55 protein-coding genes (1 of these 55 running past the window's edge) are annotated in these 56,704 nt (G+C 62.2%); 39 read left to right on the forward strand and 16 right to left on the reverse strand.

The annotated features are described in order from the left end of the window. Positions 1-115: 115 nt before the first annotated feature. From Q0936_RS11565 to Q0936_RS11580, 4 genes are all read left to right on the forward strand, one after another. Positions 116-1,000, forward strand: a complete 885-nt coding sequence (locus tag Q0936_RS11565) for a LysR family transcriptional regulator (protein WP_299144536.1) — start codon at positions 116-118, stop codon at positions 998-1,000. A gap of 440 nt (positions 1,001-1,440) precedes the next feature. Then, positions 1,441-1,815, forward strand: coding sequence for a helix-turn-helix transcriptional regulator (locus Q0936_RS11570; RefSeq protein ID WP_299292746.1), 375 nt, complete (start codon positions 1,441-1,443; stop codon positions 1,813-1,815). A 77-nt stretch (positions 1,816-1,892) separates the two neighbouring features. Next, entirely contained in the window at positions 1,893-2,687 is a 795-nt protein-coding gene (gene hisN / locus Q0936_RS11575) for a histidinol-phosphatase (RefSeq protein WP_299292748.1), read from the forward strand. Beyond that, positions 2,684-4,024 carry an 8-oxoguanine deaminase gene (locus Q0936_RS11580; RefSeq protein ID WP_299292750.1) on the forward strand — a complete coding sequence of 447 codons (1,341 nt, stop codon included), beginning with the start codon at positions 2,684-2,686 and terminating at the stop codon, positions 4,022-4,024. The genes hisN and Q0936_RS11580 overlap by 4 nt, the downstream gene beginning before the upstream one ends. Positions 4,025-4,027: 3 nt before the next feature. Here Q0936_RS11580 and guaD read toward each other — a convergent pair whose 3' ends face one another. After that, positions 4,028-5,317 (reverse strand): guanine deaminase, encoded by a 1,290-nt coding sequence (gene guaD / locus Q0936_RS11585; RefSeq protein ID WP_299292752.1) that lies wholly within the window; start codon positions 5,315-5,317, stop codon positions 4,028-4,030. A 115-nt stretch (positions 5,318-5,432) separates the two neighbouring features. Between guaD and mgtE the strand changes: the two genes are divergently transcribed. From mgtE to Q0936_RS11605, 4 genes are all read left to right on the forward strand, one after another. After that, the gene (mgtE, locus tag Q0936_RS11590; protein ID WP_299144553.1) at positions 5,433-6,827 is read left to right on the forward strand and encodes a magnesium transporter; all 1,395 of its coding nucleotides are present in this window, start codon (positions 5,433-5,435) and stop codon (positions 6,825-6,827) included. Positions 6,828-6,900: 73 nt separating this feature from the next. Continuing rightward, on the forward strand, positions 6,901-7,455 hold the full coding sequence (locus Q0936_RS11595; protein WP_299292754.1) for a 5-formyltetrahydrofolate cyclo-ligase: 555 nt from the start codon (positions 6,901-6,903) through the stop codon (positions 7,453-7,455). A 62-nt stretch (positions 7,456-7,517) separates the two neighbouring features. Further along, positions 7,518-8,330, forward strand: coding sequence for a TIGR00282 family metallophosphoesterase (locus Q0936_RS11600; protein ID WP_299292756.1), 813 nt, complete (start codon positions 7,518-7,520; stop codon positions 8,328-8,330). A 118-nt stretch (positions 8,331-8,448) separates the two neighbouring features. Further along, positions 8,449-10,227, forward strand: a complete 1,779-nt coding sequence (locus tag Q0936_RS11605; RefSeq protein ID WP_299292758.1) for an SLC13 family permease — start codon at positions 8,449-8,451, stop codon at positions 10,225-10,227. A gap of 55 nt (positions 10,228-10,282) precedes the next feature. Here Q0936_RS11605 and Q0936_RS11610 read toward each other — a convergent pair whose 3' ends face one another. The 4 genes from Q0936_RS11610 to Q0936_RS11625 form a co-directional block, all read right to left on the reverse strand. Then, positions 10,283-11,941 carry an FAD-binding dehydrogenase gene (locus Q0936_RS11610; RefSeq protein ID WP_299292760.1) on the reverse strand — a complete coding sequence of 553 codons (1,659 nt, stop codon included), beginning with the start codon at positions 11,939-11,941 and terminating at the stop codon, positions 10,283-10,285. Between the two features lie 11 nt (positions 11,942-11,952). Beyond that, positions 11,953-12,810: a bile acid:sodium symporter family protein gene (locus Q0936_RS11615; RefSeq protein WP_299292762.1), complete on the reverse strand. Its 858-nt coding sequence runs from the start codon at positions 12,808-12,810 to the stop codon at positions 11,953-11,955. A 75-nt stretch (positions 12,811-12,885) separates the two neighbouring features. Continuing rightward, positions 12,886-14,658: an SLC13 family permease gene (locus Q0936_RS11620; protein ID WP_299292764.1), complete on the reverse strand. Its 1,773-nt coding sequence runs from the start codon at positions 14,656-14,658 to the stop codon at positions 12,886-12,888. 159 nt (positions 14,659-14,817) lie between these two features. After that, positions 14,818-15,765, reverse strand: coding sequence for a glutathione S-transferase C-terminal domain-containing protein (locus Q0936_RS11625; RefSeq protein WP_299292766.1), 948 nt, complete (start codon positions 15,763-15,765; stop codon positions 14,818-14,820). A gap of 177 nt (positions 15,766-15,942) precedes the next feature. On the opposite strand from Q0936_RS11625, the gene Q0936_RS11630 reads away from it, so the two are divergent. Then, positions 15,943-16,689, forward strand: a complete 747-nt coding sequence (locus tag Q0936_RS11630) for a YebC/PmpR family DNA-binding transcriptional regulator (RefSeq protein ID WP_299144588.1) — start codon at positions 15,943-15,945, stop codon at positions 16,687-16,689. A gap of 89 nt (positions 16,690-16,778) precedes the next feature. On the opposite strand, the gene Q0936_RS11635 is transcribed toward Q0936_RS11630, so the two are convergent. Then, positions 16,779-17,015 carry a hypothetical protein gene (locus tag Q0936_RS11635; protein WP_299144592.1) on the reverse strand — a complete coding sequence of 79 codons (237 nt, stop codon included), beginning with the start codon at positions 17,013-17,015 and terminating at the stop codon, positions 16,779-16,781. 517 nt (positions 17,016-17,532) lie between these two features. On the opposite strand from Q0936_RS11635, the gene Q0936_RS11640 reads away from it, so the two are divergent. From Q0936_RS11640 to Q0936_RS11665, 6 genes are all read left to right on the forward strand, one after another. Beyond that, positions 17,533-18,435 carry a DMT family transporter gene (locus tag Q0936_RS11640; protein WP_299292768.1) on the forward strand — a complete coding sequence of 301 codons (903 nt, stop codon included), beginning with the start codon at positions 17,533-17,535 and terminating at the stop codon, positions 18,433-18,435. Positions 18,436-18,505: 70 nt separating this feature from the next. Next, a complete protein-coding gene (betI, locus tag Q0936_RS11645) occupies positions 18,506-19,081 on the forward strand; it encodes a transcriptional regulator BetI (RefSeq protein WP_299144600.1) in 576 nt (191 codons plus the stop codon). After that, the gene (gene betC / locus Q0936_RS11650) at positions 19,078-20,586 is read left to right on the forward strand and encodes a choline-sulfatase (protein ID WP_299292770.1); all 1,509 of its coding nucleotides are present in this window, start codon (positions 19,078-19,080) and stop codon (positions 20,584-20,586) included. The genes betI and betC overlap by 4 nt, the downstream gene beginning before the upstream one ends. A 41-nt stretch (positions 20,587-20,627) precedes the next feature. Beyond that, on the forward strand, positions 20,628-22,085 hold the full coding sequence (betB, locus tag Q0936_RS11655) for a betaine-aldehyde dehydrogenase (RefSeq protein WP_299292772.1): 1,458 nt from the start codon (positions 20,628-20,630) through the stop codon (positions 22,083-22,085). Positions 22,086-22,227: 142 nt separating this feature from the next. After that, positions 22,228-23,877, forward strand: coding sequence for a choline dehydrogenase (betA, locus tag Q0936_RS11660; protein ID WP_299292774.1), 1,650 nt, complete (start codon positions 22,228-22,230; stop codon positions 23,875-23,877). Between the two features lie 99 nt (positions 23,878-23,976). Next, entirely contained in the window at positions 23,977-24,582 is a 606-nt protein-coding gene (locus tag Q0936_RS11665) for a thermonuclease family protein (protein WP_299144616.1), read from the forward strand. Here Q0936_RS11665 and Q0936_RS11670 read toward each other — a convergent pair. Both Q0936_RS11670 and Q0936_RS11675 read right to left on the reverse strand, forming a co-directional pair. Beyond that, positions 24,579-25,979: a short-chain fatty acyl-CoA regulator family protein gene (locus tag Q0936_RS11670; protein WP_299292777.1), complete on the reverse strand. Its 1,401-nt coding sequence runs from the start codon at positions 25,977-25,979 to the stop codon at positions 24,579-24,581. The two genes, Q0936_RS11665 and Q0936_RS11670, sit on opposite strands and share 4 nt — an antisense overlap. A 65-nt stretch (positions 25,980-26,044) precedes the next feature. After that, complete coding sequence (locus Q0936_RS11675; protein WP_299292779.1) at positions 26,045-27,262, reverse strand: multidrug effflux MFS transporter; 1,218 nt, start codon at positions 27,260-27,262, stop codon at positions 26,045-26,047. Between the two features lie 179 nt (positions 27,263-27,441). Between Q0936_RS11675 and Q0936_RS11680 the strand changes: the two genes are divergently transcribed. From Q0936_RS11680 to Q0936_RS11725, 10 genes are all read left to right on the forward strand, one after another. Then, positions 27,442-28,974: an acyl-CoA carboxylase subunit beta gene (locus Q0936_RS11680; RefSeq protein WP_299292781.1), complete on the forward strand. Its 1,533-nt coding sequence runs from the start codon at positions 27,442-27,444 to the stop codon at positions 28,972-28,974. Between the two features lie 3 nt (positions 28,975-28,977). Further along, on the forward strand, positions 28,978-29,925 hold the full coding sequence (locus tag Q0936_RS11685) for a RidA family protein (protein ID WP_299292784.1): 948 nt from the start codon (positions 28,978-28,980) through the stop codon (positions 29,923-29,925). After that, complete coding sequence (locus tag Q0936_RS11690; protein WP_299292786.1) at positions 29,922-30,260, forward strand: hypothetical protein; 339 nt, start codon at positions 29,922-29,924, stop codon at positions 30,258-30,260. The genes Q0936_RS11685 and Q0936_RS11690 overlap by 4 nt, the downstream gene beginning before the upstream one ends. Next, positions 30,257-30,652, forward strand: coding sequence for a cupin domain-containing protein (locus Q0936_RS11695; RefSeq protein WP_299144639.1), 396 nt, complete (start codon positions 30,257-30,259; stop codon positions 30,650-30,652). The genes Q0936_RS11690 and Q0936_RS11695 overlap by 4 nt, the downstream gene beginning before the upstream one ends. Before the next feature lie 164 nt (positions 30,653-30,816). Next, positions 30,817-31,140 (forward strand): DUF6497 family protein, encoded by a 324-nt coding sequence (locus Q0936_RS11700; RefSeq protein WP_363323268.1) that lies wholly within the window; start codon positions 30,817-30,819, stop codon positions 31,138-31,140. 190 nt (positions 31,141-31,330) lie between these two features. Then, positions 31,331-31,477 (forward strand): hypothetical protein, encoded by a 147-nt coding sequence (locus Q0936_RS11705; protein WP_299144642.1) that lies wholly within the window; start codon positions 31,331-31,333, stop codon positions 31,475-31,477. A 57-nt stretch (positions 31,478-31,534) separates the two neighbouring features. Next, complete coding sequence (locus tag Q0936_RS11710; RefSeq protein ID WP_299292788.1) at positions 31,535-31,894, forward strand: hypothetical protein; 360 nt, start codon at positions 31,535-31,537, stop codon at positions 31,892-31,894. Positions 31,895-32,258: 364 nt separating this feature from the next. Next, entirely contained in the window at positions 32,259-32,468 is a 210-nt protein-coding gene (locus Q0936_RS11715) for a hypothetical protein (protein WP_299292790.1), read from the forward strand. A gap of 132 nt (positions 32,469-32,600) precedes the next feature. Next, positions 32,601-32,804 (forward strand): hypothetical protein, encoded by a 204-nt coding sequence (locus Q0936_RS11720; RefSeq protein WP_299144650.1) that lies wholly within the window; start codon positions 32,601-32,603, stop codon positions 32,802-32,804. A gap of 105 nt (positions 32,805-32,909) precedes the next feature. Next, a complete protein-coding gene (locus tag Q0936_RS11725; protein ID WP_299292792.1) occupies positions 32,910-34,931 on the forward strand; it encodes an acetyl/propionyl/methylcrotonyl-CoA carboxylase subunit alpha in 2,022 nt (673 codons plus the stop codon). Positions 34,932-34,998: 67 nt separating this feature from the next. On the opposite strand, the gene Q0936_RS11730 is transcribed toward Q0936_RS11725, so the two are convergent. Continuing rightward, positions 34,999-35,604, reverse strand: coding sequence for a DUF4174 domain-containing protein (locus tag Q0936_RS11730; RefSeq protein ID WP_366864887.1), 606 nt, complete (start codon positions 35,602-35,604; stop codon positions 34,999-35,001). Here Q0936_RS11730 and Q0936_RS11735 point away from each other — a divergent pair. Next, positions 35,594-36,538 (forward strand): hypothetical protein, encoded by a 945-nt coding sequence (locus tag Q0936_RS11735; protein ID WP_299378129.1) that lies wholly within the window; start codon positions 35,594-35,596, stop codon positions 36,536-36,538. The genes Q0936_RS11730 and Q0936_RS11735 overlap by 11 nt on opposite strands. Beyond that, on the forward strand, positions 36,495-38,621 hold the full coding sequence (gene scpA / locus Q0936_RS11740) for a methylmalonyl-CoA mutase (protein ID WP_299297338.1): 2,127 nt from the start codon (positions 36,495-36,497) through the stop codon (positions 38,619-38,621). Before Q0936_RS11735 ends, scpA begins: the two co-directional genes overlap by 44 nt. A gap of 57 nt (positions 38,622-38,678) precedes the next feature. Here the strand turns inward: scpA and Q0936_RS11745 are convergent, their stop codons facing one another. Continuing rightward, entirely contained in the window at positions 38,679-39,338 is a 660-nt protein-coding gene (locus Q0936_RS11745; RefSeq protein WP_299297339.1) for a tail fiber protein, read from the reverse strand. 264 nt (positions 39,339-39,602) lie between these two features. On the opposite strand from Q0936_RS11745, the gene Q0936_RS11750 reads away from it, so the two are divergent. The 5 genes from Q0936_RS11750 to Q0936_RS11770 are packed head-to-tail and all read left to right on the forward strand — an operon-like array spanning position 39,603 to position 42,791. Next, entirely contained in the window at positions 39,603-40,214 is a 612-nt protein-coding gene (locus tag Q0936_RS11750; protein ID WP_299297340.1) for a VOC family protein, read from the forward strand. Beyond that, positions 40,211-40,714: a GNAT family N-acetyltransferase gene (locus Q0936_RS11755; protein WP_299297341.1), complete on the forward strand. Its 504-nt coding sequence runs from the start codon at positions 40,211-40,213 to the stop codon at positions 40,712-40,714. Before Q0936_RS11750 ends, Q0936_RS11755 begins: the two co-directional genes overlap by 4 nt. Positions 40,715-40,723: 9 nt before the next feature. Next, complete coding sequence (locus tag Q0936_RS11760) at positions 40,724-41,404, forward strand: molecular chaperone DjiA (protein WP_299144675.1); 681 nt, start codon at positions 40,724-40,726, stop codon at positions 41,402-41,404. Beyond that, positions 41,404-42,405 (forward strand): endonuclease/exonuclease/phosphatase family protein, encoded by a 1,002-nt coding sequence (locus tag Q0936_RS11765; RefSeq protein WP_299297342.1) that lies wholly within the window; start codon positions 41,404-41,406, stop codon positions 42,403-42,405. Before Q0936_RS11760 ends, Q0936_RS11765 begins: the two co-directional genes overlap by 1 nt. A 17-nt stretch (positions 42,406-42,422) precedes the next feature. After that, entirely contained in the window at positions 42,423-42,791 is a 369-nt protein-coding gene (locus Q0936_RS11770; RefSeq protein WP_299297344.1) for a hypothetical protein, read from the forward strand. Here the strand turns inward: Q0936_RS11770 and Q0936_RS11775 are convergent. The 5 genes from Q0936_RS11775 to Q0936_RS11795 form a co-directional block, all read right to left on the reverse strand. After that, the gene (locus Q0936_RS11775) at positions 42,788-44,335 is read right to left on the reverse strand and encodes a Ppx/GppA family phosphatase (RefSeq protein WP_299144684.1); all 1,548 of its coding nucleotides are present in this window, start codon (positions 44,333-44,335) and stop codon (positions 42,788-42,790) included. The two genes, Q0936_RS11770 and Q0936_RS11775, sit on opposite strands and share 4 nt — an antisense overlap. Before the next feature lie 120 nt (positions 44,336-44,455). Next, positions 44,456-44,758, reverse strand: a complete 303-nt coding sequence (locus Q0936_RS11780) for a hypothetical protein (RefSeq protein WP_299378133.1) — start codon at positions 44,756-44,758, stop codon at positions 44,456-44,458. 139 nt (positions 44,759-44,897) lie between these two features. After that, positions 44,898-47,066: an RNA degradosome polyphosphate kinase gene (locus Q0936_RS11785; RefSeq protein ID WP_299297346.1), complete on the reverse strand. Its 2,169-nt coding sequence runs from the start codon at positions 47,064-47,066 to the stop codon at positions 44,898-44,900. Positions 47,067-47,105: 39 nt separating this feature from the next. Continuing rightward, the gene (locus tag Q0936_RS11790) at positions 47,106-47,789 is read right to left on the reverse strand and encodes a chromosomal replication initiator DnaA (protein ID WP_299144694.1); all 684 of its coding nucleotides are present in this window, start codon (positions 47,787-47,789) and stop codon (positions 47,106-47,108) included. A gap of 2 nt (positions 47,790-47,791) precedes the next feature. Then, positions 47,792-48,883: an AI-2E family transporter gene (locus tag Q0936_RS11795; RefSeq protein WP_299144698.1), complete on the reverse strand. Its 1,092-nt coding sequence runs from the start codon at positions 48,881-48,883 to the stop codon at positions 47,792-47,794. Between the two features lie 223 nt (positions 48,884-49,106). Here Q0936_RS11795 and proS point away from each other — a divergent pair, with 223 nt between their 5' ends. The 7 genes from proS (at position 49,107) to Q0936_RS11830 (ending at position 56,601) form a co-directional block, all read left to right on the forward strand. Then, positions 49,107-50,444, forward strand: a complete 1,338-nt coding sequence (proS, locus tag Q0936_RS11800; protein ID WP_299297731.1) for a proline--tRNA ligase — start codon at positions 49,107-49,109, stop codon at positions 50,442-50,444. Further along, on the forward strand, positions 50,441-51,421 hold the full coding sequence (locus tag Q0936_RS11805) for a serine hydrolase domain-containing protein (protein WP_299297730.1): 981 nt from the start codon (positions 50,441-50,443) through the stop codon (positions 51,419-51,421). Before proS ends, Q0936_RS11805 begins: the two co-directional genes overlap by 4 nt. Continuing rightward, positions 51,418-51,924, forward strand: coding sequence for a DUF2937 family protein (locus Q0936_RS11810; protein WP_299144706.1), 507 nt, complete (start codon positions 51,418-51,420; stop codon positions 51,922-51,924). Before Q0936_RS11805 ends, Q0936_RS11810 begins: the two co-directional genes overlap by 4 nt. A gap of 53 nt (positions 51,925-51,977) precedes the next feature. Beyond that, on the forward strand, positions 51,978-53,267 hold the full coding sequence (locus Q0936_RS11815; RefSeq protein WP_299297729.1) for a lipoprotein-releasing ABC transporter permease subunit: 1,290 nt from the start codon (positions 51,978-51,980) through the stop codon (positions 53,265-53,267). Then, complete coding sequence (locus tag Q0936_RS11820; protein ID WP_299165419.1) at positions 53,260-53,937, forward strand: ABC transporter ATP-binding protein; 678 nt, start codon at positions 53,260-53,262, stop codon at positions 53,935-53,937. Before Q0936_RS11815 ends, Q0936_RS11820 begins: the two co-directional genes overlap by 8 nt. A 107-nt stretch (positions 53,938-54,044) precedes the next feature. Then, positions 54,045-55,553: a hypothetical protein gene (locus Q0936_RS11825; RefSeq protein WP_299297728.1), complete on the forward strand. Its 1,509-nt coding sequence runs from the start codon at positions 54,045-54,047 to the stop codon at positions 55,551-55,553. 61 nt (positions 55,554-55,614) lie between these two features. Further along, positions 55,615-56,601 carry an Ldh family oxidoreductase gene (locus tag Q0936_RS11830; protein WP_299297727.1) on the forward strand — a complete coding sequence of 329 codons (987 nt, stop codon included), beginning with the start codon at positions 55,615-55,617 and terminating at the stop codon, positions 56,599-56,601. A gap of 20 nt (positions 56,602-56,621) precedes the next feature. On the opposite strand, the gene Q0936_RS11835 is transcribed toward Q0936_RS11830, so the two are convergent. Then, on the reverse strand, positions 56,622-56,704 hold the 3' end of the coding sequence (locus tag Q0936_RS11835; protein ID WP_299297726.1) for a DMT family transporter. 352 nt of this gene lie beyond the right edge of the window; only the last 83 of its 435 coding nucleotides appear in the window; its start codon lies off the right edge, out of view — the gene reads right to left on this strand; the stop codon is at positions 56,622-56,624.

Below are 56,704 nucleotides of genomic sequence, written 5' to 3' on the forward strand. Positions count from 1 at the left end.
CCTTGGTCAATTGTGATGGTTGCTTGGCGTTTCATCAATTCTCTTGATGTATATGGCAAAGCATGACACATTTTGAAAACGAATGTTTGTGAGATGACGCATCAGGGAAATTGATATGAGAAATTTGGACATCACCACGCTTCGGTCTTTTGTCGCAGTTGCCGAGAGCGGGGGCGTCACGCGGGCGGCCGGGTTTCTGCATTTGACCCAGTCCGCGGTCTCAATGCAGCTTAAACGTCTGGAAGAAGTGTTGGACCTTGATCTGTTTGACCGGTCGGGGCGGTCCATTGCCCTGACGGCCTCTGGCGAGCAATTGCTGGTCTATGCGCGGCGCATGGTTGCGTTGAACGATGAGGTGATCACCCGGCTGACCGATCAGGCCTATGAGGGTGAAATCACGCTGGGCGTGCCACATGACATTGTCTATCCGGCGATCCCGCGTGTGCTGAAACAGTTTCACGCGGCCTTTCCACGGGTCAAGGTACAGCTCGACAGTTCATATACGCGGCGGCTGAAAGCCGAGTTTGCCAAAGGCGCCTGCGACATCATTCTCACCACCGAAACCGGTCTGGACAGTGGCGGCGAAGAACTATGCGTCAAGCCGCTGTGCTGGGTCGGTGCGCCGGGGGGATCGGCATGGCGGCAGCGTCCGCTCAAACTTGCCTTTGGTCGGCAGTGCACGTTCCGGCCCCGCGTGGTCGAACATCTGGACAATGCGAGTATCCCTTGGGACGTGGTGGTAGAGACCGAAAGCGACCGGACCATCGAAGCCACCGTAAGCGCGGATTTGGCTGTCCATACGATGATCGAAGGAACCGAACCGCCCCATCTCGACCGGATTGATCACGGCGGTGTCCTGCCGGATTTGCCAGCGCAGCGGATCAACCTCTATGGGGCCACTGGTGCGGCGAACGAAGTCCATGATGCGCTGGTTTCGATGCTGAGACGTGCCTTTTCCGCGCCCGAAACCGTTCAGTTGCGCGCCGTGTCGCGGGTGTAGGATTGAAACGATTCGCCCCAGTTTTGACGATTTATGCCGGGTTTTGAGCAAAAAAACGCGCAAATGAACTAAGGTTTTCGTAGTTGTGCCGGGGGTGTCGGGTGGCAAATAGTTAACGCGCCCGTTCTCCTAGGGGTTGAATGTGAGTAACTTGCGCTAAGGTGTTGATAGCAGTCGAACAAACGGGATGGCGCCGCTCTGGATAAATCGACCGATCTGGCAAGCGTTTGAAATATATCAAGAACTGTAGTTGCCGTTCACGTCACTCAATCTTGCACCCCAACTGGGGTCCGCGCACGTCATGCGGGTAGTTTACGTTGAAAAACGAGCGATGTCCGCTTAGTGTGGCGTAACTCTGGCGCGGTGTTTTGAGATGTGTCTGGGATATACAAAGCGCGAGGCCACTCAGGCGCGGCGCACCACAACAGTTGGGAGACCCCATGGCACATATGGTCGACGTTCACGTTGGTAAGCGTATTCGGCAGCGGCGATGGCTGATTGGGATGACCCAGCAAAAGCTTGCTGACCTCGTCGGGATCAAGTTTCAGCAGATCCAGAAATACGAAACCGGGGCCAATCGCGTGAGCGCATCGCGGCTTTGGGATATCGGTGATGCTATGGGTGTGCCGGTGGCGTTTTTCTTTGAAGGCGTCAAGGAAGGCGCGTCACGGTTTGACCACACAGGCAGCGATGTACCGCCTGACATGCTGGGCGATAAGGAAGCGATGGAGCTGGTGCGTACCTATTATGCCATCCCCGAAAATCAGCGGCGCCGCCTGTTTGAACTGGCACGCGTGCTGAGCGACGTCGCCTGACCATCTGATGTGACTGCGAACGGCCTCCGCCACGGCGGGGGCTTGCCTTGGCCCGCGTGGTCTGGCACCCGATGTGTATGACCTATTCCCTATCCGAACTGACCGCCGTGGCCCACAAGATGGCCGACGCGGCGCGTCTGGCGATCCTCCCCTATTTCCGCACACCCGATTTGACGGCTGAGAACAAGCTGGCCGGCGGGTTTGATCCGGTTACCGTGGCCGACCGCGCCGCCGAAGAGGCGATGCGCGCGGTTTTGGCGCGGTTGCGTCCGCAGGATGCTATCATGGGCGAGGAATTTGGCGCACAGGCGGGGACCTCCGGGCTGACTTGGGTTCTGGACCCGATTGACGGCACACGCGGGTTTGTCGCGGGCACGCCCACCTGGGGGGTTTTGATCGCTGTGGGCCCTGACAGCGGCCCGGTGCTCGGCGTGATTGACCAGCCCTATATTGGCGAGCGGTTTGTGGGTGCAGGCGGGCAGGCGCATTTGTCCGGTCCGCACGGCGAGATGCAGATCACCACGCGCGCGCCGCGTCCGCTGGCGGATGCAACTGTGTTCACCACCTTCCCCGAAGTTGGCACTGCGCAGGAGCGCGCGGGTTTTGACGCCGTGGCGGGCAAGGCCAGGTTGGTGCGATACGGGATGGACTGCTACGCCTATGCGCTGGTTGCTGCGGGCCAGGCGGATCTGGTGATCGAGGCGGGGCTGAACAATTACGACATTCAGGCGCCGATTGCCCTGATCGAGGCTGCGGGCGGTATTGTCACCGATTGGGCGGGGCGTCCGGCCTATGCGGGTGGGCGGGCGTTGGCCGCTGCAAACGCCGACATCCACGCCGAGGCGCTGGCGATCCTGCGAGACGTGTCGTGACCGAGCTGCTGATCCGCGGTGCGCGTCATCTGGTGACTATGGATGATACGCGCCGGGTTCTGCAGGCCTGTGACATTCTGATCCGCGACGGCGTTGTGGCTGCAATCGGCGCGGGTCTGCGCACGACAGGTGAGGTTATCGCCGCGCAAGACTGTGTGGTGACACCGGGCCTCGTCAACACGCATCACCATCTGTACCAGACCCTGACACGCGCCGTGCCTGCCGCGCAAAACGCATTGCTGTTTGGCTGGCTGCAGACGCTGTACCCGATCTGGGCGCGGTTTACGCCGGATCATATGTATGTCTCGGCGCAGATTGGGCTGGCGGAACTGGCTTTGTCCGGCTGCACGCTGACCTCGGACCACCTGTATCTCTTTCCCAACGGTGCGCGGCTGGACGATACGATCGAGGCGGCGCGGGACGTGGGCCTGCGGTTTCATCCGACACGGGGCGCGATGAGCATTGGTGTCCGCGACGGTGGTCTGCCTCCGGACAGTCTGGTCGAGGACGAGGCCGCCATTCTTGACGATTGTATCCGTGTGATTGACGCGTTCTACGACCCAAACGACGGATCGATGTGCCGTGTAGGAGTGGCCCCTTGTTCACCGTTTTCGGTCAGCCGCGATCTGATGCGTGATGCCGCGGTGCTGGCGCGCGACAAGGGTGTGATGATGCACACGCATTTGGCCGAGAATGACGAAGATATAGCCTATTCCATGGAACAGTTCGGCTGCCGTCCGGGGCAGTATGCGCAGGATCTGGGCTGGGTTGGGCCGGACGTCTGGCACGCGCATTGTGTCAAACTTGACCCTGCCGAGATTTCTCTTTTTGCCGAGACGGGCACCGGGATTGCGCATTGCCCCTGTTCCAATTGCCGTCTGGGATCGGGCATCGCGCCGGTCCGTGCAATGCGGGATGCGGGTGTGTCGGTGGGCCTGGGTGTTGACGGATCGGCCAGCAATGATGCGGGCAATCTGGTCGCCGAGGCGCGGCAGGCCATGCTGTTGCAACGGGTGGCCTTTGGAGCTGATGCGATGTCGCCGATGGAGGCGCTGGAGATCGCAACCCGTGGTGGGGCAGACGTGTTGGGTCGCCCCGATTGCGGTCGGATTGCCGTGGGCGCGCGGGCGGACATTGCGTTGTGGGATGTGTCTGGCGTGCAAAGCGCTGGCAGTTGGGATCCGGCGGCTCTGTTGCTGGCGGGCCCTGTGACGGTGCGTGATTTGTTGGTTGAGGGCCGTCAGGTCGTGCGCGACGGGCATGTCGTCACCATTGACCTGCAATCGACCATAGATCGGCAGAACCAACTGGCGCGCGACTTGAACGACGCGCTTTGACCGTCAGGTGGGGCGCGGTTTTCCCCCCACCCAGACCTGAGCGACGGCGCGGTCATCGCCCATCATGATGGTTGGGAACACAGCATCCCAGATATGATCGGCCTGCGCGGCCCGCTGTGTGATCGCAGGTGTTGATGTCAGGTCGAGGATGCACAGGTCCGCGTCCATACCGGCGGCGATTACCCCCAGATGATCGTGCCGGTGCAGCGCGCGCGCCGAACCTGCTGTGGCCAGCCAAAGCAGTTGAGCGGCATGGACAGCCGCGCCGCGCAGCTGCGCTACTTCGTAGGCGGCGGCCATAGTGCGCAGCATGGAAAACGACGATCCGCCGCCTGTATCCGTGGCCAGGCCAACGCATTGGCCCGCGCGGGCCAGTCCCATCAGGTCAAACAGGCCGGATCCGATAAACGTGTTGGATGTGGGGCAGTGTACGACGCTTGCGCCCACTTCGGACAGCCGTGCCACCTCGCGCGGGGTCAGGTGAATCGAGTGACCGTAAACACCGCGCGCACCCAAGAGGCCCGTGGCCTCGTAGGTGTCGAGATAGTCGCGTGCCTCTGGGAACAGGTCCTGCACCCAGGCGATTTCATCCACCTGCTCGCTGAGATGCGTTTGCATCAGCACGTCAGGGCGTTCGGACCAGAGCGCGCCGAGGGCCGTCAGTTGTTCAGGCGTCGATGTGGGGGAAAAGCGCGGCGTGATCGCATATTGCGCGCGCCCCTTGCCGTGCCACCTGTCCAGCAAGCCTTTGCTGTCGTCATAGGCGCTTTGTGCTGTGTCACGCAGCCCATCGGGCGCATTGCGATCCATACAGGTCTTACCCGCCACTATGGCCATGCCACGCACAGCGGCTGCCTCGAACAGGGCGTCGACGCTTGTGGGGTGGATGGTGGCATAGCTCGCCACGCTTGTGGTGCCATGATCCAGTGCAAGGTCCAGATACCTGTCCGCGATGGTGCGGGCATAGGCGGGATCGGCCAGGCGCATCTCTTCGGGAAAGGTGTAGGTGTTGAGCCAGTCGATCAGCCGCTTGCCCCAGGACGCGATGATGGCGGTTTGCGGATAGTGAACATGCGCGTCCACAAACCCCGGACAGACAAGCCGGCCGCTGTGGTCATGGAGTGTGACATCGGGGCCGCTGACACGCGCGGCCTCGCCAACAGCAACAATCGTGCCGTTTTCGATCAGGACCGCGCTGTTTTCGGCGATAGAGACCGCTTCGGCCCAGTGTTGGGTGAACGGATTGCCGCGAAATTGCAGGACATGTCCGGTGATAAGATCGCGCTGTGTCATCCGGTGTTTATGGCCCCGTGCAAGAGGTTGCGCAAAGCGAAAGTGGGGCCATTGTCACTTGTGGGAACCATGCCTATGGTTTGACGCAAATGTGCGGTCTGGTCGGAGGATTTACATGTCAAATGAAGTCGACGTGGCCGAACCGGCAGCAGAGGACAGCGGCTATGAGTTGGGCCGCAAAGATGTCTCTGCCATTCTTTATGCGGTGGATATCGAGGACCGGGCGCAGCTGACCACGCTGATGGAGCCGCTGCATGCGGCGGACATTGCCGACCTTTTGGAACAGATCAACGCGTTTGACCGGTCACGGTTGATCCGCCTTTATGATCGTGAGTTTGACGGGGACATCCTGTCGGAACTGGACGAGTCGATCCGCGAAGAGGTGATTGGCGTTCTCAAGCCGACCGTTCTGGCCGACGCGGTGCGCGATCTGGACAGTGACGATGTCGTTGATCTGATTGAGGATCTGGACGACGCGCAGCAGGAGCAGATCCTCGATGCGCTGGAGGACACGGACCGTGCGCTGGTCGAGCAGTCGCTGTCGTTCCCGGAGTATTCCGCGGGCCGTCTGATGCAGCGCGAGGTCGTCATGGCGCCTGAACACTGGACCGTGGGCGAGGCGATTGACCGATTGCGCGGCGCCGAAGAGAGCGAGCTGCCCAATCAATTCTATCATATTGTTCTGGTGGACCCGCGCTTGCATCCCATTGGCAATGTCACTCTGGGCAAGCTGATGCGGTCGCGGCGCGAGGTCAAGTTGATGGATCTGGTGGAGGAGACGTTTCGCGTCATCCCCGCCACGCAGCCGGAAAGTGACGTTGCCTATGCGTTCAACCAGTATCACCTGATCTCGGCCCCTGTTGTGGATGACGAGGGGCGTCTGATCGGTTTGATCACCATTGATGATGCGATGGCCGTTCTGGATGAAGAGCACGAAGAGGACATCCTGCGTCTGGCGGGGGTGGGCGAGGAATCCGCGCTGTCGGACAATGTGCGCGAGACGACGCGCCAGCGTTTGCCCTGGTTGGCCGTCAATCTTGTGACGTCGATCCTCGCGTCGATGGTGATTGCACAATTCGAGATGGCGATTGCGCAGATCGTGGCGCTGGCGGTGTTGATGCCCATTGTCGCCTCTATGGGGGGCAACGCCGGGACGCAGTCGCTGACCGTGGCGGTGCGGGCGTTGGCGACCAAGGATTTGACCGGTGCAAATGTCTGGCGGGTGATCCGACGTGAGGTGTTTGTTGGATTGCTGAACGGCGTGGTCTTTGCCGTTGTGATGGGCATTGTCGGCGTGATCTGGTTCGGCTCTCCGGCTTTGGGCTACGTGATTGCGGCGGCCATGGTGGTGAACATGGTGGTCGCGGGCCTTGCAGGGACGGTCATACCTGTTGTGCTGGACCGGTTGGGGGTCGATCCGGCGCTGGCCTCCGGGGCATTTGTGACGACGGTGACGGATGTGGTTGGGTTCTTTGCGTTCCTGGGGCTTGCCGCGATGGTGTTGTTGTGAGGGCTGGCTGGTCGGACGCGCTTTGCGCTGATGCGCAAAGACGCCCCGCCCGCCATCCCGTATGGGGGCGTGCATGGATTTGATGGCGCGCAAGGATGCAGCCCGTAAGGCCGGGTTTGCTCGGCGCAAGGCTGCGTTTGATCTGGACCCCGGTGGCGCGTCCGGTGTGTTGTCGTCGGTCCTTGCCGGATTTCGGGGCGTGCCGGTGTCGGGCTATATGCCCATTCGGTCGGAGATTGACCCATTGCCTGCTATGGCAGAGGCGGCGGCCTATGGCACTGTGTCGGTGCCTGTCATTATGGGCGCTGGCCAACCGTTGCGGTTCTCGCGCTGGATGCCGGGTGGACCGCTGCGGGACGGGCCATTTGGTGCGAAGGTGCCCGAAGTGGATGATTTCGTCATACCTGATATCGTGATTGTGCCGTTGGTGGCCTTTACCCGCGCGGGCGGGCGTTTGGGGTATGGTGGTGGGTTTTACGATCGCACATTGGAGCAATTGCGCGCAGCGCGGCCAACCTATGCCATCGGCTTTGCCTATGCTGCGCAGGAAGCAGCCGATTTGCCGTTAGAGCCTACGGATCAGCCGCTGGATATGATTGTCACCGAGGCCGGTGTGATCGAGATGTGAATGGACAGGTGTGTTGGGGCGCTGCCTTTGACCACGCATGAGATGCAGGGAATTGGAGCAGTATGAAACTGTTGTTTTTAGGGGATGTGATGGGCCGTGCCGGTCGGCAGGCGGTGGCGGAACATCTGCCCCGGCTGCGGGCAGAGTGGGATCTGGATTTCGTCGTTGTGAACGGCGAGAACGCGACATCCGGGATGGGCCTGTCCGGTGCGCATGCCAAGGCGTTGCTGGAGGCGGGTGCTGATTGCATCACCTTGGGTGATCACGCCTTTGATCAAAAGGATATGTTGCAGTTCATCGAGCAGGAGCCGCGCATCGTGCGCCCGTTGAACTTTTCCAAGGCCGCGCCGGGCAAGGGGGCGCGTGTGTTCAACGCGCGCGGAGGCAAACGGGTGTTGGTGACGCAGGCCTTGGGGCAGGTGTTCATGAAGCGGCCCTTTGATGATCCGTTTTCGGCCCTTGAAACAGTGTTTCGCGCGCACCCTCTGGGCGGGCAGGTGGATGCGGTGATGGTCGACTTTCATTGCGAAGCCACGTCGGAGAAAATGGCGATGGGGCATTGGTGCGACGGGCGAGCCAGCCTGATGGTTGGCACCCACACCCATGTGCCCACGGCGGACGCGATGATTTTGGGCAAGGGCTGTGGCTATCTCAGTGATGCGGGGATGTGCGGGGATTACAATTCGGTCATTGGGATGCAGCGGGACGAACCCCTACGCCGGTTTATCACGGGCATGCCCAAGGAGCGTTTCGCGCCCGCACTTGGGCCGGCGACCGTGTCGGGTGTCTATGTGGAGACGGGCCCCGATGGGCGCGCTGTGCGGATCGAGATGGTACGGCAGGGCGGTGTTCTGGCACAAAGCGGGCCGCAATAGCAGGCACTGGCCACTGCGCCACGGTAATTACTGTGTCACCCGCCAAAGCACGGCTTGAAGCGCCTGCGGCAATGGGGGACACTGATGGGTGATACGGGTCCAAGGCACATTACCAGATATGGGTTTCATCGCGCTTTCAGAGACGGGCAATGCCGTTCTCACGCTGGTGGTTGTTGGGGTGATGTTCGCGCTCTTTCTGCGCGAGAGTTTCCCGGCAGAAGTTGTGGCCATCGCCGGGGTCGGGTTGATGCTGGCATCGGGGGCATTGCCCTATGATGCCGCTGTTGCGGTGCTGTCGAACCCGGCGCCGTGGACCATCGCCGCGATGTTTATCATCATGGGGGCACTGGTGCGCACAGGCGCGCTGGAGGCGTTCACAGGGCTCGCCGACCGGCAGGCGCGCACCAACCCGGTTCTGGCAATTGGGCTTTTGATGGCCTTTGTGATTGTCAGCTCTGCGATTGTGTCCAACACGCCGGTGGTTGTGGTGATGATCCCGGTCTTTATCCAGCTGGCCAAGACGATGGGCCATTCGGCGTCCAAGATGCTGATCCCGCTGAGTTATGCGGCAATCCTCGGAGGGACGTTGACCCTGATCGGGACGTCGACGAACCTGCTGGTGGATGGGGTTGCGCGGGCGCAGGGGTTGGCCCCGTTCACGATTTTTGAGGTCACGCCGCTTGGCATCGTTTTGGTGGTCTGGGGGATGATCTATCTGCGGTTTTTCGGGCCGATGTTGTTGCCGGACCGGGACAGCATGGCGGGTCTTTTGAGTGATCGCAGCCGGATGAAATTCTTTACCGAAGCGGTCATTCCGCCGGAGTCCAACCTGATCGGGCGCGAAGTCACGGGCGTGCAACTGTTCAAACGTGATGGCGTTCGGCTAATCGACGTCGTGCGTGGGGATCTGTCGCTGCGGCGCAACCTCAAGGGGGTGGCCTTGCAGGTGGGCGACCGGGTGGTGTTGCGGACCCAGATGACCGAGCTGTTGAGCCTGCAGCGCAACAAGGAATTGAAGCGCTTGGACCAGGTGGGCGCGGTCGAGACCACGACTGTTGAAGTGCTGATCACGCCGGGGTGCAAGATGGTGGGCCGGTCGCTTGGTGCGTTGCGTTTGCGCAGGCGCTACGGTGTGTATCCGTTGGCGGTGCACCGGCGCAATCAGAACATCGGGCGACAGTTGGATGATCTGGTTGTAAAGGTGGGCGACACGCTGTTGCTGGAGGGCGCGCCGGAGGACATTCAGCGTCTGGCCACGGATATGGACATGGTGGATGTCTCCAAACCGTCGCAGCGCGCCTTTCGGCGGGGGCATGCGCCGATTGCGTTGGTGGCGTTGCTGGGCATTGTCGTTCTGGCGGCCTTTGGTGTGGCGCCGATCTTTATGCTGTCGGTGATGGCGGTGGCGCTGGTTCTGGTCACCCGCTGCATCGATGCGGACGAGGCGTTTTCCTTTGTGGACGGACGGTTGTTGGCGTTGATCTTTGCGATGCTGGCGATTGGTGCGGCGTTGGAGGCCACGGGGGCGGTGGCGTTGATTGTGGATGCCATTGCGCCGGGGTTGGCTGTGTTGCCGCCTTTCCTGATCGTTTGGGCGATTTACCTGCTGACGTCGGTGTTGACGGAGCTGGTCAGCAACAACGCCGTTGCGGTTGTGCTGACGCCTATTGCGATTGGTCTGGCCAGCGCGTTGGGTATTGATGCGCGCCCGTTAGTGGTTGCGGTGATGGTGGCGGCGTCGGCCTCGTTTGCGACGCCAATCGGGTATCAGACGAACATGCTGGTTTACGGGCCAGGCGGGTACAAGTTCACCGATTTCATGCGTGTGGGCATACCGCTGAACCTGAGCATTGGTATCCTCGCCTCGGCGGTTATTCCGTTTATCTGGCCCTTGTGACGGCGGGGCGGACGCTGTTTGCCCTTTGGGCAAAGACGCCCCGCCCACCGTCCCTTCAGGCGATGGTTTTGGACCGGCCTGCGTTGCGCCCCGAGAAGATGCAGCCGCCGAGGAATGTCCCTTCGAGCGCGTTGTAGCCGTGATAGCCACCTCCACCGAAGCCTGCGACCTCGCCCGCGGCAAAGAGGCCCGGTACGGTCTGGCCATCTGCGCCGATCATCTGGCTGTCGAGGTTTGTGTGCAGGCCGCCCAGGGTTTTGCGGGTCAGCACGTGCAGTTTCACCGCGATCAGAGGGCCGTTTGCAGGGTCCAGGAATTTGTGCGGTTTGGCTGTGCGCAACAGGCGGTCTCCGCGGTAGTTGCGCGCGGCGTGGATTGCCATCATCTGCGCATCCTTGGAAAACGGGTTGTCGATCTGAGCATCGCGCGCTTCGATCTGGGCGCGCAGTTTTGCCTCATCGATCAGGCCACCACCCGCCACCTGGTTCATGCCGCGCACCAGTGTTGTAAGGTCATCGGCAACGACAAAATCCTCGCCACGCTCCTTGAACGCCTCGACTGGGTCGGTTGCGTTTTTGCCGGACAACACCCGTTGTTTGATGACTTCGGACCACTTTTTCGACGTCAGGTCGGGGTTCTGTTCGGACCCCGAGAGCGCAAATTCCTTTTTGATGACTTTTTGGGTCAGCACGAACCAACTGTAGTCATAGCCTGTCTCGAGGATCATGCGCAGGGTGGACATGCTGTCAAAGCCGGGCAGGGCAGGCGGGGCGAACCGGTTGCCTGTGGCGTCGAACCACATGGATGAGGGGCCGGGCAGGATGCGGATGCCGTGCGCGGGCCAGATCGGATCCCAGTTTTTGACACCTTCGGTATAGTGCCACATCCGGTCGCCGTTGATCACGTGCCCGCCCGCCGTCTCGGAAATGCCGATCATACGGCCATCCACATGCGCAGGCACGCCCGCCACCATGTCTTTGGGTGCAGGGCCGAGGCGCTCGGTCGGCCAGACCTTGCGCACCATGTCGAAATTGCCGCCGATGCCGCCCGATGTGACGATCACCGACGGCGCGCGCAGGACAAAGTCACCAATGGCGTCGCGGTTGGTTTTCTGGCCGCGCGGGGCCGCGTCGTCCGACATCACTGTGCCGCTGACACCCTTGGCGACACCGTTTTCCATGTCGATCCGGTCGACTTGATGGCGGAAATGAAAATGGATCAGGCCCGCTTTTTCATGCTCTTCGCAGCGGCGCACGAAATGTTCGATGATGCCGGGGCCGGTGCCCCATGTGATGTGGAACCGTGGCACTGAATTGCCGTGCCCGTCGGCAAAACTGCCGCCACGTTCCGCCCATCCGACAACCGGGAACCAGCGCAGGCCCATGCCGTGCAGCCACCCGCGCATGTCGCCTGCGGCAAAGTCCACGTAGGCTTCCGCCCATTTGCGTGGCCAGTGGTCCTCGGGGCGGTCGAATTGGGCGCTGCCCATCCAATCCCCCAGGGCCAGTTCGCGGCTGTCGCGGATGCCCATGCGGCGTTGTTCTGGTGTGTCGATCATGCACAGACCGCCCAGGCTCCAGAACGCCTGCCCCCCCAGAAAGGACCGAGGTTCCTGATCCACGATGATGACCGTCTTGCCTCGGTCACCAAGTTCGGCGGCGGCGGCCAGACCTGCCAGCCCGGCCCCTACAACAATGGCGTCGGCTTGATCCATTTCACATCCTCTCAGCGGTTGCGGAACCAGATCACGAAGGGTGCCGCGACCAGATACATGGTGATGCCATAGACGGCAGAGGGCAGGGCGATGGTGCTGAACCCTTCGGATTGACCCGAGATCAGGGCCGCCATTGTGACGCCAAGCGTTGCGTTCTGAACGCCGGTCTCAATCGATATGGTCTTGGCCTGATCCCACATCAGGGATGCACCCCGTGCTAGCGCTAGCCCAAGGATCAAGAGCACCACGTTCAATGCGATGAGGGCGGGGCCGAGTTTGGGCAGGTTTTCAACAAAGGTGCCCCAGTTGCCGGCCAGCGCCGCGACGACGATCAGGATAAACAGGGCCGTGGCCAGACGGGTCAGTATGGGTTCGATCCGGACGGCCAAGCCCGGCGCGAAGTGGCGAAAGAGCACGCCCAGCAGGACAGGCAGAGTGGTGATTACGAACATCGCTATGGCAAGGTCGGTGACGCTGACCTCTGGTGCGTTGGACCCCATGAAATGCACCACTGCCCATGCGGCCAAAATCGGCACCGTCACAATGCTGGCAAGGCTGATCACAGCCGTGAGCGAGACAGACAGGGCCACGTCGCCGCGCGCCAGTCGCGAGATCATGTTGGATGTCACCCCGCCGGGGCAAAAGCTGATGAGCATGACGCCAACGGCGATTTCAGCGCCCAGACCAAAGGCGCGCACCGTCGCATAGGCCGCGATGGGCAAGAGCACGATTTGTGCGATGGCTCCGATGGCAAAGGCCTTGGGCATGCACAGCACTCTGCCAAAGTCCGCAAAGGTCAGGCCGACGCCAAGGCTCAGCATGATGATCGCCAGTGACAGTGGCAGAACCACGTTGATCAATATGTCCATAACTTCTCTCCCTTGTGGCGACGTTACGCGCGTCTGGGATTGTCGCGCAATGTTGACGCATGGGCAGGTGGCGGGTCAGAGCGGCCAGAATACGAGAATGGCGGGGATGGACACGGCAACGACAATCACCTCGAGCGGCAGCCCGATGCGCCAGTAGTCGCCGAACTTGTAGCCGCCGGGGCCAAGGATCAGAGTGTTGTTCTTGTGCCCGATCGGGGTCAGGAATGCCGAGGAAGCGGCCACAGCGACGGCCATCAGGAAGGGATCGGGCGAGACGCCAAGCGCCTGCGCCATCTGTATGCCGACAGGGGCCGCGACAATGGTGGTGGCGGTGTTGTTGAGCACGTCCGACAGGCTCATTGTCACGATCATCAGCACTGTCAGCACAGCCCATGCGGGCATGCCGTCGGTCAATGTGACGAGCCAACCCGCGATGAGTTCTGTGCCGCCTGAGCTTTCCAATGCGGCACCCAGCGGGATCATGGACCCCAACAGTACCACAACCGGCCATTCGATATGTGTGTAGAGTTCCGACAGTGGTACGATGCGGGTCAGAACATAGGCGATGACCACAAGGCCCAGTGCGATGGGCAGGTACAAAAGCCCGACGCTGGCCGCCAGCACAGCGCCGCCAAAGAGCGCAATGGCCAGCCAGACCTTGCTGTCGTCCGTCACCGCCAGCCCGCGTTCCGCCAGCGGCAACGTGCCAAGCCAAGTCGTTACGTCGGGGCCTGTGTCGCGTGGCACCAACAGCAAGAGGATGTCGCCCGCGCGGATCTCGGTCTTGCGGATTTGGGCGGTGATGCGCACGCCTTCGCGTGACAGGCCCAGCAACACGGTGTTTTGCCGCCAAGCCAGCCCGACGGTTTGTGCCGTTCGGCCCACGAGGCGGGATGTTTCGGTCACGACGACTTCGATGATTTCCACGCCTTCACCAGCGGCGTTCAGGCGGTCTGTGCGGGCGGCGTCGGCCACGGCGAGGCCAGTGGCGGTGCGAAATTCATCCAGCGCTTCGGGTGTTGCTTCGATCACCAGCGCGTCGCCTGCGCGCAGTTCTGCATTGCGCGCGCGGCCATAGCGGCGCTTGCCGTCGCGGATCAGGCCCACGATTGCGACATCTGCCTTTTCCGCGTCCTCTTCGAGATCGGCGAGGCGGCTGCCGATGTGTTTGCTGCCTTCTGGTACAACCAGTTCGGCCACATAATTGGCCATATCTTCGAGGTCTGCGGTTGCGTCGTGACGGGCCGGGATCAAGCGCCAGCCCACAAGTGCGACAAAGATCAGTCCAGCGATGGCAGCGACACCACCCACGGGGGCAAAATCGAACATGCGAAATGGCTCGCCCAGCGAATCCTCGCGGATGGTGGCGATGATGATGTTGGGGGGCGTGCCGATCAGGGTGACCATGCCGCCGAGGATGGTGGCAAAGCTGAGAGGCATCAGGCTGAGCCCCGGCGAGCGTCCCGCCTTGCGCGCGGTCTGGATGTCGACGGGCATCAACAGGGCGAGGGCGGCCACGTTGTTCATGAAGGCCGAGAGCACACCACCGATCGCGCCCATCAGCGTGATATGCGCGCCCAGCGACCGGCTGGCATCGACCAGCGTGCGCGTGATCAAAAACACCGCGCCGGATCGCACCAAGCCCGCAGACACCACCAGAACCAGCGCCACGACCAGTGTGGCCGGGTGACCGAAGCCCGAGAACGCATCCGCGCTGGGTACGACACCCAGCACGACGCCGACCATCAAGGCGGAGAAAGCGACGATGTCGTAACGGAACCGCCCCCAGAGCAAGAGGCCGAACACGGCCCCGAAGAGCGAGAAGAGGATGATCTGGTCGGTTGTCATGCGGCCACGTTACGGTCAGGGCGCGGGCTGTGCCAGTGCCTTCACGAGGCCCCTGCGGGTTGACGTGGTGTGATCCAAAGGACGCGCTGGCGCGCGACACGATGTTTGGGGGGCGTTGCCCATGGCTGCGCCTTCGCCGTTTTCGCGCGGATGTGCCGTTTAGGTCCAGGTGATGTGGCGGTCTGTGGGTGCTGTCCAATTGACCTTGGGGCCTTTGGGGACGATGCCCAGTGGATTGCGCAGGTCCGACCTGGAAAAGTAACCAGCCTTGTAGATTGCGGGTTTGACCGTTTCGGCGATGCCCGGCAGCGCATAGAGCGCGCGGGCATAGTCCCAGAGTTGTGGAAAGTCGCTGAGCTTGGCCAGGTTACATTTGAAGGCATAGTGATAGGCCACGTCAAAGCGTGCCAGGGTAGGGAACAGGCGCAGGTCTGCTTCGGTCAGGTGGTCCCCGGTCAGGGTTGTTTGTGTCGCGAGATGCGCATCGATGGCCTTGAGCGCGGCAAAGAGGTCTGTGACAGCGGCATCATATGCCTCTTGCGAACGGGCAAATCCGGCGCGGTAGACGCCGTTGTTGATGTCGCGGTGGATGCGGGTGTTCCAGGTGTCGATCTGTGCCTCAAGCTGTTCCGGCACGAGCCTGCGTTTGGGATCGAAGGCGATACAGAGCATGCGTGTGATGTCTGCGCTTTCGTTCGAGACGATCTGCTGGCTGTGTTTGTCCCACAGCACCGGAACGGTGATGCGCCCGGTATAGGCGGGCGTTTGGCGGGCATAGACCTCGTGCAGGGATTGGACGCCGAGTTGCGGGTCCGAAAAGTCGCCGGAGGCGTCGAAGACCCAGCCCTGATCGGTGCGTGCGGGTTTTGCGACGCTGACAGATATGGCGTTAGACAATCCCAAGAGTGCGCGGACCAACAGCGTGCGATGCGCCCAGGGGCAGTTCCACGCAACAAAGAGGTGATAGCGGCCCGGTTCGGGTGTGAATGGGCCTTCCGGTGTGATCCGGTGCCGCAACGTGGATTTGGCGCGCTCATAGGCACCGCTTGCGCTGGTGTCCGGGCCGGGATCGTCCGTTTGGTAGGTGCCGTTGATCATCAAGCCCATCTGCGTTCCCCTTGCTGCGATGCCCCCAAGCCTAGCCCGGTTGTTCCGGGGTGCCACGCGCAAAGGGGCTGCACTGGCGCACAAGCCGGGCTTGCCCCTGTGGGAGCGGATGGCCTATAGCAACGCGGAACCGATTTCCGGGCATGTTTTGCACCGGTCAGCAGACAGGAGGCTCCTATGGCAGGCCACTCAAAATGGGCAAACATCCAGCACCGTAAGGGGCGCCAGGACAAGATCCGCGCCAAGCTGTTTTCGAAAATGTCCAAAGAGATCACCGTGGCCGCCAAGATGGGCGACCCCGATCCCGACAAGAACCCGCGTCTGCGGCTGGCCGTCAAAGAGGCCAAATCCAATTCCGTCCCCAAGGATGTGATCGACCGCGCGATCAAGAAAAGCCAGGCGGGCGACGGGGATGACTATGAGGAAATCCGCTATGAGGGTTACGGCCCCAACGGTGTGGCGGTGATTGTCGAGGCGATGACCGACAACCGCAATCGCACCGCGTCGACTGTGCGCTCTACCTTTACCAAGAACGGCGGCAACCTCGGCGAAACCGGCAGCGTGGGCTTTATGTTCGACCGCAAGGGCGCTGTCAGCTACGGAGCTGATGTGGGCGATGCCGACACGGTGATGATGGCCGCAATCGAGGCTGGGGCCGAGGATGTGGAATCGTCCGAGGACGGGCATGTGATCTGGTGCGCGGACACGGACCTGAACGAGGTGTCGAATGCGCTGGAGGCGGAACTGGGCGAATCCGAATCGACCAAGCTGGTCTGGCGTCCGACGACCACCACCGAAATGGACCTCGAAGCGATGCAAAAGCTGATGCGTCTGGTGGATGCGTTGGAAGATGATGACGACGTGCAGCAGGTCACCACCAATTTCGAAGCAAGCGACGAAGTGATGGCGCAACTGGACGAATAATCCGCGTCACATAGACGTCTGGAATAGCAAAACGCCGCCCTGTCACCAGAGGCGGCGTTTTCCATGTCTTCAGGACTGCTCGAATGGGATCAGAAGAACAGTTGGCGGGCGACCTGGCTCCAGCTTTGCGTGCAACCTGCATTGGGCGCAGGTGTTTGGCGACGCAAGCGGCGCATCAGGCCCTTGAGATCATTCAGGCGGGTGCGCGCAGCACTGCCGCCCGCGCGGCTTTGCACCGACAGGATTTTTTCCTGCGTCTGCAGCGCGGCTTCGATCAACTCAAGATCCTGCTTGGTCAGATCAACGGTGTGTGTTGTGTCGAGCATTTGAATGCATCCTTATTATCGTTGACCAGCATATGGGGTCTGAAGTGGTATACGCCAATCATCAAAGATCAGATCACCGTGATAACCATGTCAGATGCCAGAAACTGGCAGCAGTCGATCCCGCAAAGCGCGGGGCGTGTCTTGTCACATTCATGTAGGTATGCGGCAAGCGAATTGCGCCGTTCATGCGCGCAAAGCAGATGTGCAAAAAACGTATACCTCAAGTTGGCTTAAGTTTTGGTGCGCTTGATCAACCGCATGAAAACACGTTGTTAGGCCCGCGCAGTAAAAGCACTTTTGCCGATAGGCTTCGTACCTATGGTCCCATGCAAGTTGTTGTGTGCGCGGGGTTTTCAGCGGACAGGGCCGTGTCGGCACTGGGTAATGCTAATGTTTGTCCACAGATGCCATACAGATCCGGTGCAACCCATGCCAAACAGTTGCCCTATAAACTGCGTACGTGGCGTGTCTTGCCAGCGGGGTTGCGTGTTCGGGTGCGACACCGCATTGATGCGGCATGACCCCACGACCGCAAAACCCGATCAAGGGCATCTTCTGGATGCTGGTCACTGGCTTGTGCTTTGTGGCCGTAACGGCGCTGGTCAAGTATATGGGGCCGCGTGTCCCGCCCGCAGAGGCCGCGTTTCTCCGGTATCTTCTCGGGCTTGTGTTCCTGGTGCCGATGTTGCCGGCGGTCCGTGACGCGCACCTGACGGCGCGGCAATGGCGGCTGTTTACCTTGCGCGGCGCGTTTCATGCAGGCGGTGTGATCCTCTGGTTCTACGCCATGACGCGCATCCCCATCGCCGAAGTGACGGCGATGAACTATCTCGCGCCGGTTTACGTCAGCATCGGTGCTGCACTCTTTCTGGGTGAAAAGCTGGCGGCCCGCCGCATTGCCGCGATTGCTGTGGCGTTGATTGGCACCGCCGTCATCCTGCGACCGGGGTTCAGAGAGGTGGCCCCCGGCCACGTCGCGATGCTGTTTTGCGCTGTCGCCTTCGCCGGGTCCTACCTGCTGGCCAAGATCATGGCGGACGAGGCCAAACCGGCCGTGGTCGTCGCCATGCTGTCGATCTTTGTAACCATCGGGCTGGCGCCTTTTGCGCTGGCCAATTGGGTCACGCCCAGTTGGGGAGACCTGGGCCTTTTGTTTGTTGTGGCCTGTTTTGCGACAGCGGGGCACTACACAATGACCATGGCCTTTGCCGCGGCACCCGTCACCGTGACGCAACCCATCACCTTCCTGCAACTGGTCTGGGCGGTGCTGTTGGGGGCGTTGGTCTTTGCCGAACCGGTCGACATCTGGGTCATTCTGGGCGGTGCGCTGATCCTGGCCTCGGTAACCTTCATCACCTGGCGCGAGGCCGTGCTGAAGCGCGGCGCGATCACCCCGCCCAGTCCCGCGACCAAGCTCTGATCTTTTCTTGATTGACTGATCAATAAAAAACCCCCACATCTGCGCGAGACGCGATTTGAGGGGATGCAACGTGCCAAAACTGGGAATGGAACCGATCCGGCGGGCGGCCCTCGTCGAGGCCACAATCGCCGAGATCGGCGCAGCCGGGTCGCTGGACGTCACGGTGGGCCAAATCGCCAAACGCGCGGGCATGTCCACGGCGCTTGCGCATCACTACTTTGGCGGCAAACAACAGATCTTTCTTGCCGCCATGCGCCAGATCCTGCGCGACTTCGGCCAAGAGGTCGTTGTCGCTCTGAAATCCTCGCGCACGCCCCGCGCACGGGCAGAGGCGTTGATTGCTGCCAGCTTTGCGCCGTCCTGTTTCGATCCCGGCACGGTCAGTGCGTGGATGACGCTCTATGCGCAGGCGACCACCAACGCCGACACGCAGCGGCTGCTCGACCTCTACCAGCGCCGCCTGCGGTCGAACCTGACCCACGCCTTACGCCCGATCAGCACAGCCCCGCAGGATGATGCCGCCGTGCTGGGCGCATTGATCGATGGGCTCTATTTGCGCGCGGCCCTGGGCGGTGACGCCTCCGCGCAAACGGCGCAAGCCACCGCCCTGCGCGCCCTCGACACCCTGACCGGAGCACGGACATGAGCAAACCCAACATTCTCATCATCATGGTCGACCAGCTGAACGGTACGCTGTTTCCCGACGGTCCCGCCGACTGGCTGCATGCCCCCAATCTCAAGGCGCTGGCCGCCCGCTCGACCCGCTTCCGCAATGCCTATACCGCCTCGCCGCTCTGTGCGCCCGGCCGCGCGGCCTTCATGTCCGGGCAATTGCCCAGCGCCACGGGCGTCTACGACAATGCGGCGGAGTTCGCCTCCTCCATCCCCACCTACGCCCACCACCTGCGCCGCGCAGGCTACCAGACATGCCTTTCGGGCAAGATGCACTTTGTTGGCCCCGATCAGCTGCACGGGTTCGAGGAACGCCTGACCACCGATGTCTACCCGCCCGATTTCGGCTGGACGCCCGACTATCGCAAACCGGGCGAGCGCATCGATTGGTGGTATCACAACATGGGCTCCGTCACCGGCGCAGGGGTGGCCGAGATCACCAACCAGCTCGAATATGACGACGAGGTCGCCTACCACGCCACGCGCAAGATCTACGATCTGGGCCGCGGCCATGACGCGCGCCCTTGGTGCCTGACGGTCAGCTTTACGCACCCGCACGACCCTTATGTGGCGCGCAAGAAATACTGGGACCTCTACGAGGACTGCGACCACCTGATGCCAGAGGTTGGCCCGATTCCGTACGAGGATCAGGACCCGCATTCGCAACGCATCCTCGACGCCAACGACCGCGACAACTTCAACATCTCCGACGAAGACATCCGCCGGTCGCGCCGCGCCTATTTCGCCAACATCTCCTATCTCGATGACAAGATCGGCGAAGTCCTCGCCGCCCTCGAAGGCACCCGGCAAGAGGCCATCATCCTCTTCGTCTCCGACCACGGCGACATGCTGGGCGCGCGCGGGCTGTGGTTCAAAATGTCCTTCTACGAAGGCTCCGCTCGGGTGCCCCTGATGATCGCAGCCCCGTCGATGACGCCGGGCCTTGTGACCGACCCGGTCAGCAATATCGACGTCTGCCCAACACTCTGCGATCTGGCGGGCGTCGACATGTCCGAAGTTATGCCCTGGACCACGGGCCAAAGCCTCGTCCCCCAGGGCCAGGGCACAGCCCGGACCGAACCCGTTGCCATGGAATATGCGGCCGAAGGATCTTACGCCCCGATGGTGTCGCTGCGCTACGGCAAGTGGAAGTTCAACCGCTGCGCTCTGGACCCCGACCAGCTTTTTGACCTCGACGCCGATCCCCACGAGCTCACGAACCTCGCGGATGTACCCGCCCATCAGGGCACGCTGTCTCAATTGCAGGCCAAGGCCGAAGCCCGCTGGGACCTCGACCGCTTTGACGCGGATGTCCGCGCCAGCCAGGCGCGCCGCTGGGTCGTCTACGAGGCGCTGCGGCAGGGCGGCTACTACCCCTGGGATCACCAGCCGCTGCAAAAAGCCTCCGAACGCTACATGCGCAACCACATGGACCTCAACGTGCTCGAGGAAAACCAGCGGTTCCCCCGAGGCGAATAGCCCCTTCATTGTTCCAGAAAATATGCCCGCCGGAGGCGATCATGACCTATCCAACCCAACCCACCGCCAGCCACTTCATTGGCGGAAAGTACGTCGAAGACACTGCAGGCACGCCCATCGACGTGATTTATCCTGCCACGGGCGAGGTCATTGGCCGCGTGCATTCGGCCACACCCGCCATCATCGACCAGGCCCTGACCGCAGCCCGTGCGGCACAGGCGGCCTGGGCCGCGATGACCGGCACCGAACGGGGCCGCATCCTGCGCCGCGCCGCCGACATCATGCGCGAACGCAACCACGACCTGTCGGTGCTTGAAACCTTCGACACCGGCAAACCCTATCAGGAGACCAGCGTGGTCGACGCCACCAGCGGGGCGGACGCGCTTGAGTACTTCGGGGGCATGGCCGCGACCCTGACCGGCCAGCACATCCAGCTGGGCGAGGATTGGGTCTATACCCGGCGCGAGGCGCTGGGCGTCTGCTTGGGCATCGGCGCGTGGAACTACCCCACTCAGATCGCCAGCTGGAAAGGTGCGCCTGCGCTGGCCTGCGGCAACACGATGGTGTTCAAACCGTCCGAGACCACGCCGCTTTGCGCCTTGAAAGTGGCCGAGATCCTGTTTGAGGCGGGCGCGCCCGCTGGCGTCTACAACGTGGTGCAGGGCTTGGGTGACGTCGGCGCGGCGCTGGTCAGTGATCCGCGCGTCGACAAGGTGTCGCTGACCGGCTCCGTACCTACGGGCCGCAAGGTTTATGCCGCTGCGGCGGCAGGTATCAAACACGTGACGATGGAGCTGGGCGGCAAGTCGCCTCTGATCATCTTCGACGACGCCGATCTCGAAAATGCTGTCTCTGGCGCGATCCTGGGCAACTTCTATTCTTCCGGACAGGTCTGTTCCAATGGCACGCGCGTCTTTGTGCAAAAGGGCATCAAGGACGCCTTTCTCGCCCGGCTGTCCGAACGGTTGGCGGATGCGTTGATCGGCGATCCGCAAGATCCCGCAACCAGTTTTGGCCCGATGGTCAGCGCGCGGCAGATGGAGATCGTGCAGGGCTATATCGCCAAAGGGCAGGACGAAGGCGCGCGGCTGGTCTATGGCGGCGACCGCGTTGCGCGGGGCGGGTTCTATCTGCAACCGACTGTGTTTGCCGATGTGACGGATGATATGACCATCGCACGCGAAGAGATATTTGGCCCTGTCATGGCTGTGCTCGATTTCGAGGACGAGGCAGAGGTGATGCCGCGTGCAAATGATACGGAATTTGGTTTGGCCGCCGGTGTGTTCACACGGGACCTGACCCGCGCGCACCGCGTGGCTGCCGGGTTCGAAGCGGGTACGTGTTACATCAACACCTACAATGACGCCCCGGTTGAGGCGCCTTTCGGAGGCTCCAAACAGTCCGGAGTGGGGCGCGAAAACGCCAGTGCTGCGATCGCGCACTACAGCCAACTCAAATCTGTCTACGTGCGCATGGGTGACCTCGAAGCGCCATTCTGAGGCGTCGGGCCGCCCTTTTTCGAAAGCCGGCCCACCCGCCCACCCCCGTCTTTCGAAAAAGGGCGGGGTGTACATTTCTACCCCCTGTGCGGTGTGCTTGACCGCCGCATGCGGGCTTTGACGATCCTGGGAAAGGTGAAACATGGAAGCGGATTATGTGATTGTCGGTGCCGGATCGGCTGGCTGCGCTGTGGCTTACCGTTTGGCTGAGGCAGGGCAGTCGGTTCTGGTGATCGAGCACGGCGGCACGGATGCGGGTCCGTTCATTCAGATGCCTGCCGCACTGTCCTATCCGATGAACATGAAACGCTATGACTGGGGCTATCAGTCCGAACCCGAGCCGCATCTGAACAACCGTCGCTTGGCCTGCCCACGTGGCAAGGTCATTGGCGGGTCATCATCGATCAACGGCATGGTCTATGTGCGTGGCCACGCGATGGACTACGACCACTGGGCCGAGGCGGGTGCCGATGGGTGGGGGTATGCCGATGTGCTGCCCTATTTCAAACGGATGGAAAGCTGGGACGCCAACGGTCACGGCGGCGATCCGGGCTGGCGCGGCACGGACGGCCCACTGCATGTCACGCGCGGGCCGCGCGACAACCCGCTGTTTTCAGCTTTTGTCGAAGCGGGCAAACAGGCCGGGTACGAAGCCACGGATGACTACAACGGGCAAAAGCAGGAAGGCTTTGGCCCTATGGAGCAGACGGTACACAAGGGGCGACGCTGGTCAGCCGCCAACGCCTATCTGAAGCCCGCGTTGAAGCGTCCAAATTGTGACCTTGTGCGGGGGTTGGTCGAACGTGTGGTGATCGAGGACGGGCGTGCCGTGGCCGTTGCCTTGGCAGGGGGCACGCAGATCCGGGCGCGGCGCGAAGTCATTCTGGCCGCGTCGTCCATCAATTCACCGAAGATCCTGATGTTGTCCGGCATCGGCCTCGCCGCCCACCTGGCAGAGCATGGCATCGACGTGGTTGCCGACCGGCCCGGCGTCGGCGCCAACCTGCAAGACCACCTCGAACTTTATATCCAGATGGCCGCCGCACAGCCCATCACGCTCTACAAGCACTGGAACCTGTTCTCGAAGGCGCTGATCGGTGCGCAATGGCTGTTCACCGGCACGGGGCTGGGCGCGTCCAACCAGTTTGAAAGCGCCGCCTTTGTCCGCAGTCGCGCAGGCGTGCCGTACCCGGATATCCAATACCATTTCCTGCCCATCGCCGTGCGTTATGACGGTCAGGCCGCCGCCGAAGGGCACGGGTTTCAGGCCCATGTCGGTCCGATGCGGTCGCCCAGCCGTGGTGCCGTCACCCTGCGATCCGGCAACCCGGCAGACGATCCCGTGATCCGGTTCAACTACATGAGCACGGACGAAGACTGGAACGATTTCCGCACCTGCATTCGCCTCACGCGCGAGATCTTTGCCCAGGACGCCTTTGCTCCGTTTGTCAAACACGAGATCCAGCCCGGCGCGCATGTGCAGTCTGACGCAGAACTGGACGCGTTCATCGCAGAACACGCCGAAAGCGCATACCACCCCTGCGGGACATGCAAAATGGGCGCTGCGTCCGACCCGATGTCTGTTGTCGACCCGCAGGGTCAGGTGATTGGCGTTGACGGGCTGCGTGTGGTCGACAGTTCGGTCTTTCCCCGGATCACCAACGGCAACCTGAATGGGCCTTCCATCATGACCGGTGAAAAGATGGCGGATCACATCCTGGGCCGCGATCCACTTGCCCGCAGCAACGATCAACCCTGGCTGCATCCCGATTGGGAAACGTCGCAGCGTTAGTCACGGCATCGCTTTGGGTTTGCATTCCGAAGGATGCGCCCCCAAATTAACCTAATGTTAAGAATTTGTTCCGCGCTTGTTCTCGCGCTCACACCTATCATGGCACAGGCGGAGATTTCTGGCGCGGTCCGGGTGATCGATGCTGACACGGTTGATGTCGGCGGGACACGCGTGCGTTTGCATGCCATTGATGCACCAGAGCAGGACCAAACCTGCCTCACGGAACACGGGCTGCCCTTTGCCTGTGGCCAGTGGGCATCGGCGCAGGTGGTTGAACGGTTTGGCGGGCGACATGCCACCTGCGAGCAGGTCGATACCGACCGTCACGGGCGCGCGGTGGCCAAATGCGCAGTGGATGCCGTCGATATGGGGGCCGAAATCGTGACGCAGGGCTGGGCCTTTGCCTATCGCCGCTACGGCATGGACTATGACCTCGACGAAAAAGCAGCCTACGTCACTGATCGCGGCCTGCACGGTTTTCGGGTCCAATCGCCGGCACAGTTTCGACGCACGCGGGCAAAGGGGCGTATCCCACCCAACCCGGCCTGTCGCATCAAGGGCAATATATCAGCCAACGGCCAAATCTATCACGTGCCGGGGCAGGCGTTTTACGAGCGCACCGGGATCAACGAGGCGCGTGGCGAACGGTGGTTCTGTTCGGCAGCTCAGGCGCGCGATGCCGGATGGCGGGCAGCACTACGCTAGTTGACGGCATACGGCAGAACGCCACGCACATCCGGGTCGACCGACAATTGCCGTTCCAGCGGCGGGACAGAGCGTTGGTGGCAGCCCTTGCGCTCGCAGATGCGGCAGGAAATGCCAATGGGTTCAAATGCGACGTCACGTGCGATGTCCATCCCGTCGGCAAAGACCAGATCGGGCGCATGTTTGACCTCGCACCCCAACGCAATGGCATAGCGGCGCACCGGCGCGCCAAAGCGCCCCCCGGTTTTCGATACATCCCGTGCCAGACTGATGTAGCGCACGCCATCCGGGGTTTCGGCCAGTTGGCGCAGGAATTGTCCGGGCTGTTCAAATGCGCGGTGCACGTTCCACAGCGGGCACGCACCGCCAAAACGGGCAAATTGCAGGCGCGTGGCTGAATGTCGTTTGGTGATCGTGCCGGCCTGATCGACGCGGACGAAAAAGAACGGAATGCCCTTGGCGCCGGGACGCTGCAAGGTGGACAGCCGGTGGCATACTTGTTCGATGGACGCACCAAACCGCGTCGCCAACTGTTCGAGATCGTGGCGCGTGTCCTGCGCGGCGCGTTGAAAGGCGGCATAGGGCATCAGGGCTGCACCGGCAAAATAGTTGGCCAGCCCGATCTTGGCGATGGCGCGCGCCTCGTTGGTGTGGAACCGGGCCAGATCCAGCGTCGCCTCCAACAGTGGATCCTGCCGCAGCAGGGCGACTTGCAACAGCATCTGGAACGTCTGGCTTTGGGGCGTGGCGCGGGTCGAGATGTGCAGCAGTCCTGCTTCTGGTTCATGGCGGCGCAGGGTGTCCGTATCCGCAAAAACGACTTTGACCTTGATGTTGGCCAGCGCCGATACCGCGGCCACGCGGATGTTCTGGTGCCGCCCTTCGGCAGTGGCAAAATGTTCGGCGGCACGGTCTACGGCGTCGATATAGTTGTCGCAGTAATGGAAGAAATCGCGCACTTCCTCCCACGGGCTGGGGCGGGCGCGCGCATCTTCGCGGCCCAGTGCCTCGTCGAGGGATGCCAGCCGTTCATGGGTCTGCCGGTAGGCGCGGTGCAAATCCAGAAAGGCATGGGCCAGCGCTGGCGCATTCGACGCCGCCAGACGCAGGTCCGCCAAGGGTGGCATATCCCCGGAGAACACCGGGTCCGCCAGCGCCTCGCGCATGTCCGATACCAGCCGTTCACCATCGCCAGAGCTCAACTCGGTCACGTCCAACCCGAACTCTTGCGCCAGACTGAGCACCACAGAGGTGCTGACCGGACGGTTATTGTTCTCCATCTGGTTCAAATAGGGCAGGGACACGCCCAGCTTGGCGGCGAAGTCCTTTTGCGTCAGGCCAACGCGCGTGCGCACCTCGCGCAGTTTCGCGCCAGCATAGAGTTTGGGAGCGGCCATGATGATCCGTCTTTGCAGGTTTGCAGTAGTGACATGCTAGGTTTGCAAAGCGCGGCGTGCAAGTCTCAACCCAAGGCGATACGGCGTTCGCGACGGTACACCGCAGCGATGGACAGCAGGGCGCAGACCCCGACGGTACACATGATCAACAAGAGCGGATAGGCGCCCGTCTCAGGCGTCAGAAGGAAGCCCGCCAAGGCCGACAGGGCCGCGCCACCGCCGATCATGATCGCGCCGCCCAGCCCCGATGCCGTTCCGGCCAGATGTGGCCGCACCGACAACATGCCCGCCGTCGCATTGGGGATCACCAGACCATTGCCCAGCCCGACAAAGGTCATCATCCCAAAGAACGTCAGAGGGGTGCCCAGACCCATGAGGAAAATGCCAAGCGAGACAAAGGTGCCAAACGCGTTGGCCAAACAGCCCCAAAGCACCAGCTTGTTCACCCCAAACGTGGTCGCAAACCGGCCGCTCGCCCAATTGCCAAAGAAATACCCGATGGCAGGCGCGCCAAAGTAAATGCCCAGCTCAAATGGCGTCATGCCAAACACCTGCGTCCCCACAAACGGCGCGCCACCCAAGTAGGCAAAGAACGAGCCGGAACAGAACGCAGCAGCCAGCGAATATCCCCAAAAGCGCGGGGACCGCAGCAGTTCCGGATATTCGCGGAACTGGCCAATCAGCGACTTTGACGACGCCTTGGCCGTTTCGCCCAGGTCCATATAGACCAGCCACAACAGCAGCCCGCCGGTGGCAAAGAAGAACCAGAACACCGATTTCCAACCCAGGTGCTGATCCAACAACCCGCCAAGGCCCGGCGACACCATGGGCACAATCGCCATGCCCATTGTCACGTATCCGATCATCGACGCGGAATGGTCCTGGTCATACAGGTCGCGGATCACGGCGCGGCTCAACACCATGGCGACGGCAACCACCGCCTGACACATGCGAAAGAACAGGAACACCTCGACATTGGGGGCAAATATGCAGCCCAGCGTGGCGAGCATAAACAGGCCAATGCCCCACATCAGCACCTTGCGCCGCCCCAGATTGTCTGAAATCGGCCCTATGATCGTCTGCATGATGGCCGACACGGCCAGGTACAGCGCCACCGACAGCTGCATCACTTTGTATTCGGTGTCGAAATACTCGGTCATCCGGGGCAGGCTGGGCAGGAACATGTTCATGACCATCGCCGACACCCCGGCCAGCAGGATGAGCGTTGCGATATGAGGCGGAGTGGAGCGGTCCAGAAATCGGACCTTCGGCGGGGCTTGCATGCCACCGGAGGTAGGTCTGCGCAACTGAACTGTCCAGTGCAGTTATGCACGTGCATATGTGCTTTGCATATTTGCAGTTTGCATCTCTTTTGTGAAAACAGGTTTGCAAATATTCCGAAAGGCCGTTCACCCGCCCGCGCGCGCCCTGTAAGGTGGCGCAAATCACCAGCGGGGACAGCATGAAAGATATCCTGACCGAATTGGAAGCGCGGCGCGCAGAAGCGCGTTTGGGCGGCGGACAAAAGCGGATCGATGCCCAGCATGGCCGCGGCAAACTGACCGCGCGCGAACGGATCGAATTGCTGCTCGATGAGGGGTCGTTCGAAGAGTTCGACATGTTCGTCACCCACCGCTGCACCGATTTCGGCATGGAATCCCAAAAACCCGCAGGCGATGGCGTTGTCACTGGATGGGGGACGATCAACGGGCGTCTGGTCTATGTGTTCAGCCAGGATTTCACCGTCTTTGGCGGGTCGCTGTCCGAAACCCACGCCCAGAAGATCTGCAAGATCCAGGACATGGCGATGCAGAACGGCGCACCCGTGATCGGCATCAACGACTCAGGTGGTGCGCGCATCCAGGAAGGTGTTGCGTCGCTTGCTGGCTATGCCGAGGTGTTCCAGCGCAACATCATGGCCAGCGGTGTCGTGCCGCAGATCAGCGTGATCATGGGCCCCTGCGCGGGTGGCGCGGTCTATAGCCCGGCGATGACCGACTTCATTTTCATGGTCAAGGACACGTCCTACATGTTCGTGACCGGCCCCGATGTGGTCAAGACAGTCACCAACGAGGTCGTCACCGCCGAAGAGCTGGGTGGCGCGTCGACCCACACCAAGAAGTCCAGCGTCGCCGACGGTGCATTCGAAAACGACGTTGAGGCTCTGGCCGAAGTGCGCCGCCTTGTCGACTTCCTCCCGCTGAACAATCGCGAAAAGCCGCCCGTGCGTCCGTTCTTTGACGAACCGGGCCGGATCGAGGCATCGCTCGACACGCTGGTGCCGGACAACGCGAACACCCCCTATGACATGAAGGAGTTGATCCTCAAGGTCGCAGACGAGGCGGATTTCTACGAGATCCAGGAGGATTTCGCCAAGAACATCATCACCGGCTTCATTCGCCTTGAAGGGCAGACCGTGGGCGTCGTCGCCAACCAGCCGATGGTGCTGGCCGGGTGTCTGGATATCGACAGCAGCCGCAAGGCCGCGCGGTTCGTGCGGTTCTGCGATGCGTTCGAAATCCCGATCCTGACGCTGGTCGATGTGCCCGGTTTCCTGCCCGGCACGTCTCAGGAATATGGCGGCGTGATCAAGCACGGGGCCAAGCTGCTCTTCGCCTATGGTGAAGCGACGGTGCCCAAGGTCACGGTCATCACGCGCAAGGCCTATGGCGGCGCCTATGACGTTATGGCGTCCAAGCACCTGCGTGGAGATTTCAACTATGCCTGGCCCACCGCCGAGATCGCGGTGATGGGCGCCAAGGGCGCGACAGAGATCATCCACCGCGCCGATCTGGGCGATGCGGACAAGATCGCGGCGCACACGGCGGATTATGAGGATCGGTTCGCGAACCCCTTCGTGGCGGCGGAAAAAGGGTTCATCGACGAGGTGATCCAACCCCGTTCCACCCGCCGCCGCGTCAGTCGCGCCTTTGCGTCGCTGCGGGGCAAATCGCTGCAGAACCCGTGGAAGAAGCACGACAATATTCCGTTGTGACGCATGAACCGTAACTACGCAGATATTCTTGCCCTTGCAGGGCGTGATCCGGATTGGTTCGATGAATACGCGGTGCCGCGTTTCGAAGCCTTCGCACCAGACCGGATTGCGAACATCTATGCGTCGGAATGCGCTCTGGTCTTGATTGCCTGCCAAAGCTGCAAAGCTGAGTTTAAGGTCGCATTTTCCGAGGTGAATGCGACTAGCGCTGTTTCACGCTTTGATGGCCGGCGCAGTGCACAGCGACGCGCGTCCATTGCCGAAATGATTACGCGGGGACGGCTTCACTACGGTGATCCACCCAACACGAACTGTTGTGCAGCAGGTGCGTCGATGAATTCTGTGCCGCTGCGCGTGCTGGAATATTGGCAGACGCTGCGCCATGACTTGTCGCGCGTTGGTCAGCACTTGTCTCCCGAAGACATTGCGGATTTGTCCCCAAGATGGGAGCGCGACGCAGAGCTGGAAATTGAAATAATCCGCCCGGAGCGACGTGTTGCGGGTGCACATCAATATGTGATCCAGCCGGTCAATGTGAAGGAACGCGACTTCCACCTCATCGCCAACGGTCCCCGCCCTGTCGCCCCGTTTTCCCATGCCGTCGAAACGGATGGCTGGGTGATCCTGACCGGGCAGATGCCGACCGATCCCAATGCGCCGGATGCGCCTTTGCCCGACGGGGTCGAGGCGCAAACGCGGCGGGTGATGGACAACCTTGAGATTGTCCTCAAAGGCGTCGGGCTGGACCTGAGCCATGTCGTGCAGTGCCGCGCCTATCTGACCGCGTTCGAGCGTGACTATGCCGCGTTCAACGACACCTATCAGACCTATTTCCCGGCCGACCGCCGGCCTGCGCGCACCACCGTTGGTGTCACGGCTCTGGCCGTTGGGGCGCTGGTGGAAATCGACTGCGTGGCGCGGCGTCCCCGCGGGGACGGTGGGGCGGCATGAGCAAGGGCTGGCATATCCTGCGCGATGGCGAGAGCGTGACGCTGTGCCGCCAGCTGCCGCCAAGGCTGGAGTTTGGCGTTCAAACCGTTCTGCCCAAAGCGGACCCGGTGCGGCTGGCGCATCAGATTCGGCAGGACATGTGGCGCGCTTTGCAAAATGTGCGTGGCTATGTGCCGGTGATCCGGCTTGATCCGGTGCCGGATGGATGGGCCGTGACGGCGGGTGGCGGTGCGTCGCGCCCGCTGGCTGCGCCTGTCATGGACCGGGCGCGCGCCGTGTTGAACGACCCCAAGAACCGGGCGCGGTGGGTGCGATATGCGGGGGGAGCGTCATGAGCCTTTGGAAAGGTCAGTCCTTTGTGGTGTCGCATGCCGACAGCTCGGCGTTTGTCGGGCAGGGGCTGCGCCCGTTCTTTGAATACCGGAACATGGGCATACCCGACGCCACGGATGGGAAATTTGGTGCCCATGTCATCCGGGCCGTACCCGGCATGGAAAGCCCCGGCACATGGCACAGTCACGACCTCGACTTCCAACTGGTCTACGTGACCAAAGGCTGGGTCGTTTTCGAGTACGAAGGGCAGGGTGAACACGTTCTGCGGGAAGGTTCGTGTGTGCTGCAACCTCCGGGCATTCTGCACCGCGAGGTTCGACATTCCGACGACATGGAATTGATTGAAATCACCTCACCTGCGGACTTTACAACGCAAGAAGAAGATGCACCATGACGCCCGGACGGACGCGTATTACGCCGCGTAGAACAGTGCGACGGACTATCACCGCGCGCACAGCAACCCCGGAGGGAGGAGCTCGGACCTGGCGACAGGAATGGGTCCGGGGTTGCGCTACGCTGGCCGTCGTTTTCTGTGCCATCCCCGCGACAGCCCAGAACGTGCCCTCGGGCCAGGATCTGTCCCTGACCGAAGTGCTGATTGACGATGTGAGCGGTGAGGCGTGGCTGCGGTTCCGCTTTCTGGCACCGCAAATCTCGCGGCATTCCGGCACGGTGACCTACAGCGATGCCGAGGACGACTTTGCCCATCTGTGCGATGCCGTTGCGCGTCCCTATCTGCTGGAACATGCGCTGGCGGCTGACGTGATTGCCATCACTCTGATGGACCGTGCCGTACCATTTGGTCAGGCAGACCCGGACGCCACGCAATTCATCGAAGTGTTCAGAATTGAGAACGACGCTTGCGTCTGGGAGCTGCTCTAATGCCTGTTGATGCCATTCATGCGGGATGGGCCGCTGATGCTTTGCGGCCACAACCCGCGCAAGCCTTTGCTGTGCCGTTTCTTTTGGCGCTGAAATCACGTATACGGTCGCCGAGGGGTCCCCAAGACCGCCTTACCTCGCAGCGGGCGTGCGGTGACGTGCGTCAATTTGTTGACTACAGGAGAGACAGATGTCGAAGAGCATCAAAGTATTGGGCATGGTTAGCCTCATGGTTCTGGTTGCCGCGTGCGGCCGCAACAACAACAACGAAGAGTTCGTGGTTGTTGAGCCCGAGCCCATCAGCCAAGAGCCTGTCCACACGGGCAAGTTCAAATAATTCGACAGGGCGGGCCGCAAGGCCCGTCCTGACACCCCCATCCGCGGGGGGCAGCGCATGCTGAAACATCGCGGTTTTCCGGGTCGTTTGACCGGAACAGATTTCCAATTCACCATTCGCAGGCCAAACCCCAAAGGTGTCACGCCGTTGACTCGTCGGGAGCGTTTTGCCGATCGCCGCCCGCCCGACAAACGTGCGGATGCCGCTTTTATGGCGGCCTTGTGGGCGCAATTCGGTGACGCACCTTTTGAGCGTGGCAATCTGGATGCCGGGCGCTTGTCCTGGCTGTTCGAGCGCGAGGTCAAGCCCGCCACTGATCCCTTTGACCCCGCCGATTACGAGGCGCTGCTGGTCATTGACGAAGCCGTGGCGCGCGCGTCCTTTCCCGATGCCTTTGCGGACGGATGGGAGGCATGATGGCCACAGCTTTCGGCGCAAACCTGCCAACGGATTCCCGGATTTGGCGAATGTCGGCTCATTTTTCGCGTCGCATGATGCGGCCCTATGCAGCACCGACAGATCTGTGCGAGCGTCAGTCCATGGCGGCGGTTCCCCAGGTTTACACCGCCGCTGTGTACCATTTCCGTACCCCTTCCCCTGGTGGGCAGCATGTGTCGCAAGGCGCATCGCTGCTCACCAATTTTTTTGTTGCAAGCCAACAGCCTGCGGCGTTTGTTTCAGCGCGTCACGCGATTGCGAATGTATGTTGCAGGGTCCCCCCCTTGGTTTTGGAACAACCGGTTCCCAACTGTTCTGCAGAGAACAGAAAGGACCCAAACACATGTCTCTCAAATTTGCATCTGTGGCGCTTGCAGCCACCCTCGGACTGGCCGCATGCGGCGACACCATCGGCGAGCAGGCCCTGTCAGGCGCGGTTGTCGGCGCGGCAGGCACGGCGCTGTTCAACGGCGACGTGGGCACCGGCGCGGTGGTCGGTGCGGTCGGTGGCATCGCCTATTGCCAGATCTACGACGGCGCGCGCTGCAACTGATCGTCGGCAAGGCTGCGCCGGTTGGTCCCCATTTCGGCGACCGATTGCGCAGCCTGCGGGCGGACGGATGGAACCATTGATCTTTGAATGCGTTGTTCGCAAGACAAACGTGACACATTCAGGAGATCAGTCATGCGGAAAAAGACACTTATCAGCGCGACCGTTGTCATGCTTGGCCTCGCGGCCTGTGGCGACACGGTGGGTGAACAGGCCGTCATCGGTGGCGCGGTTGGTGCAGGTGCCGCCGCAGTCACAAGCGGCAGCGTCATCACAGGTGCTGCGGTCGGGGCGGCTGGCAACGTGCTGGCCTGCGAACTCGACATCGCAAACTGCTGATCTGACATTCGGCCCGGACATCCGGGCCCCCAATTCATTGCAACGCCGTTGCGCCCTCGGGTGCAGCGGCGTTTTGCGTCTGACGACTCAACCAAGTGAGGCCCCATGTTCAAGAAACTGCTGATTGCCAACCGGGGCGAAATTGCCTGCCGTGTGATCAAGACCGCGCGCAAGATGGGGATACCCACCGTTGCGATTTATTCGGATGCGGACGCCAAGGCGTTGCATGTGCAAATGGCTGATGAGGCGGTGCACATCGGCCCGCCCCCTGCCAACCAGTCCTATATCGTCATCGACAAGGTGATGGAGGCGATCAAGTCCAGCGGCGCGGAAGCCGTACACCCCGGTTATGGCTTTCTGTCCGAAAACGCCAAGTTTGCCGAAGCGTTGGACGCCGCCGGTGTCGCCTTTGTCGGCCCGCCCAAGGGCGCGATCGAGAGCATGGGCGACAAGATCACGTCCAAGAAAATCGCCCAAGAAGCCAATGTGTCCACCGTGCCCGGCTATATGGGGCTGATCGAGGACGCGGACGAGGCGGTCAAGATCTCGAACGAGATCGGCTATCCGGTAATGCTCAAGGCCTCTGCCGGTGGCGGCGGCAAGGGCATGCGCATCGCGTGGAACGACGCCGAGGCGCGCGAAGGGTTTCAAAGTTCCAAGAACGAGGCGGCCAATTCCTTTGGCGACGACCGGATTTTCATCGAAAAATTCGTGACCCAGCCGCGCCACATCGAGATCCAGGTGCTGTGTGACACCCATGGCAACGGCATCTATCTGGGCGAACGCGAATGTTCGATCCAGCGCCGCAACCAGAAGGTCGTCGAAGAGGCCCCCAGCCCGTTCCTGGACGAGGCCACGCGCCGCGCCATGGGCGAACAGTCCGTCGCTCTGGCCAAGGCCGTGGGCTATGCCAGCGCGGGCACGGTTGAATTCATTGTGGACGGGGACAAGAATTTCTACTTCCTCGAGATGAACACGCGCCTTCAGGTGGAACACCCGGTGACCGAGCTGATCACCGGCGTGGACCTTGTGGAACAGATGATCCGCGTCGCCGCCGGTGAGCCGCTGAGCATCACCCAGGACGATGTGAAACTGAACGGCTGGGCCATCGAAAACCGGCTTTATGCCGAGGACCCATATCGCGGGTTCCTGCCGTCCATTGGGCGTCTGACCCGCTATCGCCCCCCCGCCGAGACGGCCAGCTATACCCCCGGCGTCGTGCCCGACGACATCGTGGTGCGCAACGACACCGGCGTCTACGAGGGCGGCGAGATCAGCATGTATTACGACCCAATGATCGCGAAGCTGTGCACATGGGGCCCCGACCGCGCCACGGCAATCGAGGCGATGCGCGTAGCACTCGACAGTTTTGAGGTCGAGGGCATTGGTCACAACCTGCCATTCCTCAGCGCGGTCATGGATCACCCGAAATTCGTAAGCGGTGATATGACCACCGCCTTTATCGAAGAAGAATATCCCGACGGTTTCGAAGGGGTGACGCTGGCCGATGGCGAACTGGCCCGTGTGGCGGCGGCCTGTGCCGCGATGCACCGCGTTGCGGAAATTCGCCGCGCCCGTGTGTCGGGCCGCATGGACAACCACGAACGGAAGGTTGGCACCGATTGGAATGTCACGGTGCAGGGGCAATCCTTTGATGTGACAATTGACGCCGACCACGACGGCGCAACCGTGCATTTCGGCGACGACCGCGCGCTGCGCGTGTCAGGGGCTTGGACGCCCGGCGATCAACTGGCCGAGATGACGGTCGATGGTGCGCCGCTGGTGCTCAAGGTCGGCAAGATATCGGGCGGCTTCCGCATCCGCACCCGCGGGGCAGACACCAAGGTGCATGTGCGCACCCCGCGTCAGGCCGAACTGGCCCGCCTGATGCCCGAAAAGACGCCGCCGGACACGTCCAAGATGCTGCTTTGCCCGATGCCGGGTCTGGTCGTGAAAATCGACGTTTCCGAAGGCGACGATGTGCAAGAGGGCCAGGCGCTCTGCACCATCGAAGCGATGAAGATGGAGAACATCCTGCGCGCCGAGAAAAAGGGCGTGGTGTCCAAGATCAACGCCGGTGCGGGTGACAGCCTGGCCGTCGACGATGTGATCATGGAATTCGAGTGACGTTTGCGGCGGGAATATGTGTGACGCGGGCAAAGGTGGCGCCGCAAGGCGTGCCTGTGCCGCGCGGTCAGCCCTTCCCGTCGCGGCGTTCGCGGATTTCGCGTTGCCGCATTGGCATTTTGTCGATGGTCCGGCTCAACTCGCGGACGTCCCATGGAAACGGTTTGCGCAGCTTCACGCCGCCATCTTTGCCGATGAGCACCAACATAAAGCCGCGTGGCCGTAGTTTCAGGCGCAGGTCAGAATTGGCCGACGGGTCGGTGTCCGTCAAAACGACCACGTCCCGCTCTGCCAGTTCGGCGGCGCGGTCTGCCAGCAAGTCCATTTGCTGCGAAAAGCTGGGGTCGTTCGGGCTGTCTGCAAAGACGATGATTGGGCGCTTTTCCCAGACGAATTCACTCAAATCTGACACATCTTGTTCCAGGAAAATGGTGCTTGGGGCCGTTGTGTCGCCTTCGGCGGCTGCAAGCGAACCCCCCAAAAGTCCCGCGAAAACAATAGGTAGTACGTGTTTCATATGGTCTCCTGTTGGGATCAATGTAGCGGCTTTTTTTGCGATTGCGACGGGCAGTGACATCAATTTTAGCTTTAATCCCTCTGCAAGCCCTGCTGTGCGAGCCTCCGGCGCGAACACAATGGGCGGCTTCGCCAGAAAGGCAGGGATGAAGGTCATTTTGCACATCGGGGCGCACCGCACCGGCACCACCAGTTTTCAGATGTATATGCGCCGCGAGGCGGCGGGCTTGCAGGGGCAGGGCATTGGGTTTTGGGGACCCGCCCGGACGCGCAAGGGGCTCTTTGCCGGGATACAACCCGTGCCCGGTCTGGGCGCAACTGCGGCGCAGCGGGCGCGGGGCCGCATCCTGCTACAGATGGATCGCGCGGCGCAAAACGGTGTCGGCACGCTGGTGGTCAGCGACGAAAACATGATGGGTTCGGTGCGTCGCAACCTGCGGGCACGTGCGCTTTACCCGGATGTGGGCGAACGGCTGGCGCGTTATGTCGGTGCCTTTGACGGGCGTATCGACACGGTGATCCTGTCCGTGCGCGCGCTGGATCATTTCTGGGCGTCCACCGCCGCTTATGGCGTGTCGCGTGGTCACGGGGTGCCTGATGCACATGGTGCGATGCAGATTGCCATGGGCGCGCGGACATGGCGGGACGTGGTGCAGGATGTCGCCTGCGCGGCACCGGGTGCGCGTATCGTTGTGGCCCCGTTCGAGACATCTGCGGCCCGCCCTGACACAATGCTCGCCATCGGCACGGGCGTGTCCGTCCCGGTGGACCGGACGCCCGACCGCCTGAACAAGGCCCCCGGCCCGGACGCTTTGCGCAGTATTCTGATGGACCGCGGCGAAGACCCTGAACAGATCGCACGCGGCACTGGCCGTTGGACACCCTTCGATATCTCGGCCCGCGCGATGCTGCGCGAGGCCTATGCCGATGACATGCTGTGGCTCGTGGCCGGAGCAGATGGATTGGCAAACCTGACAGAGGATTTGGACCATGCACGCGCGGGGCAAACCCCGCCATATGGCCCACGGACAAGAGGACACCCACCACATGACAAGCAAGAAAGACGCATGGCGGAACCGCGCGGAAGCTGAACTGCGCGGCAGGCCGGTCGACGACCTGACATGGAAGACGCTGGAGGGCATCGACGTGGCCCCCGTCTATACGGCGGAGGATCTGGACGGTGTCGATCATCTGGGCACTGTGCCGGGCGAAGCGCCGTTCACCCGTGGGGTCAAGGCGACGATGTACGCGGGCCGCCCGTGGACGATCCGCCAATATGCTGGTTTTTCAACCGCCGAGGAATCCAACGCATTCTACCGCCGGGCGCTGGATGCCGGCCAGCAGGGCGTGTCGGTCGCGTTCGACCTGGCCACCCACCGTGGCTATGACAGCGATCACGAGCGTGTGCAGGGCGATGTCGGCAAGGCGGGCGTGGCCATCGATAGTGTCGAGGACATGAAAATCCTCTTTGACGGTATTCCATTGGACAAAGTCAGCGTGTCCATGACGATGAACGGCGCGGTGATCCCGATCCTCGCCAACTTCATCGTCGCAGGTGAGGAACAGGGCGTGGACAAGGCCAAGCTGTCCGGCACCATCCAGAACGACATCCTCAAAGAGTTCATGGTGCGCAACACCTATATCTACCCGCCCGAACCCTCGATGCGGATCATTGCGGACATCATCGAATACACCAGCGCCGATATGCCCAAGTTCAACTCGATCAGCATCTCGGGCTACCACATGCAAGAGGCCGGCGCGAACTTGGTGCAGGAGCTGGCATTCACCCTCGCTGACGGGCGCGAATACGTGCGCGCGGCGATTGCGCGGGGCATGGATGTGGACGCCTTTGCCGGGCGGCTCAGCTTCTTTTTCGCCATCGGCATGAACTTTTTTATGGAGGCAGCCAAACTGCGCGCCGCACGCCTGTTGTGGCACCGCATCATGGCGGAGTTCGAGCCCAAGAACCCCAAATCCTCGATGCTGCGCACCCATTGCCAAACCTCTGGCGTCAGCTTGCAGGAACAAGACCCCTACAACAACGTCGTGCGCACCGCGTTCGAGGCGATGAGCGCGGTGCTGGGCGGCACACAATCGTTGCACACCAACTCCTTTGACGAGGCCATCGCGCTGCCCACGCAGTTCTCGAGCCGCATCGCGCGCAACACGCAGCTGATCCTGCAAAACGAGACCGGCGTGACCAACGTGGTCGACCCGCTGGCAGGCTCCTACTACGTCGAAAAACTGACTCATGATCTGGCCGAGGAAGCCTGGAAACTCATCGAAGAGGTCGAGGAAATGGGCGGCATGACCAAGGCCGTGGCCTCCGGCATGCCCAAGCTGCGCATCGAAGAGGCGGCGGCCACCCGTCAGGCGCTGATCGACAAGGGCGACGAGGTGATCGTCGGCGTCAACAAGTTCCGCCTCGAGAAAGAGGACGAGATCGACATCCTCGACATCGACAATGCGGCCGTGCGGGACGCGCAAATTGCGCGCCTCGACCGTATTCGCGCCGACCGTGACGAGGATGCGTGTCAGGCGGCGCTGGATGCGCTCAGCGCGACCGCGCAGGCGGATGGCAATCTTTTGGCAGCGGCTGTCGAGGCGGCCCGCGCACGTGCGTCGGTGGGAGAAATCAGTATGGCGATGGAAAAGGTGTTTGGGCGTCACCGCGCCGAGGTCAAGACCCTGGCCGGTGTGTACGGTGCGGCATATGAGGGCGACGAAGGCTTTGCCGCGATCCAGAAATCGGTCGAGGCCTTTGCCGAAGCCGAAGGGCGACGCCCGCGCATGTTGGTCGTCAAGATGGGCCAGGACGGGCACGATCGCGGGGCCAAGGTGATTGCGACAGCCTTTGCCGACATCGGCTTTGACGTGGATGTCGGGCCGCTGTTTCAGACGCCAGCCGAAGCGGCGCAGGACGCGGTCGACAACGATGTGCACGTGGTTGGCATCTCGTCACAGGCCGCCGGTCACAAGACACTGGCCCCGCAACTGGTTCAGGCCCTCAAGGATGCGGGTGCCGACGATATCATCGTCATCTGCGGCGGGGTCATCCCGCAGCAGGACTACCAGTTCCTCTATGATGCAGGCGTCAAAGCAATCTTTGGACCGGGCACCAACATCCCGGATGCAGCACAGGACATCCTGAACATCCTGCGTCCGTCAACCTGACAGCAACAAAAAAGGCCGCCAGAGTTGGCGGCCTTTCTCTTTTTGCGTGACGCCTGATCAGTTGCGCGAGGGGAAAATCCCTTGCAGCGCGATACAGGTGCTGACGGTCACAAACGGGTTCTGGATCGAGAACGCCAAGTTGGCTGTTGAGTTGTTACCGATCATGTTCGGATGCATTGCCACATTCGGAGACAGGTTCGAATAGATGTTGATGTCCGGGTTGCTGTTGTTCGGATCGTTGAAGTCAGGCGTCGCCAAAGTGTCGCCACCAGGTCCGGCCGCATCCGCATAGCCACCGCCAGCGGACGTGTTTTTGTTCACAGCAAACGCCGGGTGATTGTGTGCGGGCAGCTCGCTGGCGAACAGCGTTTTCGTAAACGTTCCACCACGTTGGCCGATCTGATAGGTCGGCAGGCCTGGGCCTGAGCCCAGGTTGAACATCATCCGGCCCCGTGTGTCGGGCAGAGCGAATGTCGTCCGTCCATCACCGCCGTAGATCGTTCCCAGCAACGAGAACAGGGCGCTGTTCTGAGCGATGGGCAGCAAAGCGCCATTGGTGTATGCCCATCCGCGAGGGCAAAAGTTGAAGCCGAAATGAGAAATCTGGCCAAGGAGCGGTTCAGCCTGCGCATGCGCTTTCTGCGGTGCAAAGCTGAGCGAGGCGGCGGCTGTGGCCGCGACAACCAGAGATGTTGTGAGTTTCAAGATTTTTTTCATGAGGCGTGCCTTTCGTGCAGCGTGCCAAGGTATTGAGACCTTGTGTTCTTTTGAGTGGAGTTAAGCTTTGTAATCAATAAGTAAAAACACCTACATCTTGCGAGAGCGCCGGCGTACCTGTCAACATTTTTGACGGTCAACGGGTGTTTCGGGTGAATTAAATGTGCTTTCCATGGGGCCGGGGTTCTCAATCCTGGGTCGTTTTGCGATACCTTCCCGGACTGGTTGTATTCCCTCATTGGACCGCATGAGCAGGAGCCGTTTATGATTTTTGACCACCTTGTCGTTGGGGGATCTGACCTTGATGCGGCGCGTGCCTGTGTTGAAGATGCGCTTGGCGTGGCGATGCAGACCGGCGGTGCGCATGAGGTGTTTCAAACCCACAATGCGCTCATGGCGCTCGAGGATTGTTTGTACCTTGAGGCGATTGCACCCAATCCGGCCGTGCCTGCCCCGGTGCGTCCGCGGTGGTATGACCTGGACCGGTTTTCGGGCCCTGCGCGGCTGTCCAATTGGGCCTGCGCAGTGCGGGACATGGATCAGGCGTTGGCCGATATGCCCGAGGGTGTTGGAGCGCCGGTCGAGGTGCGACGCGGCGACCTGAATTGGCGTATGGCCGTGTCAGAGGCGGGGACCACGCCGTTCGACAACCTGTGGCCCGCCTTGATCGAATGGCCCGAGGGTGTGCATCCTGCGGGCCTGTTGACACCGACGGGTGTGCGCCTCAGACGGTTCACGATTGTGCATCCGCGCGGCACCGAGATGTCTCGGGCCTTGTATCACCACCTGACCGATGACCGCGTTGCCGTTGAGACCGGTGATACCCCCGCTTTGCACGCTGTGTTTGATACTCCGCACGGGGAGCGGGCGCTGTGATACGTCCCGCCGTTGCTGCGGACGCAAGCTGGATCGCGGACATCTGGAACGGCATCATCGCAGACACGCTTGTCACTTTTACCACCGTCCCCAAAACGCCGGACGCCGTGGCCGAGATGATCGCGGAACAGACCGTGTTGGTGGCCGACACCCAGGCGGGGTTTGCAACCTTTGGCCCGTTTCGGTCCGGTCCCGGCTATGCCGCAACTGTAGAGCACACTGTTCTATTGTCGCGGGCGGCGCGTGGTCAGGGCATCGGCACCGCGCTGATGCAGGGCCTGATCACCGAGGCGCAGGCCGCCGGACACCGCGTGATGGTGGCCGCCATCAGCGGTGAAAATCCCCCTGCGGTCGCCTTTCACGCGGCACTGGGGTTTCAGATGGTGGCGCACATGCCCCAGGTCGGGCGCAAATCTGGCCGGTGGCTCGACCTGATCCTCATGCAAAAGGTGCTGACCGGGGTGCATGATGGTGATGCGTTGCCCGCTGATCGGGTATAGGCTGCGCGTATGAGCCTTTGGTCCCGCATATCTGACGCCCTCGCGGCGCTGTCCTCTGGCGAGGGGTTGGCCGCAGTATTTGACAAACTGCGCGCCCCGCCCGAGCGCAGCGTGGCCTTTGCCATTGCCGTGATCGCGCTGGGGGCCAAGATGGCCAAGGCCGACGGACATGTGACGCGCGACGAGGTCACCGCCTTTCGCGAGGTGTTCCACATCGCCGCAAAGGACGAGGCGGGTGCCGCGCGTGTGTTCAACCTGGCGCGCACTGACGTTGCGGGTTTCGAGGACTACGCCACCCGCATCCACGCCATGTTCGCCAGCCAGCCCGAGACGTTGACGGACCTGCTTGAGGGGTTGTTTCATATCGCGATGGCGGACGGGTTTTATCACCCGAACGAAGACGCATTTCTGGAAGAAGTCTCGCATATCTTTGCGATTTCCGACAGTGATTTCAAAGCGTTGCGGGCGCGGTTTGTACCGGACGCGGTGCCCGATCCCTACAGCGTTCTGGGTGTGGCATCGGATATGGATCTGGCGGACATCCGCACCGCCTGGCGCAAGCTGGTGCGCGAAAACCACCCCGACGCAATGATGGCGCGCGGCGTTCCCGAAGAGGCTGTGCGTCTGGCCGAAAAGCGGATGATCGACATCAATCGCGCGTGGGAAGACATCCAGAGCGAACGCGGCTGATGCGGTTGGCCACTTACAATATCGAGTGGATGAACAACCTGTTTGACGATCACGGCGCGCTGTTGCCTGACGGCGCGCGATCGGCGCGCCACGGCGTGACGCGGGCGGAACAGATACAGGCCGTGACCACCGTGTTTCAGGCGCTGGACGCGGATGCGGTGATGATCATCGAAGGGCCTGACGATGGCCGACATCGCAACACGGTCACCGCGCTCGAGACCTTTGCCGCCCATGCCGGTGTGCGGGCGCGGCGCGCTGTGCTTGGGTTTTCGAACGATACCCAGCAAGAGATTGCGCTGCTCTACGACCCGGACGTCATGTCAGTGCGCCATGATCCCCAGACGCACGCGGATGCGCCGCGTTTTGACACCCGCTTTGCCATTGACCTGGATGTTGACGCGACCCAGGACGAGGTGGTGTTTTCAAAACCGCCGCTGGAACTGGCCGTCGAAACCGCATCAGGCCACCACTTGCGTCTGATCGGTGCGCACCTGAAATCCAAGGCGCCACACGGGGCCAAGACGCGGGACGAGGTGATGCGCGTGTCTATTGCCAATCGGCGCAAGCAACTGGCCCAAGCCATCTGGCTGCGCGCCCGGATCACCGCACATCTCGAGGCGGGCGATGCGCTGATGCTGATGGGCGATCTGAACGACGGACCGGGCCTTGATGCCTACGAGGACCTGTTTGGCCGCTCGTCGGTTGAGATCATCCTTGGAACCGGCGGGCAGGCGCTCTTTGATCCACATGCGCGGCAGGCGCTGCAACGGCGTTTGGGGGCGGCACCGACAACGGCCCGGTTCTGGATCAAACCCGAGCAACGGTTTCTTCAGGCCTTGCTTGATTACATCATGGTCTCGCCGGATCTTGCGGCACGCGCGCCGCGCTGGCGCATCTGGCATCCGCTGGATGATCCCGACTGTTGGGCGCAACCCGCGTTGCGTGACGCGCTGGTCACGGCGTCCGACCATTTTCCGGTCAGTTTGGATATCGACCTCTGAGGCCCCATATATCCCCCATGAAACGTGTTTTGATACCGCTCTTGCTGATCCTTGCCGCACCTGCCGCTGCGCAGGATGACGCGACGCCGGACCAAGGGCTGTCGCTGATGGAACGCGGCGCGCAGATGCTCATGGAGGGGCTGCTGCGCGAAATGGAACCGGCATTGGAAGACTTGCAGGGCATGGCCGAAGATGTCGGCCCAGCCTTGCGCGATTTCGCGCAACAGATGGGGCCGGCATTGCGGGGCCTGTTGGACGATGTGCAGGATTGGAGCGTCTATGAGCCGCCCGAGATGCTGGACAACGGCGACATCATCATTCGGCGCAAACCCGCGCCAGACCCTGCGCCCGTCCCGTCGCCCCCCGGAGCCGAGATCGAAACCTAGCGGCGGCGGCGCTTGACCTTGACGCTGGCATCCATGGAGGCGGCAAGGGAATTGAGCCGGGCTTCGGCGACTTCTCCGAACAGGGGCATGGCGTCCGGGGACAGGTGCAATTCCAGCACTTTCTTTTGCGGAAACCAGCGGAAAGCCCCGCGTTCGGCGTCTTTTTCCATCCACATCATCGCGCCGAACCGCATCGCTTTGCCGACGATTTCCGCCTCACGCTGGGTGCGCGCGTCGATGAGGTCATAGAGCCCCTCGAAATGAGTGCCTTCGCGCTTGTTGGAATAGCGGTGCAGCAGGGCCAGACCGAGAAAGATCCGTTCCGCATGTTTCAGTCCGCCCAGATTGGCGCGCGTGGCGTTGTCAAAACAGACCTCGGCCCGGTAGTCGGGATGCGCCCGCCAGCTGACGTCGTGCAGCAAGCAGGCGGCCTTGATCAGCCGCTTGCGCGCAAACGGAGCGGATTTGAACAGCGGCTCGATGAACTGATACAGCAGCTTGCCAAAACCGGGCATGCGCGCGTCCTTGGCCTCTGCAAAGCGGCACGCTTCGATCAACGGGTCCCGGTCCCGCAGACGTTGCGGCATCTGTTCATAAAGCATGCCTTCGCGGATGCCGTAGCTCGAGACGGCGATGTCCTTGGGACGGAATGTCTTGACCAAACGGGCCAGGACTTCGACGGCCAGCGGGACCAGCGCCATGCGGGTCGACGAGATGCCGCAGGCGCTGCGCAGCGCTTCGTGGTCGGGATGTTCGGCGATGAATTTTGCGGTTTTCTGAACGGAACGCGGTGACATGCGGTATTCGTGCAGGACGTGCAGCGGGTATCCTTGGCGGTGCATGTCCACACGAGCGATGGCGCGCCACGATCCACCCACCAGGAACAGGCGGTCCCGTTGGGTGCCCATTTCGGCCTGCATGGTTTCCATGACGGCCTTGATATGCGCCTTACGCCCCTTCTTGCCGCCTTTGAGGCCTTGCAATTTGAGGGGGCCCAGGTCGGAGGTCATGCGCCGCCCGACCGTGCCGCCGGAGATTTCGGCAAGCTCCATCGAAGATCCGCCGATGTCGCAGACAAGCCCGTAGGATCCCGGCCAGCCCAGCAGGACACCCTGGGCGGACAGGCGCGCCTCTTCGCGGCCGTCAATCGTGCGCACGGTCAGACCGGTTTCGCGCAGGACGTCGGCGCAAAAGGCAGCCCCGTCGCTGGCATCGCGCACTGCGGCTGTCGCGACAACTGACAGTTCGGACAGGCCCATGCCTTCGGCGAGGCATTGAAAGCGGATCAGCGCGTTGAGCGCGCGCACGCGGCCTTGTGGGTTCAGGTGACCGGTGTCCGACAGCCCGGAGCCAAGTGCACACATGATTTTTTCGTTGTAGAAATAGGCGGGTGACCGCGCGGCCCCGTCAAAGACAACCAGTCGGACCGAGTTGGAGCCGACATCCACCACGCCCACACGCGACAAGGCGCGCGCGGATGGGTCTTCGAACAGGGGGCGGCCAAAAAGGCCGCCGTCCTGATGCGGATCGGTCAAAGCGTTCATGGACCCCCCGTGGCACATGTGGTCCGTCGTTGATGGACCAGTGTGCCGTTCGGGTCAATGCGCGAGGGGCGCCGGGTGGCTCTGTTTCGGCTGCGCCGAAAGGCGCCCACCCGCCGACCCTTAGACGGTGAGGGTTTCGACCAGTGTGCCGTTGATGAACACGTCGATCTGCGTATAGGCGGACATGAAGTTCTGGACCCGTGTGGCGCGTGCGACGACCTGTTTGCCTTCCCAGCGTCCTTCAAAGTTCTGAGCCGATCCGCTGAACGCCTGCGAGCGTTGTTGGATCACCCGCTCGCCGTTGAAGAACAGTTGCAGTTCGCCGTCGAACATGCCCGGTTCGATCTGTGCCGCAATTTGCAGCCGTTCTTTGCCATATTGCGCGGTTTCCGGCGCGCTGTATTGTGTGCAGCCGGCGGCCATGAGCAGACCCAGGGCACTGCAGAACAAGAGGGATTTCATAGAGAACACATACCATTACTGATGCAATTGGCCTGCGTCTTACAGGGCAGTGTTTAAGGGCGGATCAAGATTTGTCTTTGCATTTTATCGACATGCGCCGTCAGTCTTCGGTGTGGGTCAGTTTGGGCACATCGGACGCGCCTGCGGACCCGCGCCCTGACAGGGACGGGTTTTCCATAAAGAAGCGGTGACAGTTGAACGCAAAGGTGCCTTCGGTCCATTCGGGTCTGGTGAACTGACCCTGTGGCCCCATAACCCAGCTTTGGGCCACATCCGCGAGGTTTGCCGCCATGACCTGGCTCACGATTTGGGCCTTGACCGTTGGGTTTTCGATCTCGATCAGGGTTTCAACCCGGCGGTTCAGGTTGCGGCCCATCCAATCCGCAGACGAGATGAAGACGCGCGCCTTTTTCGACGGCAAGCCGTGGCCGTTGCCAAAGCAGACGATGCGCGAATGTTCGAGGAACCTGCCCACGATCGATTTGACGCGGATGTTGTCGGAGAACCCCTTGATCCCCGGTCGCAGGCCACAGATGCCACGGATCACCAGGCTGATCCGCACGCCCGCCTGTCCGGCGGCATAGAGCGCATCGATCACCTCGCTGTCGATCAGCGAATTCATCTTGGCCCAGATTTCCGCAGGCTTGCCGTTGCGCGCGTGTTCGGCCTCTGCGGCGATCATGTCCAGCAGGCTCGATTTCAGCGTCATGGGCGAAATGGCGAGGTTGTCGAGCCCTTCGGGCGGCGCATAACCCGACAGGTAGTTGAACACCTTGGTGGCATCGCGCCCCAGTTTCGCGTCGCAGGTAAAGAGCGACACGTCCGTGTAGATACGCGCCGTGATCGGGTGATAATTGCCCGTGCCGTAGTGCGTGTACGTCACCAGGTTCTTGCCTTCGCGACGGACCACGGTGCTGATCTTGGCGTGGGTCTTGAGGTCGAGAAAACCGTAGACCACATGCGCACCGGCCCGTTCCAGCCTGCGTGACTGCCGGATATTGGCGGCCTCATCGAACCGCGCCTTGAGCTCGACCAGTGCCGTGACCGACTTGCCGTCCTCTGCCGCCTCGCACAACGCCTCGACGATGGGCGAGTTCTTGGACGTCCGGTAGAGCGTTTGCTTGATCGCGACCACCTGAGGATCGCGTGCGGCCTGTTGAAGGAAACGCACAACCATGTCGAACGTCTCGTAGGGGTGATGCAGCAGCATGTCCTTTTGCCGAATGGCCGCGAACATGTCGCCCTCGAAATCGCTCACGCGCTCCGGCACACGCGGTGTGAATGTGGGCCACAGCAGGTCGGGACGGTTGTCGAGGACCATCTCGCTCATGTCGGACATGCCGATCATGCCGTCGATCTCGATGACTTCCGCGTCGCTGACGCCGAGTTCCTCCATGATCACAGCCTTGAGCGCGCGGGGCGCACCGGCCGAGTGGGTCAGCCGGACCACTTCCCCCCGGCGGCGACGCTTCAGCGCGACTTCGAACTCGCGCACGAGGTCCTCGGCCTCGTCCTCGACCTCCAGATCGCTGTCGCGCAGCACGCGGAACCCGAAATGCGCCTTGAGCCGGTAGCCCGGAAACAGGTCGGGAATTTTGAGAACCAACAATTCCTCGAGTGGCAAAAAGCGCTGTCCCTCACCGGGCAGCGCGATAAAGCGGTCGATCTGCGCCGGGATCGGCAGCAGCGCCTGCAGGACCCGCTTGTCGGACTTGCGGTCCAGTTGCAGCGCCAGCGCATAGCCCATGTTCGGAATGAACGGGAACGGGTGCGCGGGGTCGATGGCCAGCGGCGACAGAACCGCAAACACCTGGTTGAGAAAGACATCCTTGAGATGCACGATGTCAGCCGATGTCAGATCATCCAGCGTCAGAATGTCGATGCCCGCCGCTTCCATCTCGATCTTGAGGGCGTTCAGAACCTTGGTCTGGCGGTGGATCAACGCGCGCGCATCATCGTTGATCAGCGTCAACTGGTCCGCGGGGCTCAGCCCATCAGCGGCGGGCGTGGTGTTGCCCGCGATGGCCAGTTCGCGCAGGCCTGCCACGCGCACGGTGTAAAACTCGTCCAGATTGCCCGCCGAGATGGACAGAAACCGCAGCCGCTCCAACAGCGGCACACGCGGGTTTTCCGCTTCTTCGAGAACACGCCAGTTAAAGCCCAGCCAACTGAGTTCACGGTTGTAGAACCGGCCCGGACCATCGGTGTCCAGATCAGGCAGCGATACGGGTTCGGGAAACGGGGCAGACAGGAAATCGGCGTTGGTCATGGGGGTTTGTGTCAAATCCGTGTGACGGTTGAATGACGCTTATCCCGCGTTCGGGGTGTCCTTGTCCAGCACCGTGGCCGCCAATGCGCGGGTGACGGGCTGTTTGCGGGCCAGACTGGCGGCATCAAGGGCGGTGACCAACCGTTGCGCCGCGACAAAACTGCGCTCCATCCGGGGCAAAAGATAGGGGATGACATCCGGGCGCGGCGTCAGTTGGCGGTCGGCGAACAGCTTGGCAATCACCGCCGTCAGCAGGCTGTCATCAGGCGCATCCAGTGCCGCATGGCCTGCCGCCGCGATCCGGCTTTGCAGGTCGGGCAATGTCATGTGCCAGTGGGTCGGGGCCGCTGTACCTGTCATCAACAGCGGCGTACCTGCCGCCAGCAACAGGTTGTGCAGATGAAACAGCGCGGTCTGCGCGGGCATGTCTGGGGCAATGGTGTCGACATCCTCGACGGCCACGGGCCCTGTGGCAAAACCCACAATGTTGTCGTCGGTCAAGGTTGCCGCATCCACGATCTGCCCACCGCATTGTTCGGCCCAGACATGCGCCAGATGGGTCTTGCCCGATCCTGTGGGCCCACTCAGCGCCAGCTTTCCGGCAGGCCAGCGGCGCCAGTCGTCGATCATGGCCACGGCCACCGCATTAGACGGCGCAATCATGAAATCATCGCGCCCCAGCGCGGTGCGCGCGGGCAGATCAAAACCCAGTTGCGTGGCCATGATCAGTCCTGCGTCTCTGCGGCATCGTCCGGAGTGGCGTCCGCCGACAGCCCGCGATACAGCCGACTGTCCTGATATTTTTCGATGAGAAAGCGCACAATCACACCCAGTGCCGCAGCCAGCGGCACAGCGACCAGCATGCCGACAAATCCAAAGAGCGCGCCAAAGACGGACAGCGCGAGGATCAGCCACACCGGATGCAAACCGACGCTTTCGCCCACCAGCTTGGGTGTCAGGATGTTGCCCTCGACCACCTGACCGATGCCAAAGACGATGGCAACGGCGACGATCCAATGCCACTCACCCCAGAACTGGAAAAAGGCCAGACCAATCGCCAGCGCACCACCAACCAGCGCACCCACATAGGGGATAAAGGTCAGCAGGCCGGCGACAAACCCAACGACCAGCCCGAATTGCAGGCCCACAATCATCAGCGCAATGGCATAGTAGGTGCCGAGGATCAGGCAAACGGTGCCCATGCCGCGAATGAACCCGGCAAGGGTCGCGTCAACCTCGGCGGCAAGGCGGCGGATGATTGGGGCGTGATCCAGCGGCAAGAGGCCGTTGACCCGCGCAATCATACGGTCCCAGTCCAGCAACAGATACACCGCCACCACCGGCACGATGACAAACAGAACCACGATGTTGATCAGGCTCGCCGCCGATGTCAGCGCCGAGTTCAGCAATTCGCCACCCCGGTTCGAAATCGTCTCACCCAGCGAATTCAGCGTCTGCCGCACCGTTGAACTTTCATCCAGCAGGCTGGGAAACCGTTCGGTCAAAAAGGCCCCCAGATCGCGCGCCAGTTGCGGTGCGGCGTTGAAGAGCTGGATTGCCTGCTCCACCAAAGTCGGAATGACAAGCAGGGCAAGGATGACGAAAATGACGATGGCCGTGATGGTGATCAGACCGGTGGCCAGCCCACGGCTGCAGCCGCGTGCCTCGAGCCAGTCGGCCACGGGGTCGAGGAAATAGGCAATCGCTGCGCCCAGGAAAAAGGGCAGCAGTTGATCCCCCAGCGCATAGAGCAGCAGGAAAAAGACAGCGGCGGCGACGCCCCAATACTTGAACTGATCACGAACTGGCAGGGCCATGGTGTCTCCGACGCGAATGAACGTCCTCACAAATGCGGGGTTTTGGGCCGTTCTTCAAGGGTTTTGCCGCATTGGTTTCGCCCCCAGGCTGTGCCGCCTGCAAAATTGGGCATCGGCCAGGATTTGCGTGCCGTTCCGCGCGATTTGCCGGAAACGGGGCAGGGGCCGTTGCGGGGGGGCGGCCTTTGGCCTAATCAGGGGCAAACTTGATGAGGAGCGCGTGATGCGTTTGAGCCGTTATTTCCTGCCCGTCCTGAAGGAAAACCCCAGTGAGGCGCAGATTGTCAGCCACCGCCTGATGTTGCGCGCGGGCATGATCAAACAGTCCAGTGCGGGCATCTATTCGTGGCTGCCTCTGGGCTTCAAGGTGCTGCGCAAAATCGAGGACATTGTCCACGAGGAACAGCAACGCGCCGGGCACATGCCGATGCTCATGCCCACCATCCAATCCGCCGATCTGTGGCACGAAAGCGGGCGCTATGACGCCTTTGGGGCCGAAATGCTGCGCATCAAGGACCGGCACGACCGCGAGATGCTGTTCACGCCCACCGCCGAAGAGCTGATCACCGACATCTTCCGCGCCCATGTCGGCAGCTACAAGGACCTGCCGCTGACCATGTATCAGATCCAGTGGAAATTCCGCGACGAAATCCGCCCCCGTTTCGGCGTGATGCGGGGCCGCGAGTTCTACATGAAGGACGGCTACAACTTTGACCTGACCAAGGAAGACGCGCTGCACGCCTACAACCGGCACCTCGTCAGCTACCTGCGCACCTACGAGCGCATGGGCCTGCAAGCGATCCCGATGCGGGCCGATTCCGGTGCGATTGGCGGCGACGACACCCACGAATTCCTGGTGCTCGCCGACACGGGCGAGTCCGAGGTATTCTACGACAGCGCCGTCACCGACCTGACCTTTGGCGACCGCGACATCGACTATGATGACCACGCCCAGTGCGCCGCTGTGATGGAAGAGTTCACCAACCTCTACGCCCGCACGGATGAGACCCACGACGCCGCCCTGTTCGAACAGGTCCCCGAGGACCGCCGCCGCATCGCGCGCGGGATCGAAGTGGGCCAGATCTTCTATTTCGGCACCAAGTATTCCGAGGCCCTGAACGCCGTTGTGCAAGGGCCGGACGGCAAACAATCACCCGTCCACATGGGCAGCCACGGCATCGGCGTGTCCCGCCTGCTCGGCGCGATCATCGAGGCGAGCCACGACGACAAGGGCATCATCTGGCCCGAAGGCGTGACGCCTTTCCACTGCGGAATCGTGAACCTCAAACAGGGCGACGAAGAGGCCGACGCCGCCTGTGACGCGCTCTATGCCAGCCTGACCGCGCTGGGCCTCGAGCCGCTCTATGATGACCGCAAGGAACGCGCGGGCGGCAAATTCGCAACCATGGACCTGATTGGCCTGCCCTGGCGCATCACCGTTGGACCGCGCGGATTGAAAAACGGTGTCGTCGAACTGACATCGCGCCGCACCGGCGAAAGCATCGAAATGCCACCCGAAGACGCCGTGCGCAAAGTGGCAGACATCTACGCGAACCTATGATGGGCTGGGTCGATATCGCCCGGACCTGTGCGGCTGCGGCCTGCGCGGCACTTGTCGCAACGACGGCCATGGCGCAGGACCCGGTGCGGATTGAACGGATCCAGGCCGCGTTTGACGCCTGGACCGCAGAGCACGCGGCAAAAGGCACAGGCGCCATCGCCTACGAGGGCGACGTCATCGGCACTCTCGACAGCGGCATCGACCCCGCAACCCCGATTGAGCTTGCCAGCCTCAGCAAGGCCATCACCGGCGTCTGCGTGCGCGTCCTCTTCGAAGAGGGCACGTTGCACTACAACGACAGCACAGTGACCCTGCTGGACCGCGACCCACCTGCGACCGTCGGCCAGTTGATGACCCACAGCGCGGGCTTTGCCGACGATGTCACACAGCGCGCCATGCCCGGCTGGCTGGGCGACCCGACGCACCGCGCCGCAGAGGCGGCAGACATGCTGCAAGGCGCGGATGGCCCCCCGAACACCTTCATCTACAACAACGCAAACTACGCGTTGCTGGCCCTGATGATCGAGAAAGTGACCGGCACCACCTACGAAGAGGCATGCCGCAGCCGCGTGCTGGACCCTCTTGGTATCACCACGGCCAAACCCTCACCACAGTCCGGCGCGTTCCTCAGCTGGGGCGGCTGGTCCATGACGTCCGAGGACTATGCCCGCTTTCACGCGCATTGGTTCGGCGCTACGGTGCCCACGGGGTTCGATCCCAGGGGGCAACCCAATGTCGATCTGGGCGAGAACGTATTCTACGGCACGGGCACGCTGTTTCGGTCCTACAATCGGCGGTACAACTTCTGGCATCACGGATCGCTCTGCATTCTGGACGGCCTCGAAGTGGGCGCCTTCGCCGTCACCTGGGAGGCCAAGTGGACGCTTGTGGTGGGCTATGACAAATGCCTGCCCTGGGACGCGCTCTTTGCACTGGATGCCGCGCTGACCGAAGCCGTCTATGGGGCGATCGAGTGATCATACGCGCGCTGGCATTGGCCGGTGGCGTCTTGGGCGGGGCCACGGCGTCCCAATTCCCCGAGTATGCGCAGCAATACACCCAACGTCTCGGCGGTGCGGTGGACGCACTTGGGCAGGTGGTCGCTGACTTTGATGCGTCTGCGGCGGCGGCGGGCTTTGACCGGGCGCAGGCGCTGGCCCAGATGCAAGGCACCGCGTTCCTCGAACGCCGCCGCGCGGACATGGAACGCACATTTGAACGTCACGCACGTCTCAGCACCGATCTGGAAGTGTTGCAGCAATCCGGCCCGTTCATGCGCGCCTATCACGCCTCGCGTCTGACGGATGGCGAGGTGGCACAGGCCGCACTGGCCGCATACGCGCCTGCCGTGCCGATCACGATGCCGGGATTGGTCTTTGCCGGCACCGGCTTTCTCGCGGGCCTCATCGCTGTCTGGGCGGCGCTGCGTGCGTTGATCTGGCCCCTGCGCCGCAGGCGGTCCTCTGCCCAAGGGGCTTGACGCGCCCCCTGACGCCGGGCCACCTGTCACCAAAACCCGAGCAGGAGCCGTAAATGGCCGCAACACCCGCCCCCTTTGCCCCGTTTGAATGGATGATCGCGTGGCGATACCTGCGCGCCCGCCGTGCCGAAGGCGGGGTCAGCACGATGACATGGATCAGCCTGATCGGCATCACCCTTGCGGTGTTCGCCCTGATTGCGACCCTGTCGGTCCGCTCCGGCTTTCGGGCCGAGTTCGTGGACACGATCCTTGGTGCCAATGCCCATGTCACCGTCTACCAGATTGGCGAGGTCTCAGCGGACACCGGGCGCATCGACCGGACGATCGCCGACTACGAGGCCAAGGCCGAGGCCCTGCGCGCCGTCGACGGGGTCACGCGCGCCGCACCGCTGGTGCGCGGGCAGGTCATGGCCAACCTGCGCAGCCGCAACGCGGGCGTACAGGTCTACGGCATGAACGCCGCCGATCTGGCCGGTTTGCCGCGCATCGCGGACCCCGAAACATCGCAGGGCGACATCTCCCGCTTTGAACAGGGGGTGGCCATCGGGTCGGGCGTGGCACAGGAACTGGGCGCGCAAGTGGGCGACCGGATCAAGCTGATTTCGCCCAACGGGGTGCGCACGGCCTTTGGCACCAGCCCCCGCATCAACGCCTATGAGGTCACCTATATCTTCTCCGCCGGGCGCTACGACATCGACCGCGTGCGGGTCTACCTGCCACTGACCGAGGCGCAAAGCTTCTTTAACCGCGAAGGGGTCGTGGACGAGATCGAAGTCATGGTCGACAATCCCGAAGGCGTCGATGGCTACAGCCGCACGCTCTTGCAGACGGCAGGTGAACGGGCGCAACTCTGGACGTGGCGCGATGCGTCCGGCGGGTTCCTCCGCGCGCTCGAGGTCGAAGACAACGTGATGTTCATCATCCTCTCTATTCTGGTGCTGATCGCCGCAATGAACATCGTCTCGGGCCTGATCATGCTGGTCAAGAACAAGGGCCGCGACATCGGCATCCTGCGCACCATGGGCCTGACCGAAGGGTCCGTGCTGCGCGTGTTCTTTATCTGCGGGGCCTTTACCGGGATCATCGGGACGGCCATGGGCGTGATCCTCGGCTGCCTCTTTGCGATCTATATCGACCCGCTCTTTTCCTTTGTGAACTACGTCATGGGCGGCGGTGTCTGGGACCCGTCCATTCGCGGCATCTATGCGCTGCCCGCACAATTGAACGCCAGCGATGTGCTCAGTGCCGTGGCGCTGTCGCTGGGGCTGTCCTTTGTGGTGACGATCTTTCCCGCGCGGCGCGCGGCCCGCATGAACCCGGTCGAGGCGTTGCGCTATGAGTGATCCCGTACTGGCCCTCTCGGGCATCACCAAGACGTACAACGCAGGCCTGCCCGGACAGGTCGACGTGCTGCGTGGCATCGACCTCACCGTCGGCGCGGGCGAGGTGGTGGCCCTGGTCGCACCCTCTGGCGCGGGCAAGTCCACCTTGTTGCACATCGCCGGTCTGCTGGACACGCCGGACGCAGGCACCGTGACACTGGGCGGCGAAAACCTGACCGGACAGTCGGACCGCAAGCGCACGCTGGCCCGGCGCGCGGATGTGGGCTTTATCTACCAGTTCCACCACCTGCTGCCGGAATTCACCGCGCTCGAAAACATCTCGCTGCCCCAGCTCAGCGCGGGCACCGCGCGCGCGACCGCAGATGCGCGGGCGATGCACCTGCTGACACGTGTGGGCGTTGACCACCGGGCAAACCATCGGCCCGCCGAACTGTCGGGCGGCGAACAACAGCGCGTGGCCTTTTGCCGGGCGCTGGCCAATGCGCCGAAACTCCTGCTCGCGGATGAGCCCACCGGCAACCTCGACCCGGCCACCTCGGATCAGGTCTTCGAGGCGCTGATGACCCTGGTGCGCGACACCGGCCTGTCCGCGCTAATCGCGACACACAACCTCGACCTGGCCGCACGTATGGACCGCACCGTACGGCTGGATGCCGGACACCTCACCTGACCGGCTTTGGGCCGCGTTTGGAAACAGAGTGTTTTGCAACCATTGGTGGGTCCAAAGCGACGACTGTGATAGAGCATCTTGGTTAACGCTTGCCGCTGGAGGCCCAAATGTCGCCGCTCTTTACCTTGTTGTTCCTGACTTTCCTGCCCCTTTTCGCCGCTGTCGACGGCGATTCCGATCAAACTGCGGACACCACCGACCCCGATGACATGGGGGGCGAGGACACGCTCGACCCGGCTTCGCAGGGCTTTGACATCATGGGCGAGGATTCGTTGAACGACGACCTGCTGGGCACGATCTTCAATGACACGATCAGCGGTCTGGGCGGGGACGACACGCTTAATGGCCTGAGCGGTGATGACATCATCGACGGCGGCGCGGGCGAGGACCTGCTTCAGGGCCGCACCGGGGCGGACACGCTTTCGGGCGGTGCCGGTGACGACAACCTCAACGGCAACGAAGACGACGACGTGCTGAACGGCGGCGCAGGCGCAGACCGCGCCGAAGGCGGCGACGGCAACGACAGCATTCTGGGCGGTGGCGATGCTGATGACCTGCGTGGCGGGGCTGGTGACGACACGCTGATGGGCGGCGATGCCACAACACCGTTTGACGCGGCTGCCGACACACTTGCCGGGGGCGACGGCGCGGACGTGCTGTTCCTGTCGGACATGGACACGGGCGCAGGCGGCGCCGGTGCCGACAGCTTCCGCCTGGGCCAGGGCGAAACAGGTGCAGTGACGATCTCGGACTTCAACGTGGCCGAGGACATGCTGGTGGTCGAACAGGCCGCCGATGCGCCACTGACCGTTCAAAGCCAGGAAGCAACCACAGACGGCCTGCTCATCACCTTCGAAAGCGGTGCCACCGCTCTGCTGTCCGGCCTGACGGACCCGCTGGACGCGTCCCTGATCTCATTCGTGGATGTGGAACCCGCGGATGAGGGCATGGGCGAGGACACCACCGACACCGGCGAGGACACGATGGACCCCGGCGAGGGTGAAGACACAATGGACCCCGGTGAAGGCGAAGACACCATGGACCCGGATCCAGAACCGGTGACCGTGACCTCCTTCACAGGTACGGATGACGACGAAACGCTGACCCCACCGGGGCCGACCCAGTCCCTGAACGCCAACCTGCAAGGCGGCAATGACACAGCGACCGGTGACATTCAGGACGACACAATTGCCGGTGGCACCGGTGCTGACACCCTGTCGGGTGCGGCGGGTGACGATCTGCTGCTGTCCACAGGCGGCGATGCAACATCTGCATCCGACACCGATGTCGACAGCCTGTCGGGTGGGCTGGGTGACGACACGCTGGTGCTGGGCGTGGGTGACATTGGCACCGGGGGCGAGGGGGCCGATACCTTTGCCCTGCGCAACGATGTGAATGACACGGTGACCGTCTCCGACTTTGACGTGACCGAGGACCGTCTGGTGGTCGAGGCGACCAACCCCGGCGATGTCAGCGTCCTGGATCAGACGGTGACAGCCGACGGCGTTGTGATCAGCTTTACCTCGGGTGCAGACATCCTGCTCAGCGGTTTGACCGGGGCCATCGACCCCGCATTGATCACCATCGAAACACCGGGCACTTCAACAACGCCTTGACGCAAGCGCATGGTTTTGCTCTGACTTCAGGTCGCGGCAAGTGCTGCAGGAGTAAGACACCATGCCATCCGTCCCTATGGTCAAGATTGAACGCACCGTGCAGGCCGCTCTGGTGCGCCACGGTGCGGGTGCGTTTGCAGCCGCCGAGGTCGCCCGCGCCACCGCCATGGCCGAAGCCGTCGGCAACCGCATCTGCGGGCTGTACTATCTGGAAAGCTATTGCCTCCAGTTGCAAAGTGGTCGGGTGCAGGGCGACGTTGTCCCGGTTGTGACCACGCCAAGACCGGCGGCCATTCACGTCGACGCGCTCATGGGGTTTGCGCAGCCGGCCTTTGCCTATGGTCTGGCACCGGCGCTTGATGCCGCACGGCAATACGGGGTGGCGACGCTTGCTGTTGGACATGCGCATACCTGTACGTCTCTGGGCTATTTCACCGAACAGATCGCGCGTGCGGGCCTGATTGGTCTTGGTATGACCAACGCCTCACCGATCGTGGCCGCTCCCGGTGGCAAATCGCGCGTGATCGGCACCAATCCCATCGCGTTCAGCGTCCCGGACGGCGATGGCGGTCTGGCCATGCAGTTCGATCAGTCCACCACGACTGTCGCGCTGGGCAAGATCACCATGGCCAAGGCCGCGGGCACTTCGATCCCCGAAGGCTGGGCGCTGGACGTCGATGGCAATCCCACCACGGACCCCGAGGCGGCTCTGGCCGGATCGCTTGTGTCCATGGGCGGCTACAAGGGCTGGGGTTTTGGTATCATGGCCGAATTGCTGACCGCTGGTTTGGCCGGTGGCGTGCTCAGCCGTGACGTCAAACCGCTCAAAGCCGCCGAAGGCCCGCCGCACGATCTGGGCCAATTCTACATCCTGATTGATCCCAGCACGTCCGACAGTTTCGGCGCACGTCTCAGCGCGCTGTCAGAGATCGTGGCACAGGACGACGGCGCGCGACTGCCCGGTCAGCACAGAGTGGTGTCCGATCCGGTGGATGTGGACGATGCAGCCTGGGCGCAGGCACTGGAGCTTGCCGCCCTGCCGCAATAGCGGCGGCGTATTGGCCGGGCTCAGGCCTGCTGGGTCAGCCAGACACCAGCCGCCATCAACGCAATGCCCCCCATGCGCGCCGCACTCAGCGAAGTCGCCTGCG

The sequence above is a fragment of the uncultured Tateyamaria sp. genome, assembly GCF_947488715.1.
In the GTDB taxonomy this organism is placed as follows: Bacteria; Pseudomonadota; Alphaproteobacteria; order Rhodobacterales; family Rhodobacteraceae; genus Tateyamaria.

Excerpts from the sequence above, each read along its gene's own strand:
- Q0936_RS11790 (WP_299144694.1), bottom strand. The coding sequence starts at position 47,789 with ATGGCCACGCAACTGGGTTTTGATCTGCCCGCGCGCACCGCGCTGGGG.
- Q0936_RS11680 (WP_299292781.1), top strand. The coding sequence starts at position 27,442 with ATGAAAGATATCCTGACCGAATTGGAAGCGCGGCGCGCAGAAGCGCGT.
- Q0936_RS11730 (WP_366864887.1), bottom strand. The coding sequence starts at position 35,604 with ATGACCTTCATCCCTGCCTTTCTGGCGAAGCCGCCCATTGTGTTCGCG.
- Q0936_RS11620 (WP_299292764.1), bottom strand. The coding sequence starts at position 14,658 with ATGACAACCGACCAGATCATCCTCTTCTCGCTCTTCGGGGCCGTGTTC.
- scpA (WP_299297338.1), top strand. The coding sequence starts at position 36,495 with ATGACAAGCAAGAAAGACGCATGGCGGAACCGCGCGGAAGCTGAACTG.
- Q0936_RS11760 (WP_299144675.1), top strand. The coding sequence starts at position 40,724 with ATGAGCCTTTGGTCCCGCATATCTGACGCCCTCGCGGCGCTGTCCTCT.
- Q0936_RS11640 (WP_299292768.1), top strand. The coding sequence starts at position 17,533 with ATGACCCCACGACCGCAAAACCCGATCAAGGGCATCTTCTGGATGCTG.
- Q0936_RS11605 (WP_299292758.1), top strand. The coding sequence starts at position 8,449 with ATGGGTTTCATCGCGCTTTCAGAGACGGGCAATGCCGTTCTCACGCTG.
- Q0936_RS11670 (WP_299292777.1), bottom strand. The coding sequence starts at position 25,979 with ATGGCCGCTCCCAAACTCTATGCTGGCGCGAAACTGCGCGAGGTGCGC.
- Q0936_RS11735 (WP_299378129.1), top strand. The coding sequence starts at position 35,594 with ATGAAGGTCATTTTGCACATCGGGGCGCACCGCACCGGCACCACCAGT.
- Q0936_RS11625 (WP_299292766.1), bottom strand. The coding sequence starts at position 15,765 with ATGGGCTTGATGATCAACGGCACCTACCAAACGGACGATCCCGGCCCG.
- Q0936_RS11815 (WP_299297729.1), top strand. The coding sequence starts at position 51,978 with ATGGCCGCAACACCCGCCCCCTTTGCCCCGTTTGAATGGATGATCGCG.
- Q0936_RS11775 (WP_299144684.1), bottom strand. The coding sequence starts at position 44,335 with ATGAACGCTTTGACCGATCCGCATCAGGACGGCGGCCTTTTTGGCCGC.
- guaD (WP_299292752.1), bottom strand. The coding sequence starts at position 5,317 with ATGACACAGCGCGATCTTATCACCGGACATGTCCTGCAATTTCGCGGC.
- hisN (WP_299292748.1), top strand. The coding sequence starts at position 1,893 with ATGACCTATTCCCTATCCGAACTGACCGCCGTGGCCCACAAGATGGCC.
- Q0936_RS11750 (WP_299297340.1), top strand. The coding sequence starts at position 39,603 with ATGATTTTTGACCACCTTGTCGTTGGGGGATCTGACCTTGATGCGGCG.
- Q0936_RS11595 (WP_299292754.1), top strand. The coding sequence starts at position 6,901 with ATGGATTTGATGGCGCGCAAGGATGCAGCCCGTAAGGCCGGGTTTGCT.
- Q0936_RS11795 (WP_299144698.1), bottom strand. The coding sequence starts at position 48,883 with ATGGCCCTGCCAGTTCGTGATCAGTTCAAGTATTGGGGCGTCGCCGCC.
- Q0936_RS11600 (WP_299292756.1), top strand. The coding sequence starts at position 7,518 with ATGAAACTGTTGTTTTTAGGGGATGTGATGGGCCGTGCCGGTCGGCAG.
- Q0936_RS11745 (WP_299297339.1), bottom strand. The coding sequence starts at position 39,338 with ATGAAAAAAATCTTGAAACTCACAACATCTCTGGTTGTCGCGGCCACA.
- Q0936_RS11665 (WP_299144616.1), top strand. The coding sequence starts at position 23,977 with ATGGCACAGGCGGAGATTTCTGGCGCGGTCCGGGTGATCGATGCTGAC.
- Q0936_RS11830 (WP_299297727.1), top strand. The coding sequence starts at position 55,615 with ATGCCATCCGTCCCTATGGTCAAGATTGAACGCACCGTGCAGGCCGCT.
- Q0936_RS11785 (WP_299297346.1), bottom strand. The coding sequence starts at position 47,066 with ATGACCAACGCCGATTTCCTGTCTGCCCCGTTTCCCGAACCCGTATCG.
- Q0936_RS11825 (WP_299297728.1), top strand. The coding sequence starts at position 54,045 with ATGTCGCCGCTCTTTACCTTGTTGTTCCTGACTTTCCTGCCCCTTTTC.
- Q0936_RS11695 (WP_299144639.1), top strand. The coding sequence starts at position 30,257 with ATGAGCCTTTGGAAAGGTCAGTCCTTTGTGGTGTCGCATGCCGACAGC.
- proS (WP_299297731.1), top strand. The coding sequence starts at position 49,107 with ATGCGTTTGAGCCGTTATTTCCTGCCCGTCCTGAAGGAAAACCCCAGT.
- Q0936_RS11685 (WP_299292784.1), top strand. The coding sequence starts at position 28,978 with ATGAACCGTAACTACGCAGATATTCTTGCCCTTGCAGGGCGTGATCCG.
- Q0936_RS11805 (WP_299297730.1), top strand. The coding sequence starts at position 50,441 with ATGATGGGCTGGGTCGATATCGCCCGGACCTGTGCGGCTGCGGCCTGC.
- Q0936_RS11720 (WP_299144650.1), top strand. The coding sequence starts at position 32,601 with ATGCGGAAAAAGACACTTATCAGCGCGACCGTTGTCATGCTTGGCCTC.
- Q0936_RS11675 (WP_299292779.1), bottom strand. The coding sequence starts at position 27,262 with ATGCAAGCCCCGCCGAAGGTCCGATTTCTGGACCGCTCCACTCCGCCT.
- Q0936_RS11780 (WP_299378133.1), bottom strand. The coding sequence starts at position 44,758 with ATGGCCGCCGGCTGCACACAATACAGCGCGCCGGAAACCGCGCAATAT.
- mgtE (WP_299144553.1), top strand. The coding sequence starts at position 5,433 with ATGTCAAATGAAGTCGACGTGGCCGAACCGGCAGCAGAGGACAGCGGC.
- betB (WP_299292772.1), top strand. The coding sequence starts at position 20,628 with ATGACCTATCCAACCCAACCCACCGCCAGCCACTTCATTGGCGGAAAG.
- Q0936_RS11635 (WP_299144592.1), bottom strand. The coding sequence starts at position 17,015 with ATGCTCGACACAACACACACCGTTGATCTGACCAAGCAGGATCTTGAG.
- Q0936_RS11705 (WP_299144642.1), top strand. The coding sequence starts at position 31,331 with ATGTCGAAGAGCATCAAAGTATTGGGCATGGTTAGCCTCATGGTTCTG.
- Q0936_RS11570 (WP_299292746.1), top strand. The coding sequence starts at position 1,441 with ATGGCACATATGGTCGACGTTCACGTTGGTAAGCGTATTCGGCAGCGG.
- betA (WP_299292774.1), top strand. The coding sequence starts at position 22,228 with ATGGAAGCGGATTATGTGATTGTCGGTGCCGGATCGGCTGGCTGCGCT.
- Q0936_RS11565 (WP_299144536.1), top strand. The coding sequence starts at position 116 with ATGAGAAATTTGGACATCACCACGCTTCGGTCTTTTGTCGCAGTTGCC.
- Q0936_RS11820 (WP_299165419.1), top strand. The coding sequence starts at position 53,260 with ATGAGTGATCCCGTACTGGCCCTCTCGGGCATCACCAAGACGTACAAC.
- Q0936_RS11715 (WP_299292790.1), top strand. The coding sequence starts at position 32,259 with ATGTCTCTCAAATTTGCATCTGTGGCGCTTGCAGCCACCCTCGGACTG.
- Q0936_RS11630 (WP_299144588.1), top strand. The coding sequence starts at position 15,943 with ATGGCAGGCCACTCAAAATGGGCAAACATCCAGCACCGTAAGGGGCGC.
- Q0936_RS11725 (WP_299292792.1), top strand. The coding sequence starts at position 32,910 with ATGTTCAAGAAACTGCTGATTGCCAACCGGGGCGAAATTGCCTGCCGT.
- Q0936_RS11610 (WP_299292760.1), bottom strand. The coding sequence starts at position 11,941 with ATGGATCAAGCCGACGCCATTGTTGTAGGGGCCGGGCTGGCAGGTCTG.
- Q0936_RS11615 (WP_299292762.1), bottom strand. The coding sequence starts at position 12,810 with ATGGACATATTGATCAACGTGGTTCTGCCACTGTCACTGGCGATCATC.
- Q0936_RS11710 (WP_299292788.1), top strand. The coding sequence starts at position 31,535 with ATGCTGAAACATCGCGGTTTTCCGGGTCGTTTGACCGGAACAGATTTC.
- Q0936_RS11765 (WP_299297342.1), top strand. The coding sequence starts at position 41,404 with ATGCGGTTGGCCACTTACAATATCGAGTGGATGAACAACCTGTTTGAC.
- Q0936_RS11770 (WP_299297344.1), top strand. The coding sequence starts at position 42,423 with ATGAAACGTGTTTTGATACCGCTCTTGCTGATCCTTGCCGCACCTGCC.
- betC (WP_299292770.1), top strand. The coding sequence starts at position 19,078 with ATGAGCAAACCCAACATTCTCATCATCATGGTCGACCAGCTGAACGGT.
- Q0936_RS11690 (WP_299292786.1), top strand. The coding sequence starts at position 29,922 with ATGAGCAAGGGCTGGCATATCCTGCGCGATGGCGAGAGCGTGACGCTG.